This is a genomic window from Halopseudomonas salina (assembly GCF_014637955.1).
Lineage (GTDB): Bacteria > Pseudomonadota > Gammaproteobacteria > Pseudomonadales > Pseudomonadaceae > Halopseudomonas > Halopseudomonas salina.
This window is the reverse complement of record NZ_BMFF01000003.1, coordinates 113,851-171,521: the sequence shown is the minus strand read 5'-3', so window position 1 is coordinate 171,521 and position 57,671 is coordinate 113,851. Positions and strand designations below refer to the sequence as shown.

47 protein-coding genes (1 of these 47 running past the window's edge) are annotated in these 57,671 nt (G+C 59.4%); 26 read left to right on the top strand and 21 right to left on the bottom strand.

Annotated features, from left to right (window positions below; all coding sequences use genetic code 11):
- On the bottom strand, nt 1–1,063 hold the 5' portion of the coding sequence (fliK, locus tag IEV54_RS08160) for a flagellar hook-length control protein FliK (protein ID WP_150278615.1). It extends 710 nt beyond the left edge of the window; only the first 1,063 of its 1,773 coding nucleotides appear in the window; its start codon is at nt 1,061–1,063; its stop codon lies off the left edge, out of view.
- A 199-nt stretch (nt 1,064–1,262) separates the two neighbouring features.
- Between fliK and ccmA the strand changes: the two genes are divergently transcribed.
- From ccmA to ccmI, 9 genes are read left to right on the top strand one after another with little or no spacing between them, the layout of a single operon-like run.
- Nucleotides 1,263–1,898 carry a cytochrome c biogenesis heme-transporting ATPase CcmA gene (ccmA, locus tag IEV54_RS08155; RefSeq protein ID WP_150278614.1) on the top strand — a complete coding sequence of 212 codons (636 nt, stop codon included), beginning with the start codon at nt 1,263–1,265 and terminating at the stop codon, nt 1,896–1,898.
- Nucleotides 1,898–2,569, top strand: a complete 672-nt coding sequence (ccmB, locus tag IEV54_RS08150) for a heme exporter protein CcmB (protein WP_150278613.1) — start codon at nt 1,898–1,900, stop codon at nt 2,567–2,569. Before ccmA ends, ccmB begins: the two co-directional genes overlap by 1 nt.
- 19 nt (nt 2,570–2,588) lie before the next feature.
- Nucleotides 2,589–3,329, top strand: coding sequence for a heme ABC transporter permease (locus tag IEV54_RS08145; RefSeq protein ID WP_150278612.1), 741 nt, complete (start codon nt 2,589–2,591; stop codon nt 3,327–3,329).
- Complete coding sequence (gene ccmD, locus IEV54_RS08140) at nt 3,329–3,496, top strand: heme exporter protein CcmD (RefSeq protein WP_150278611.1); 168 nt, start codon at nt 3,329–3,331, stop codon at nt 3,494–3,496. Before IEV54_RS08145 ends, ccmD begins: the two co-directional genes overlap by 1 nt.
- Nucleotides 3,496–3,957, top strand: coding sequence for a cytochrome c maturation protein CcmE (ccmE, locus tag IEV54_RS08135; RefSeq protein WP_150278694.1), 462 nt, complete (start codon nt 3,496–3,498; stop codon nt 3,955–3,957). Before ccmD ends, ccmE begins: the two co-directional genes overlap by 1 nt.
- Before the next feature lie 9 nt (nt 3,958–3,966).
- Nucleotides 3,967–5,934, top strand: coding sequence for a heme lyase CcmF/NrfE family subunit (locus IEV54_RS08130; protein WP_150278610.1), 1,968 nt, complete (start codon nt 3,967–3,969; stop codon nt 5,932–5,934).
- Nucleotides 5,934–6,473 carry a DsbE family thiol:disulfide interchange protein gene (locus tag IEV54_RS08125; protein WP_150278609.1) on the top strand — a complete coding sequence of 180 codons (540 nt, stop codon included), beginning with the start codon at nt 5,934–5,936 and terminating at the stop codon, nt 6,471–6,473. The genes IEV54_RS08130 and IEV54_RS08125 overlap by 1 nt, the downstream gene beginning before the upstream one ends.
- Nucleotides 6,470–6,946, top strand: coding sequence for a cytochrome c-type biogenesis protein (locus tag IEV54_RS08120; RefSeq protein WP_150278608.1), 477 nt, complete (start codon nt 6,470–6,472; stop codon nt 6,944–6,946). The genes IEV54_RS08125 and IEV54_RS08120 overlap by 4 nt, the downstream gene beginning before the upstream one ends.
- Nucleotides 6,939–8,138, top strand: a complete 1,200-nt coding sequence (gene ccmI, locus IEV54_RS08115) for a c-type cytochrome biogenesis protein CcmI (protein WP_150278607.1) — start codon at nt 6,939–6,941, stop codon at nt 8,136–8,138. Before IEV54_RS08120 ends, ccmI begins: the two co-directional genes overlap by 8 nt.
- Here the strand turns inward: ccmI and IEV54_RS08110 are convergent.
- Both IEV54_RS08110 and IEV54_RS08105 read right to left on the bottom strand, forming a co-directional pair.
- Nucleotides 8,135–9,601, bottom strand: a complete 1,467-nt coding sequence (locus tag IEV54_RS08110; protein ID WP_150278606.1) for an SLC13 family permease — start codon at nt 9,599–9,601, stop codon at nt 8,135–8,137. The genes ccmI and IEV54_RS08110 overlap by 4 nt on opposite strands.
- Nucleotides 9,602–9,626: 25 nt before the next feature.
- Nucleotides 9,627–10,940 (bottom strand): MFS transporter, encoded by a 1,314-nt coding sequence (locus IEV54_RS08105; protein WP_150278605.1) that lies wholly within the window; start codon nt 10,938–10,940, stop codon nt 9,627–9,629.
- A gap of 241 nt (nt 10,941–11,181) precedes the next feature.
- Here IEV54_RS08105 and smc point away from each other — a divergent pair, with 241 nt between their 5' ends.
- Both smc and zipA read left to right on the top strand, forming a co-directional pair.
- Complete coding sequence (gene smc / locus IEV54_RS08100; RefSeq protein ID WP_150278604.1) at nt 11,182–14,688, top strand: chromosome segregation protein SMC; 3,507 nt, start codon at nt 11,182–11,184, stop codon at nt 14,686–14,688.
- Nucleotides 14,689–14,782: 94 nt separating this feature from the next.
- Nucleotides 14,783–15,688, top strand: coding sequence for a cell division protein ZipA (gene zipA / locus IEV54_RS08095; protein ID WP_150278603.1), 906 nt, complete (start codon nt 14,783–14,785; stop codon nt 15,686–15,688).
- Here the strand turns inward: zipA and IEV54_RS08090 are convergent.
- On the bottom strand, nt 15,685–15,846 hold the full coding sequence (locus IEV54_RS08090) for a hypothetical protein (RefSeq protein WP_188434382.1): 162 nt from the start codon (nt 15,844–15,846) through the stop codon (nt 15,685–15,687). The genes zipA and IEV54_RS08090 overlap by 4 nt on opposite strands.
- A 447-nt stretch (nt 15,847–16,293) precedes the next feature.
- Here IEV54_RS08090 and ligA point away from each other — a divergent pair, with 447 nt between their 5' ends.
- The 7 genes from ligA to IEV54_RS08055 all read left to right on the top strand — a co-directional run bounded on the left by ligA (nt 16,294) and on the right by IEV54_RS08055 (nt 28,636).
- A complete protein-coding gene (gene ligA / locus IEV54_RS08085) occupies nt 16,294–18,669 on the top strand; it encodes an NAD-dependent DNA ligase LigA (protein WP_150278602.1) in 2,376 nt (791 codons plus the stop codon).
- Between the two features lie 135 nt (nt 18,670–18,804).
- Entirely contained in the window at nt 18,805–20,802 is a 1,998-nt protein-coding gene (locus IEV54_RS08080; RefSeq protein ID WP_150278601.1) for a PAS domain S-box protein, read from the top strand.
- A complete protein-coding gene (locus tag IEV54_RS08075) occupies nt 20,799–22,820 on the top strand; it encodes an ATP-binding protein (protein ID WP_150278600.1) in 2,022 nt (673 codons plus the stop codon). Before IEV54_RS08080 ends, IEV54_RS08075 begins: the two co-directional genes overlap by 4 nt.
- A gap of 70 nt (nt 22,821–22,890) precedes the next feature.
- Entirely contained in the window at nt 22,891–25,620 is a 2,730-nt protein-coding gene (locus IEV54_RS08070) for an ATP-binding protein (protein WP_188434380.1), read from the top strand.
- Nucleotides 25,613–26,011, top strand: coding sequence for a response regulator (locus IEV54_RS08065; protein WP_150278598.1), 399 nt, complete (start codon nt 25,613–25,615; stop codon nt 26,009–26,011). Before IEV54_RS08070 ends, IEV54_RS08065 begins: the two co-directional genes overlap by 8 nt.
- Complete coding sequence (locus tag IEV54_RS08060) at nt 26,008–27,648, top strand: diguanylate cyclase (RefSeq protein WP_150278597.1); 1,641 nt, start codon at nt 26,008–26,010, stop codon at nt 27,646–27,648. The genes IEV54_RS08065 and IEV54_RS08060 overlap by 4 nt, the downstream gene beginning before the upstream one ends.
- Before the next feature lie 4 nt (nt 27,649–27,652).
- Nucleotides 27,653–28,636 carry a tRNA dihydrouridine synthase gene (locus IEV54_RS08055; protein ID WP_150278596.1) on the top strand — a complete coding sequence of 328 codons (984 nt, stop codon included), beginning with the start codon at nt 27,653–27,655 and terminating at the stop codon, nt 28,634–28,636.
- Here IEV54_RS08055 and IEV54_RS08050 read toward each other — a convergent pair.
- Entirely contained in the window at nt 28,605–28,850 is a 246-nt protein-coding gene (locus IEV54_RS08050) for an HP1242/YdcH family protein (protein ID WP_150278595.1), read from the bottom strand. The two genes, IEV54_RS08055 and IEV54_RS08050, sit on opposite strands and share 32 nt — an antisense overlap.
- A gap of 108 nt (nt 28,851–28,958) precedes the next feature.
- Nucleotides 28,959–30,050 carry an FAD-dependent oxidoreductase gene (locus IEV54_RS08045; protein WP_150278594.1) on the bottom strand — a complete coding sequence of 364 codons (1,092 nt, stop codon included), beginning with the start codon at nt 30,048–30,050 and terminating at the stop codon, nt 28,959–28,961.
- A 273-nt stretch (nt 30,051–30,323) separates the two neighbouring features.
- On the opposite strand from IEV54_RS08045, the gene IEV54_RS08040 reads away from it, so the two are divergent.
- On the top strand, nt 30,324–31,508 hold the full coding sequence (locus IEV54_RS08040) for an acetyl-CoA C-acyltransferase (RefSeq protein WP_150278593.1): 1,185 nt from the start codon (nt 30,324–30,326) through the stop codon (nt 31,506–31,508).
- Between the two features lie 530 nt (nt 31,509–32,038).
- Here the strand turns inward: IEV54_RS08040 and alkB are convergent.
- The 10 genes from alkB to IEV54_RS07990 form a co-directional block, all read right to left on the bottom strand.
- Nucleotides 32,039–32,728 (bottom strand): DNA oxidative demethylase AlkB, encoded by a 690-nt coding sequence (gene alkB / locus IEV54_RS08035; RefSeq protein WP_373286432.1) that lies wholly within the window; start codon nt 32,726–32,728, stop codon nt 32,039–32,041.
- Nucleotides 32,729–33,053: 325 nt separating this feature from the next.
- The gene (locus IEV54_RS08030) at nt 33,054–33,842 is read right to left on the bottom strand and encodes an SDR family NAD(P)-dependent oxidoreductase (protein ID WP_150278592.1); all 789 of its coding nucleotides are present in this window, start codon (nt 33,840–33,842) and stop codon (nt 33,054–33,056) included.
- Between the two features lie 161 nt (nt 33,843–34,003).
- Nucleotides 34,004–34,843, bottom strand: coding sequence for a 5'/3'-nucleotidase SurE (gene surE, locus IEV54_RS08025; protein WP_150278591.1), 840 nt, complete (start codon nt 34,841–34,843; stop codon nt 34,004–34,006).
- A 419-nt stretch (nt 34,844–35,262) separates the two neighbouring features.
- Nucleotides 35,263–36,312: a phosphotransferase gene (locus IEV54_RS08020; protein WP_150278590.1), complete on the bottom strand. Its 1,050-nt coding sequence runs from the start codon at nt 36,310–36,312 to the stop codon at nt 35,263–35,265.
- A gap of 135 nt (nt 36,313–36,447) precedes the next feature.
- Nucleotides 36,448–37,212 carry an SDR family NAD(P)-dependent oxidoreductase gene (locus IEV54_RS08015; RefSeq protein ID WP_150278589.1) on the bottom strand — a complete coding sequence of 255 codons (765 nt, stop codon included), beginning with the start codon at nt 37,210–37,212 and terminating at the stop codon, nt 36,448–36,450.
- Nucleotides 37,213–37,484: 272 nt separating this feature from the next.
- Nucleotides 37,485–38,681 (bottom strand): acyl-CoA dehydrogenase family protein, encoded by a 1,197-nt coding sequence (locus IEV54_RS08010; protein ID WP_150278588.1) that lies wholly within the window; start codon nt 38,679–38,681, stop codon nt 37,485–37,487.
- A gap of 185 nt (nt 38,682–38,866) precedes the next feature.
- Nucleotides 38,867–39,484 (bottom strand): TIGR04282 family arsenosugar biosynthesis glycosyltransferase, encoded by a 618-nt coding sequence (locus IEV54_RS08005; protein ID WP_150278587.1) that lies wholly within the window; start codon nt 39,482–39,484, stop codon nt 38,867–38,869.
- A 7-nt stretch (nt 39,485–39,491) separates the two neighbouring features.
- On the bottom strand, nt 39,492–40,463 hold the full coding sequence (locus IEV54_RS17340; RefSeq protein WP_229734542.1) for a TIGR04283 family arsenosugar biosynthesis glycosyltransferase: 972 nt from the start codon (nt 40,461–40,463) through the stop codon (nt 39,492–39,494).
- Nucleotides 40,464–42,608, bottom strand: coding sequence for a dihydrolipoyl dehydrogenase family protein (locus IEV54_RS07995; protein WP_150278586.1), 2,145 nt, complete (start codon nt 42,606–42,608; stop codon nt 40,464–40,466).
- A gap of 42 nt (nt 42,609–42,650) precedes the next feature.
- Nucleotides 42,651–43,106 carry a DUF1499 domain-containing protein gene (locus tag IEV54_RS07990; protein WP_150278585.1) on the bottom strand — a complete coding sequence of 152 codons (456 nt, stop codon included), beginning with the start codon at nt 43,104–43,106 and terminating at the stop codon, nt 42,651–42,653.
- A gap of 126 nt (nt 43,107–43,232) precedes the next feature.
- Between IEV54_RS07990 and IEV54_RS07985 the strand changes: the two genes are divergently transcribed.
- On the top strand, nt 43,233–43,730 hold the full coding sequence (locus IEV54_RS07985; RefSeq protein ID WP_150278584.1) for a MarR family winged helix-turn-helix transcriptional regulator: 498 nt from the start codon (nt 43,233–43,235) through the stop codon (nt 43,728–43,730).
- 1 nt (nt 43,731) lies between these two features.
- Here IEV54_RS07985 and IEV54_RS07980 read toward each other — a convergent pair whose 3' ends face one another.
- The 3 genes from IEV54_RS07980 to arsS form a co-directional block, all read right to left on the bottom strand.
- Entirely contained in the window at nt 43,732–44,709 is a 978-nt protein-coding gene (locus IEV54_RS07980; RefSeq protein ID WP_150278583.1) for a hypothetical protein, read from the bottom strand.
- Entirely contained in the window at nt 44,706–46,100 is a 1,395-nt protein-coding gene (locus tag IEV54_RS07975) for an SLC5/6 family protein (protein ID WP_150278582.1), read from the bottom strand. Before IEV54_RS07975 ends, IEV54_RS07980 begins: the two co-directional genes overlap by 4 nt.
- 434 nt (nt 46,101–46,534) lie before the next feature.
- Entirely contained in the window at nt 46,535–47,497 is a 963-nt protein-coding gene (arsS, locus tag IEV54_RS07970; RefSeq protein ID WP_150278580.1) for an arsenosugar biosynthesis radical SAM (seleno)protein ArsS, read from the bottom strand.
- Nucleotides 47,498–47,666: 169 nt separating this feature from the next.
- On the opposite strand from arsS, the gene IEV54_RS07965 reads away from it, so the two are divergent.
- Entirely contained in the window at nt 47,667–48,542 is an 876-nt protein-coding gene (locus tag IEV54_RS07965) for a class I SAM-dependent methyltransferase (protein WP_223825511.1), read from the top strand.
- 24 nt (nt 48,543–48,566) lie between these two features.
- On the opposite strand, the gene IEV54_RS07960 is transcribed toward IEV54_RS07965, so the two are convergent.
- A complete protein-coding gene (locus IEV54_RS07960) occupies nt 48,567–49,619 on the bottom strand; it encodes a helix-turn-helix domain-containing protein (RefSeq protein ID WP_188434378.1) in 1,053 nt (350 codons plus the stop codon).
- Nucleotides 49,620–50,102: 483 nt separating this feature from the next.
- On the opposite strand from IEV54_RS07960, the gene IEV54_RS07955 reads away from it, so the two are divergent.
- The 3 genes from IEV54_RS07955 to IEV54_RS07945 all read left to right on the top strand — a co-directional run bounded on the left by IEV54_RS07955 (nt 50,103) and on the right by IEV54_RS07945 (nt 53,725).
- Nucleotides 50,103–52,046, top strand: coding sequence for a DUF1302 domain-containing protein (locus tag IEV54_RS07955; protein ID WP_150278578.1), 1,944 nt, complete (start codon nt 50,103–50,105; stop codon nt 52,044–52,046).
- Nucleotides 52,047–52,079: 33 nt separating this feature from the next.
- The gene (locus IEV54_RS07950; RefSeq protein ID WP_150278691.1) at nt 52,080–53,444 is read left to right on the top strand and encodes a DUF1329 domain-containing protein; all 1,365 of its coding nucleotides are present in this window, start codon (nt 52,080–52,082) and stop codon (nt 53,442–53,444) included.
- A 113-nt stretch (nt 53,445–53,557) separates the two neighbouring features.
- Complete coding sequence (locus IEV54_RS07945; RefSeq protein ID WP_188434376.1) at nt 53,558–53,725, top strand: hypothetical protein; 168 nt, start codon at nt 53,558–53,560, stop codon at nt 53,723–53,725.
- A 132-nt stretch (nt 53,726–53,857) separates the two neighbouring features.
- Here the strand turns inward: IEV54_RS07945 and IEV54_RS07940 are convergent, their stop codons facing one another.
- Nucleotides 53,858–54,907 carry a helix-turn-helix domain-containing protein gene (locus tag IEV54_RS07940; RefSeq protein WP_150278577.1) on the bottom strand — a complete coding sequence of 350 codons (1,050 nt, stop codon included), beginning with the start codon at nt 54,905–54,907 and terminating at the stop codon, nt 53,858–53,860.
- Nucleotides 54,908–55,180: 273 nt separating this feature from the next.
- On the opposite strand from IEV54_RS07940, the gene IEV54_RS07935 reads away from it, so the two are divergent.
- Both IEV54_RS07935 and IEV54_RS07930 read left to right on the top strand, forming a co-directional pair.
- Nucleotides 55,181–56,944, top strand: coding sequence for a DUF1302 domain-containing protein (locus tag IEV54_RS07935; protein ID WP_150278576.1), 1,764 nt, complete (start codon nt 55,181–55,183; stop codon nt 56,942–56,944).
- Nucleotides 56,945–56,978: 34 nt separating this feature from the next.
- A partial coding sequence (locus tag IEV54_RS07930; RefSeq protein ID WP_373286437.1) for a DUF1329 domain-containing protein occupies nt 56,979–57,671 on the top strand: 693 nt, incomplete at its 3' end.

Below are 57,671 nucleotides of genomic sequence, written 5' to 3'. Positions count from 1 at the left end.
GTAGCTTGGCCAGAGCGGGTGGCGGCAACGGTGCCGTGCCCGCCGGGCTGGCACCAGCCTCACGTGCTCCGGCGGGCGCCTGTCCGCCCTTGAGCAGATCCGCCAGTTGCGTCAGGTTGGGTTCCAGGAACAGTCCGCTGCGCTGCACTGCCTGCTCGACACCGCTTGGCGTCATCAGCTGCGCCGGGGTAGTCACCTGCTGCAGCACCTGACGCACGGCGCTCTGCACCTGAGTCGCCAGTCTGTCGGCCGCTGCGGTGGTCTGTAATGGCGTACCCGGCGTTGTACTGGTTGCTCCCGGTGCTGGTTTCTGGGTCCCCGGTGCCGTGGCTGGTGTTGTCTGTCCGGCGGCGGCTGTCGCTACGCCGGCCAGCTGCTGCAGGCGATTGAGCAGAGGCTCAGCTGAGCCCTGGCGTTGCAGCGTTTCGCGTAGCCCCTGGGAAAGCACCTGCTGGAGTACCTGGCGGCCCGGATCAGGCACCCGTAGTTCGCCCTGGGCGCCTACACGCGCGGTAAGCAGGCTGCCTGGCTCCAGGGGTTTGTTGGTGGTCAGGCTCAGATTTACGCCACTGTTAGCTCCCTGAAGGACCTTGGCCAATACCGCGAAACGGGTCTGATCTATCTGTTGCTGGCTGACCACCCGGGCCTGTACCGTGGTGCCCGGTGGAAACTGGCCCGGATCGAGCCGCGTCAGGGTTGCTGCAGGGCCCGCAGGGGCCTTGTCGCCTGGCTGCATGATCGCCATCAGCTGGGTCTGGCTGATCGCCTGAATCAGGACCTGAGTGCCGCTGGCAATGGCACGGGGGCTGGTTGCGGCAATGTCGGCACGCTGTCCGCCCTGACTGCTGTTCTGCTGCGCCAGGCGCAGAATCAGATTGAACTGGCCCCCATTTGCGCTACTGCTGACCACCTCCGCACGGCTGGTCTGGCCCGGCGGCAGCAGCAGTGCGTCAATCGGACGCAGCAGCTTCAAGGCAACTGCGGCAGGATCCTGAGGCTTGGCTGCAGGCCCCGTATTTGGCGGCGTAGCAAGTGCTGGCGGTAGTCTGATATCGGATGCCATGGGGTCACATATTGATGTAAATCATGGGCCCCGTGCGGGGGGCGCTATGTATAATGGCGACGAAATGCGAGAGTTGCGCCCAGGGCCCATTGGGCGCTGGTTGCGTACCCGCCTCGTAGGCCTCAATGCAGTATAGCGGCCTGGAGCATACAAACATGAACCCCGTGCGGCGATATCCGCCAGCCTGTGTGGAGAACCGGTGAAATCACAGCCTATCGACATCCGGCATCTGGCCTGCGAGCGCGATCAGCGCGAGCTGTTCGAGAACCTGTCGATCCAACTCGCCCCTGGCGATGTGCTTCAGGTGGCCGGCCCTAACGGGTCCGGCAAAACCAGTCTGCTGCGCATACTGGCCGGCTTGCTGCCAGCTGCGGCTGGCGATGTGTGTTACGACGGGGCATCGGTGTTCAGTGGTACGGGTCGTGATACCTGGCGTAATAACAGGTTGTACATAGGCCACGCACCGGCAGTCAAGGGCGCCCTCACTGCCGAAGAAAACCTCAGTTGGCTCTGCGCCCTCAGCCAGCCGGTATCCCGCGAACAGATCTGGCAGGCCCTGCAGATGGTAGGCCTGCGTGGTTTTGAAGATGTGCCCTGTGATCATCTTTCAGCGGGCCAGCAGCGCCGGGTGGCTCTTGCGAGGCTCTACCTTGAAGCACATCCGGTGTGGATACTCGATGAGCCTTTTACTGCCATCGACCGCAGCGGCGTGGCTGCGCTGGAAGCCCATGTGCTGGCCCATGCTGCCCGGGGCGGCATTGTGGTGCTGACCACCCATCACAGTCTGGAGCATCTTGCCGGCCTGCGTTGTCTGGATCTGGGGCAGGTCGCCTGATGCTGCAGATCATCTGGTTACTCTTTACCCGGGAGTGGCGTCTGGCCTGGCGCCGGCCGGGGCAACTGCTCAATCCACTGGTGTTTTTTGCCATCGTGATCAGCCTGTTTCCGCTGGCGGTGGGACCGGAGCCGGGCATGCTGCGTACCATGGCGCCGGGAGTGATCTGGGTAGCCGCGTTATTGGCTACCTTGCTGTCCCTCGACGGCCTGTTTCGCAGCGACTATGAAGACGGTTCCCTGGAACAGTGGGTGCTTTCACCCCACCCCCTGGCGCTGATGGTGCTGGTCAAGGTACTGCATCACTGGATGGTCTGCGGGCTGGCGCTGGTTGTCCTGTCGCCGCTCTTCGGCCTGATGTTGTCGTTGCCGGCCAAGGTGCTGCCGGTACTGGGCATGAGCCTGCTGCTTGGCACACCCGTGCTCAGTCTGCTCGGTGCAGTCGGAGCGGCGCTGACGGTAGGCCTGAAAAGTGGTGGTGTATTACTGGCCCTGTTGATCCTTCCCCTGTACATTCCGGTGCTGATTCTGGGTACTGGCGCAGTCGAGGCGGCGGTGCAGGGCATGCCGGTAACCGGCTACGCTCTGTGGCTGGGGTGCCTGGCGGTGCTGTCCCTGAGCCTGGCACCTGTTGCAATAGCGGCAGGCTTGCGCATCGGGGTGAGTGAATGACTGGCAAAGAGAGCATGCGATGAACTGGAGTTTTTTCCATAAGCTGGGTTCGCCCAAGTGGTTCTACGATATCAGCGGTCGTTGGCTGCCCTGGTTCTTTGTCGCCAGTATGCTCCTGCTGGGCGTGGGTAGCGTCTGGGGTCTGTTTTTCGCCCCGCAGGATTACCAGCAGGGCAACAGCTTCCGAATTATCTATATTCACGTCCCCGCGGCCTTCGTCGCCCAGTCCTGTTACGTAATGCTTGCGGCCGCCGGCATTGTCACCCTGGTGTGGCGCATGAAACTGGCTGATGTTGCACTGCGTTGCGCGGCCCCTATCGGCGCCTGGATGACCTTCATCGCGTTGGTTACCGGCGCCATCTGGGGCAAACCGACCTGGGGCACCTACTGGGTATGGGATGCGCGCCTGACCTCCATGCTGATCCTGCTGTTTCTGTATTTCGGCATCATCGCCCTGAGCCAGGCGATCAGTAACCGTGATACCTCGGCCAAGGCAACCGCCGTGCTGGCCATCGTTGGCCTGGTCAATATTCCGATCATCAAATACTCGGTGGACTGGTGGAACACCCTGCACCAGCCTGCCACCTTCAAGATTACCGAGAAGCCGGCCATGCCGGTGGAGATGTGGTTACCCCTGTTGCTGATGGTGCTGGGTTTCTATGCCCTGTTCACCGTCAGCCTGTTGATGCGCATGCGCCTGGAAGTCTTGCGTCGTGAGCACAAGACCCGCTGGGTACGCGACGCCCTGGAGAAAACCTGATGAATACTCTGCCCGAACTGCTCGCCATGGATGGCCACGGACCCTACGTCTGGTCCGCCTATGCGATAACATTCGTGGTATTGGCGCTGAACCTGGTGCAGCCCTGGGTTGCACGTCGGCGCCTGATCAATGTCGAAGCGCGGCGCCGGCGCCGGGAGGTAGCGTGATGCACCCCCAGCGCAAGAAACGCCTGATTCTCATCGTGCTGGTCGTACTGGGTGTTGGCATCGCCGTCGGCCTGGCCCTTAGCGCCCTGCAGCAGAATATCAACCTGTTCTACACCCCCAGTCAGATCGCCGGCGGTGAAGCGCCAATGGATGCCCGCATCCGCGCTGGCGGCATGGTGGTAGATGGAAGCGTCAAACGCTCGCCGGACAGCCTGGAAACGCAGTTTGCCGTCAGTGATGGCGACAAACAGATCATTATCGCCTATGACGGGATCCTTCCCGACCTGTTCCGTGAGGGGCAGGGCATCGTTGCGCTGGGACGGCTGGACGAAAATCGCATGCTGATTGCCGACGAGGTGCTGGCCAAGCATGACGAGGAATACATGCCACCGGAAGTGGCCCAGGCGATGGAAAAGGTCAATCAGATGAAACGGGATGCCGATGCGGCAGCCGGTTATTGAGGAGATGAAATGATTCCCGAGCTTGGCCAGGTAGCCTTGATCATTGCGCTGGTACTGTCACTGCTGCAGGCAACCGTGCCGCTGTATGGTGCGTGGCGTGGCGACACCCTGGCGATGGGCTTTGCTCAGCCAGCCGCCATTGCCCAGTGCCTCTTCGTGTTTTTCGCCTTCCTGTGCCTGGTGCAGGCCTTCGTCGGTAATGACTTCAGCGTGACCTACGTCGCCCTGAACTCCAACTCGGCGTTGCCCTGGTACTACCGGGTCAGCGCCGTCTGGGGCGGGCACGAGGGTTCACTGTTGCTCTGGGCACTGATCCTGTCGGCCTGGACCCTGGCCGTGGCAATCTTTTCCCGTGATCTCCCGCCGGAAATGCTCAGCCGCGTGCTTGCCGTCATGGGCATGATTTCCATCGGCTTCCTGTTGTTCATGCTGATGACCTCCAACCCCTTCGACCGGCAGCTGCCGTTCCATCCGGCCGACGGCAACGACCTCAATCCGCTGCTCCAGGACTTCGGTCTGATCGTGCATCCGCCGATGCTCTACATGGGTTATGTGGGATTCTCGGTGGCCTTCGCCTTTGCTATCGCCGCGCTGCTCGGCGGCCGTTTGGATGCGGCCTGGGCACGCTGGTCGCGGCCCTGGACCATCATCGCCTGGGCCTTCCTGACTCTGGGTATCGCCCTGGGCTCCTGGTGGGCCTATTACGAGCTCGGTTGGGGCGGCTGGTGGTTCTGGGATCCGGTGGAGAACGCCTCGTTCATGCCCTGGTTGGTCGGCACCGCCCTGATTCACTCGCTGGCGGTGACTGAAAAGCGCGGTGTATTCAAGAGCTGGACAGTGCTGCTGGCCATCGCGACCTTTTCACTGAGCTTGCTGGGTACCTTCCTGGTGCGTTCCGGCGTACTTACCTCGGTGCACGCCTTTGCCACCGATCCGGAGCGGGGCGTGTTCATCCTCGCCTTCCTGCTGGTAGTCACCGGCGGCTCCCTGGCGCTCTATGCGCTGCGCGCGCCAGTGGTCAAGAGTCAGATCGGGTTCGCCCTCTGGTCGCGGGAAACCTTCCTGTTGATCAATAACGTGATTCTCGTGGTGTCTGCGCTGATGATCCTGCTGGGTACGCTGTATCCCCTGGCCCTGGATGCGATCAGTGGCACCCTGGTCTCGGTCGGCCCTCCATACTTCAACGCGTTGTTCGTACCGCTGATGGCGCTTTTGATGGCGGCAATGGGTGTGGGTATGGTCAGCCGCTGGAAAGATACCCCGGCCCGTTGGCTGTTCGGTCAGTTGAAATGGGTTCTGCTCCTGTCGGCGATCGCTGCCATTGGTCTGGCGATCTGGATAGGCGAGCATCATCTGGCGGTTGGCAGCATGCTGGTGCTGGTGTTCTGGGTGGTAGGCATGAGCATCCGCGATATCATCCACAAGACCCGCAACAAGGGTCTGGTCCGTGGTATGCAGGCGTTGCCTCGCAGTTACTGGGGCATGACCCTGGCGCATATCGGTATGGCGGTGTGTGCGGTGGGCGTGATCGGCGCCAGCCTGTTCGACAGCCAGCGTGATCTGCGCATGGCACCGGGTGATCAGGTAGAGCTCGGCGGTTACCGGTTTGTATTCGAAGGTACCGAGCACTATTCGGGCTCCAACTGGGAGGCCGATCGCGCCACCATGGTGGTGTTTCGCGGCGATCGGCAGATCACCACCCTGCGACCGGACAAGCGTCTGTACACAGTGCAGAACCAGCTCATGACCGAGGCAGCGATTCACCCAGGCCTCACCCGTGACCTGTTCGTGGCCATGGGTGAGCCGCTGGAAGGTGACGCCTGGGCCATGCGCGTGCACATCAAGCCCTTTGTACGCTGGATATGGGGAGGCGCGCTGTTCATGATGTTCGGCGGGTTACTGGCTGCCAGCGACAAACGCTACCGGCTACGGGCTCGCGAGTCCAAGGTCGATGCGGTAGCACGGGAGTCTGTCTGATGAGACGCGCACTGTTATTGCTACCGCTGGCGCTCTTTCTGCTGATGCTGGTCTTCCTGTTTCGGGGGCTCTATCTCGACAATGACGACCTGCCTTCGGTGCTGGTGGGGCAGCGCTTCCCGGTATTCAATCTGCCGTCTGTTGAAGAGGGTGAGCCGGCTATCACCGAGCAGGCGCTGCTCGGCCAGCCATCACTGGTCAACGTCTGGGCGACATGGTGCGTGGCGTGTCGCGTCGAGCATCCGGTGTTGAACAAGCTGGCCGCCGAGGGAGTAGTCATTCACGGCGTCAACTACAAGGACGACACCGAGGCCGCACGTAAATGGCTGCGCGACCTGCATGATCCCTACGAGCTGAATATCAGCGATCCAGAGGGCTTGCTGGGCCTGGATCTGGGCGTATACGGTGCGCCGGAGACCTTCTTTGTCGATGCCCAGGGCATGATCCGTTACAAGTTCATCGGCGTGATAGATGAGCGCATCTGGGAAAGTGATCTGGCCGCGCGCTATCAGGCCCTGGTTGATGAGGCGCAGCCATGATCCGCCTTATCGCCGCACTGGCGCTGGTGCTGGCAAGCTTTGCCAGTGTTGCAGCCATCGACACCTACGAGTTCGACAGTGAAGAGCAGCGTGCGCGCTTCTATTACCTGAGCACCGAGCTGCGTTGCCCCAAGTGCCAGAACCAGAACATCGCCGATTCCAATGCGCCGATTGCCAACGACCTGCGCCGGGAAATCTACCGCATGCTGCAGGAAGACCGCAGCAATGAAGAGATCGTGGATTTCATGGTCGCGCGCTATGGCGAATTCGTTCGCTATCGGCCGGCTCTGACGGCTGAAACGGCCATTCTCTGGTTTGCTCCGGCGGCTTTCCTGCTTGTCGGGCTGCTGGCGCTGGTTTTCATGCTGCGGCGACGTCAGAAAGCCTTCAAGTCTGCCGGTGACGATCATCTGAGCCCCGACGAGCAGCAAAGACTGCAATCCCTGCTGGAGAAGAAAGACCGCAATGACTGATTTCTGGTTCGCAAGTATTGTTCTGGTCGTGCTGGGCATGGTGTCCATTCTCTGGCCCCTGTGGCGCCGCCACCAACACGCGACTGTTGACCGCACCGCGCTGAATGTTGCCCTCTATGAGGAGCGCATCAGGGAGCTGGACGCCCAGGTTGTTGCAGGGGAAATCAGCCCCGATCAACGGGACGCGACGCTCGAAGAGGCCAGTCGTCTGCTGCTCTCTGATACCGATCAGCCCGAGCGGCTTCAGCGCCGTCGTGGGGCGCCCTGGGTGCTGGTGGGCGCTGCCGGTGTGCTGCCGGCGATTGTCGCCGTGCTCTATCTGGCCTGGGGCAATCCCGATGGCCTGGCCCTGTCCAGGGATATGGCCGAGGGCGGCGAACCGGCAAGCCTTGAAGAAATGATCACCCGCATGGAACGCATTACCCAGGTACAGCCGGAAAGCGGTGAAGCCTGGTACATGCTCGGTCGCGCCTATCTGTCTGATCAGCGCCCGGCAGAGGCGGCCCGGGCATTCGATGAAAGTCTTGAACGCCTGGGTGACCGACCAGAGGTGTTGGCTCAGTTGGGCCAGGCGCGTTTCTTCGCCAGTGGCAATCAGCTGGACAGCGCAGCGGTAGCCGCACTGGACAAGGCGCTGGAGCTTGATCCCAATGAGCCCACCGCACTGGGTCTGCTGGGTATTGCCGCCTTCGAAAGCGGCGATTATCCCGGTGCGATCAGCTTCTGGGAACGCCTTTTGGTGGGCATGGCGCCGCAAAGTGCCGGCGCTCAGGCCATACAGGGCGGCATTGCCCGTGCTCGGGAGCGCATGGGCGATTCAGGTGAACCACAGGTTCAGGAGCCGGTTGGCAATGCGGTCATCCGTGTGCGTCTGGAGCTGGCTGATGGCATAGCTGACGAAGTGGGTCCCGAGGCGGTCGTGTTCATCTTTGCCCGCGATGCCCAGGGGCCACCCATGCCGCTGATTGCACGGCGTTTGCAGGTCAGTGATCTGCCGGCGGATATCGTGCTCAGTTCCTCGGACGCCATGTTGCCGGACGTGAAAATTACCGAAGGGCAGACGCTGCAGCTCAACGCCCGTTTATCCCCTACAGGGGATGTGATGCAGGGCACCCATGAAGGGCGTATCGACCAGGTCACGGTCGGTGATGGCCAACAGGCCACCCTGGTGATAGATCAGGCGGTGCCTTAAAGGCCGCCAAAGATCCAGCCCACCAGCGCGTATCCGGCAAAGGTCACAACGATGATGCCGAGCAGGTTGAGCGCAAATCCGGCGCGGATCATATCGCCGATCTGCAGATGGCCACTGCCGAAAACGATCGCGTTGGGCGGCGTGGCCACCGGCATCATGAAGGCGCAACTGGCCGCAATGGCCGCCGGAATGGTGAACAGCAGTGGCGACAGGTCCTGAGCCACGGCCAGCGCGCCCAATAGCGGCAGAAAAGCCGCCGCTGTCGCGGTATTACTGGTCACCTCGGTCAGGAAGATGATCACCGTCACCACCAGGGCCACCATCAGCAGGGCCGGCAGCATACTCAGTACGCCCAGGCTTTCGGCGATCCAGGTGGCCAGCCCGGAGCTGCTGATTGCGCCGGCCAGCGCCAGCCCCCCGCCAAACAGTAACAACACGCCCCATGGCATACCCTGCGCGGTGTCCCAGTCCATCAGAAAGATTTTGGATCGCAGGTCGACCGGGATCAGAAACAGGACGATGGCGGCGGTGATTGCAATGATGGTGTCATTCAGCCAGGGCAACAGGCTGGCGGCGAGCATCGGTTGGCATATCCAGGCGGCAGCCGTGGCAACAAAAACCGTTGCCACGAGCTTTTCCGCACGACTCATGGGCCCCAGAGCCTGTAATTGCTCGCGCAGACCCTCAGCCTTGCGCGCTGCATCATCGCCATCGCCCATGCCATTACGCGTGAGCCAGAACCATATCGCGGCCAGCATGGTCAGCGAGACCGGCACACCCACCAGCATCCATTGCGCAAAACCAATGGTGATTCCCTGGTTCTGCGCCAGATAGGCGGCGAGCAGGGCGTTCGGCGGTGTGCCGATAAGGGTGGCAATACCGCCGACACTGGCCGCATAGGCGATCGCCAGGAGCAGATTCGTGGCAAAACGGCGGACTGCCTCGGGATCGTCGTCAGCCATCATGCTCACTACCGAAAGGCCGATTGGCAGCATCATGATGGTGGTCGCGGTATTACTCACCCACATGCTCAGAAAGGCCGTGGCCACCATGAATCCGCCAATCTGGCGTTTTGGCTGGCTCCCCACCGCCAGCAGGGTTAGCAGCGCAATGCGCTTGTGCAGATTCCAGCGTTGCAGGGCCAGGCCCAGAACAAAGCCGCCCATAAACAGAAAAATGATCGGATTGGCATAGGCTGCCGTCGCCGCAACCACAGTATCCAGCCCCAGAGCGGGGATCAGAATGATCGGAAGCAGGGCTGTGACGGGTATCGCAATGGCTTCGGTTGACCACCAGGTAGCCATGAACAACAACATACCCAACGCCAACCATGCTTCATTCGCCATGCCGCCCGGGGCGGGCAGCAGTACCGTGGCCACCAGCAGCAAAGGCCCCAGAATCAGGCCCGCCAGGCGGGTTATGGGCAGACCGAGGTTAGTATCGCTGGAAGCGGGTGCTGACATGCAGACCCCCTGTAATCAGGTTGATTCAGGACTGAACTTCATCCAGTTTAAGTGACATCAATGCACCACACAGGCCCAGCCCGGACAGCAGCAGTAGCATTCCGCCGGGGCCGATAAGCGCCGTCAACAGGCCGAGGAATCCGGTGCTCAACAGCAGCAGGCCGATCAGGCTGTTACTCAGTGCTACATAATCCGTGCGCTTGTTGCCACCGGCCATATCCAGCACATAGGTCTTGCGGCCTACCCGCACGCCCGCGTGGGCGATACCCAGAACGAAGAACGCAACTGGAAACAGCCAGGCATGCAATGCGGCAGGCAGATTGCCCCACCAGTGCAGGCCCACCACTGGCACGGCAATCAGGCTGGCCAACAGGCCGGCGCGTGTCAGCACCTGCTTGCTCGACAGATCAGCCATGCGCCCCCAGAACATCGCACTCAGGCTGTTAGCCAGCCCGTTGGCGACCAGAAAGGCACCCAGCATACCCAGTGAAGACTCCACCTCCTGTCCTAACACGACGTAGTAGGGGGCAGACAGCGCCGAGCACAGCAGCAGAGCCCGGGTAATCACAAACCGTCTGAACGGGGCGTCGTCGCGCAGCAGGCTGATGCGGCTCACCGCTTCGCTGATGGCATTGGCCCCGCCCTCGGTTGCACCGGGGGTTTCCTCCACCCGTTGATACAGAATGGCGGCGCCCACCCAGAGCATCGCCGCGCCCACCAGCAACAGGGCATAGAACAGCACATCGTCGTCCGCCGGTGGCATCAGCATCATATAAATGCCGAACGCCAGGGCCAGAACGCCTGAGATGGTGGTGGCCATGCCATGCATGCGGCCACGGCGGGTCTTTGGAATAGTCTTGCCCATCACATCCTTGATGGCCACCGAGCAGACACTGCGTGCCAGGCTGAACAGGGCCAGGCAGCCGAGAATCAGCAATCCGGCCAGCAGGCCTTCGGTCAACCAGGCCGCAGCGCCCATTGCCAGCAGGGCAAGGGCCTGCACCAGGCTGCCCGCCACCCAGAGCGGCTTGCGCAATGCCTGGCGGCGTATGAAGGCCGCAATAAACATCTGCGGCAGCATGGAGCCGGATTCGCGGATGGGTACCAGCCAGGCAATAATGGCCGCCGGGGCTCCGACGATACCGACCAGCCAGGCCAGAGTGGTCTTGGGGTTGGTCAGGGTGTCGCCCAGCCCGGTAAGCACGATAGCCGCGACCTGACGGAAGAAGTTGGCCGGCACGTTGCTGCAGGCGGATTCGGGGATATCCTTGCAGACTCGCGTATCCTCTTCCTCTACCAGCTGGTCGTACAGCTGATCCATATCCGGTTGCAGCGCCATGGTCTTATCCGTTTTCGAGTGTCGAGGACGCGATTTTGCAGTACCGGCAATGGCTTGGCCAGTATCAGGCGAGGGGCCCTGTCAGCCAGGTAACAGAGTATTTCAGGGTCAGGGCTTCTCATGGGCGTCCATTGCAGGTAAAAATGCCTGCTTATTATGCGCAAACAGCCAGTCCGGCCGGCCCCGTGAGGGGAGCTGTTGGATTGTGCGGCTTGTGCTGGAGCGTGTAACAGGCGACTGAATGCGACTTAAGTGCATCAAGCTGGCGGGTTTCAAATCCTTTGTAGACCCGACTACCGTTTTCTTCCCGACCAATATGGGCGCCGTGGTCGGGCCGAACGGCTGTGGCAAATCCAATATCATCGATGCCGTGCGCTGGGTAATGGGCGAAAGCTCAGCCAAGAACCTGCGCGGCGAGTCGATGACCGATGTCATCTTCAATGGCTCCAACAGCCGCAAGCCGGTTGGCCAGGCGTCGATCGAACTGATCTTCGACAACACTGACGGCACGCTCAAGGGCGAATACGCCGGTTACAACGAGATCTCCATCCGCCGTCGGGTGACCCGCGAGGCGCAGAATCAGTATTACCTCAACGGCACCAAATGCCGACGTCGCGACATCACCGATATTTTCCTGGGCACCGGTCTGGGCCCGCGCAGCTACTCGATCATCGAGCAGGGCATGATCTCCAAGCTGATCGAGGCCAAGCCCGATGAGCTGCGGCTGTTTATCGAAGAAGCCGCGGGCATCTCCAAATACAAGGAGCGGCGCCGGGAGACCGAAAATCGCATCCGCCGGACCCACGACAACCTGGCGCGCCTGACCGACCTGCGCGAGGAGCTCGAACGCCAACTGGCACATTTGCAGCGCCAGGCCCAGTCGGCTGAAAAGTACAAGGAATTCAAGGCTGAAGAGCGGCAGCTCAAGGCCCAGCTGCAGGCGCTGCGCTGGCAGACCCTGGACGCTCAGACAGCCGAGCGCGAACACCGCGTACGCGACCTGGAAATCGGCATGGAAGCCCTGATTGCCGAACAGCGCAATGCCGACAGCGAGGTCGAGAAGCAGCGCGACCAGCACGCCGATCTGACAGAAACCTTCAATCAGGTGCAGGCCCGGTATTACAGCGTGGGCGCAGACATCAGCCGTATCGAGCAGGTGCTGCAGTTCAACCGTGATCGCCAGCGCCAGTTGCATGACGATATCGACGAAACCGAACTGGCCTGGCAGGAAGCGCAGAGCCACCTCGGGCAGGACCAGGCGCTGCTTGCCGACCTGCAGAACGAACTGGCCGAGGTCGAGCCCGAGCTGGAGATGGCCAGCGCCGCCGACGAAGATACCGCCGAACAATTGCTTACCGCCGAAGAAGCCATGCAGGCCTGGCAGGGCGCCTGGGACCAGTTCAACCAGCAGGCTGCCGCGCCACGACAGCAGGCCGAAGTCGAGCAATCACGGATTCGTCACCTGGAACAGGCCATCGAACGCCTCAGCGAGCGAATCCAGCGTCTTGAGGACGAGCGCAGCGGTCTGACCTCCGGCCCCCTGGACGAAGAGCTGGCGGAGCTGACCGAGCAACTAGCCGAGATGGAGCTGCGCAGCGAAACCGAACAGCAGCAACTGACCGATATCAGCGACAACCTGCAGCAGGAACGCGAAACCCTGCACGCGCTGCACCAGGAACGGGACATCCGCCGTGGTGAAATTCAGCGTCAGAGTGGCCGGCTGGCCTCCCTTGAAGCGCTGCAGCAGGCCGCGCTCGATCAGGGGCAGGGTGTGCAGCAGTGGTTGCGCGAGCAGGGGCTGCAGGATCTGCCGCAGCTCGCGGGCCAGTTGCAGGTCGATAGCGGTTGGGAGCTGGCGGTAGAAACCGTGCTGGCTGATGATCTGCAAGCCGTCAGCCTGGGCAGCCTCGACAGCATGGCGGACAGTCTTGGCGGTTTTGATCAGGGCAGCCTGCGGCTGATCGAAACCGGTACCTCTGCCGGTCAATCGGCTGCAGCAGACAGTGACTCCCTGTACGCTAAGGTCCGCTGCCCGGTCGATCTGTCACCTTGGCTGGCCAATATCCGCACCGCAGACAGCCTTGATCAAGCCCTGGCTGCCCGCGCTCAGCTTGCTGATCATCAGTCCATCATTACCCCTGCCGGTCACTGGTTGGGGCGCAACTGGTTGCGTTATCAGCGTGGTGAAGAAAGTCAGTCCGGCGTGCTTGCCAGGCAGCAGGAGATTGACAGTCTGCAGACCAATGTCGAGGAGCAGGAACAACGCCTCGAGCAGGAGAATCTGCGCGTCGATGAGCTGCGTGAACGCATCCGGTTGCTGGAGCAGCAGCGCGACAGCCTGCAGCAGGGGCTGGCCAGCCAGAGCCGCGAGCAGGGTGATCTCAAGGCCCAGTGGTCGGCGCGCCAGGTGCGGTTGGAGCAGGTCAACGCCCGGCGCCAACGCATAACCGATGATCTGGAGGATATCCGCGCCCAGCGCATCGAGGAGCAGGAACAGATCGGTGAGGCGCGCATGACCCTGCAGGCCGCCCTGGATCATATGGCGGCTGACGCCGGTCAGCGCGAGGAGCTGCTGCGCCAGCGCGATCAGGTACGTGAAAGTCTCGATCAGGCCCGTCAACACGCCCGCCAGCACAAGGACCGGCTGCACCAGCTGGAACTGCGCGTGCAGTCCCTGCGCGCCCAGCATGATTCCACCAGCCAGGGCCTCGAGCGTCTGGGCGTGCAGGTCGAGCGCTTGTCCGAACGCCGCGAGCAGCTGCGCATGACCCTGGAGGAAAGCCAGGCCCCCGAGGACGACCAGCGTATCGAGCTGGAAAGCCTGCTGGAACAGCGCGTGCAGGTGGAGCAGGAGCTGGGCAATGCTCGCCAGGCGCTGGAAAGCGTCGATCAACTGATGCGCGACCAGGACCGCCGCCGCGCCCAGGCCGAACAGCAGGCCCAGGTACTGCGCACGCAGCTGGATGAGCAGCGCCTCGCCGCGCGGGATCTGCAGACGCGCCGCCAGGGTTTGCAGGAGCAGCTGCTCGAAGCGGGTTATGACCTCAAGTCCGTGCTGGACTTGCTGCCAGAAGAGGCCACCGAAGCCGCCTGGGAGCAGCAACTGGCGCAAATGGATGCGCGTATTCAGCGGCTGGGCGCGATCAACCTGGCCGCTATCGACGAGTATCAGCAGCAGTCAGAGCGCAAACGCTACCTGGATGCGCAGAACGCCGATCTGGAAGAGGCGCTGAACACTCTGGAGCAGGTCATCCGCAAGATCGACCGGGAAACCCGCAGCCGCTTCAAGGAAACCTTCGACAAGGTCAACCATGGCCTGCAGTCCCTCTTCCCCAAGGTATTCGGCGGCGGTCACGCCTATCTGGAGCTCACCGGCGACGACCTGCTCGACACCGGCGTGACCATCATGGCCCGCCCGCCCGGCAAGAAGAACAGCACCATCCACCTATTGTCCGGTGGCGAAAAGGCACTGACCGCCATCGCCCTGGTGTTTTCCATCTTCCAGCTCAACCCGGCACCTTTCTGCATGCTCGACGAAGTGGATGCACCCCTGGATGACGCCAACGTCGGGCGTTATGCACGATTAGTTAAAGAGATGTCTAAGCGCGTACAATTCATTTACATTACGCATAACAAGATAGCGATGGAAATGGCTGACCAATTGCTCGGCGTGACAATGCATGAACCCGGTTGTTCCCGGCTTGTCACAGTGGATGTAGAGGAGGCCGCGGCCCTGGCAGCGCTATAATGTTGCGTCGGGGCATGCTAGTGTCAACGGTTAACATGCGGCCAACCGCGTAGTTGGCTCCAGTTCAGAATTAGTAGACAGGATCAGGATATTCATGGATTTCGGTTTGCGTGAGTGGCTTATCATTATTGGCCTTCTGGTGATCGCAGGTATTCTGTTTGATGGCTGGCGGCGTATGGGCGGCCGTTCGCGGATACGCTTCAAGCTTGAACGCAACCTGCAGGATCTTCCGGACGAGCCAGACAGTAACGAGCTGCTGGGCCCGCCAAGGGTGCTGGGCAAACACGAACGTGCCGAGCCCTCCTTCGACGACGATCTGCCCATCCTCCCGGCAGAAGACGAAGTGCGTGAACCCCATAGCCGTCGTCAGCCCGAGCAGGTAGGCCTGGATCTGGAAGAGCCGGTGCCGGTATTGCTTGATCCTCTGGCCGATGGCCGCTCCGTGGAATCCAGCCCCAGGGATGGCCGTCCCACGGACAAAGCCGAGCGCAAGCCATTCAGCCGCTACGAGAAGAAAGCCCCCAAGGTCCAGCCAGCACCAGCCGAGCCTCCCAAGGACCCCGCACCCGTTCAGGAGGTGCTGGTCATTAACGTCGTAGCGCGCGATGAAGAGGGCTTTGCTGGTTCCGCGTTGCACCAGAGTATTCTGGAAAGTGGCCTGCGCCACGGCGACATGAACATCTTCCACCGCCATGAAAGCATGAGCGGCAACGGCGATGTATTGTTCTCCATGGCCAACGCGCTCAAGCCCGGCGTGTTCGATCTGGATGAAATGGACAACACCCGCGTGCGCGCCGTCAGCTTCTTCATGGGCCTACCCGGCCCACGCCACCCCAAGCAGGCCCTCGACCTCATGATCGCCGCCGCCCGCAAGCTCTCCCACGAACTCGGTGGTGACCTGAAAGACGAACAACGCAGCGTGCTGACCGCCCAGACGATTGAACACTACCGCCTGCGCATCGCCGAATTCGAACGCAAGCAGTATTCGGTAAGACGCTAAGCTCCGGGAAGGTCGAGTTCCATCTCGACCAGCGGTGTAGCTTGTACCACCCTGCCGAGGCAGAGCTCGGCCACTCCCAGGGGCCTTCCGGGAGCGTCCAGTTCCATCTCGACCAGCGGTGTAGCTGGTACCACCTTGCCGAGGTGGAACTCGGCCACTCCCAGGGGTGGCTTCCGGGAATGTCGAGTTCCACCTCGACATGCGGTGTGGCTGGTACCACCTTGCCGAGGTGGAACTCGGCCACTCCCAGGGGTGTGCTTCCGGGAATGTCGAGTTCCATCTCGACCAGCGGTGTAGCTGGTATCACCTTGCCGAGGTGGAACTCGGCCACTCCCAGGGGTGTGCATCCGGGAATTTCGAGTTCCATCTCGACCAGCGAGCTCAGCAGGCACCCCATGGCCGAGACAGAGCTCGGCCCTCCCGGTACCAGTTGATCCGCAGCTATAAGTTTCGCTCGGGCTCTCTGCTATCGTCATCCTCGCGAACGCGGGGATCCATTTTGGGGTTTGTAAAAGCGGGTTTGTGCATCTTGGTTTCAACGTCCTGCCTGACGTGCCACTCGCCATTGGTTACAATCGCCATTCGTTTCCCGACCGATATCTACCATGACCCAGACCCAGGACCCGGCTGCCCGCGCCATTGAGTTGCGTGAGCAGATTGATCTGCATAACCACCGCTATTACGTGCTCGATGAGCCCTCGATTCCCGATGCGGAATACGATCGGCTGTTCAACGAGCTCAGGGCGATCGAAGAGGCCAGCCCGGACCTGATTACGCCCGACTCACCCACCCAGCGTGTCGGCGGTGCGCCCCTGTCGGCGTTCGGTACGGTGACCCACGAAGTCCCCATGCTCAGCCTGGGCAATGCCTTTGATGAGCAGAGCATGCGCGATTTCGATCGGCGGGTGCGTGAAGGTCTGGATCTGCCCGCCGGGGATCTGTTCGAAGCGGGGCAGGACGTGGAGTACTGCTGTGAGCCCAAGCTCGACGGGCTGGCCGTCAGTCTGCTGTATGAGAACGGACAGTTGGTCAGGGGCGCTACCCGGGGCGATGGCAGTACCGGGGAGGATATCTCCGGTAACGTGCGCACCATCCGCAATGTGCCCCTCAAACTGCGCGGGCAGGGCTGGCCGACATTGCTGGAAGTGCGCGGCGAGGTCTTTATCAGCAAGGCCGGGTTCGAAGCACTCAATGACCGCGCCCGTGAGGCTGGCACCAAGACCTTTGCCAATCCGCGTAACGCCGCGGCTGGTTCATTGCGCCAGCTCGACCCGAGCATCACCCGCTCCCGCCCCCTGGAGTTCTGTTGCTACGGCATCGGTCAGGTGGACGGCGATCTGCCGGACACCCAGGTTGGTATTCTGCACAGCCTGCGTGACTGGGGTTTGAGCATCAGCCGGGAGTTGAAACTGGCTGTGGGTGTCGACCAGTGTCTGGACTATTACCGCGACATCGGTGAGCGCCGTGCGGCCCTGGGTTACGAGATCGACGGCGTCGTCTTCAAGGTCAACCAGCTGGCCTACCAGCGTGAGCTGGGTTTTCGTGCCCGTGAGCCGCGCTGGGCCATAGCGCACAAATTCCCGGCAATGGAAGAGATCACCGAACTCCTTGACGTCGAGTTCCAGGTGGGCCGCACCGGCGCAGTTACCCCGGTGGCGCGTTTACGTCCGGTGCAGGTCGCCGGCGTTACGGTATCCAATGCCTCTTTGCACAATATGGATGAGGTCAAGCGCCTGGGGCTGATGATCGGCGACAGCGTGATCATCCGGCGCGCCGGTGATGTCATCCCGCAGGTAATGCAGGTGGTGGCCGAGCGGCGACCGGCCGATGCCAAACCGGTAGACATTCCCCAGCAATGCCCGGTCTGTGGCGCGGATGTGGAACGTACCCAGCTGGTCAAGCGCACCAGGGGACGAGAAACTGTCAGCGAAGGGGCAGTGTACCGCTGCGTAGGCCGGCTCACCTGTCAGGCCCAGCTCAAGCAGGCAATCATCCACTTCGTATCGCGGCGCGCCCTGGATATCGATGGCCTGGGCGAGAAAATTGTCGAGCAACTGGTGAATACCGGCCTGGTCAGCTCACCCGCCGACCTCTATCTGCTCACCTACGAGCAGGTAATTGCTCTGGAGGGGTTCGCCGAGATCTCCAGCAAAAACCTGCTCGGTGCCATCCAGGACTGTAAGGAGCCCACGCTGGCACGCTTCATCTACGCCCTGGGCATTCCCGATGTGGGTGAGGAAACAGCCAAGCTCCTCGCCCGCTCCCTGGGTTCACTGGCGCGTATCAGCCAGGCGCTGCCCGAAGTGCTGGTATACCTGCCCGATGTCGGAGCTGAAGTGGCCCACGAGATTCACGCGTTCTTTGCCGAGGAGCACAACCAGACCGTCATAGGCCAACTGCTCGAGCGCGGCATCCAGCTGCAGGAGGAGGGCGATCTGAGTCCGGATCTGGCAGCCAGCATCACTCTGGCTGAGTTCATTACCCGGCTGGAGATACCTGGCGTCGCCAAGACCGGTGCCGAGCGCCTGACTGCCAGTTTCAATACCCTGCAGGCGATCATGGATGCCGACTGGCTGGAACTGAAAACGGTAGCGCGCTTTACAGAAAAGGCCCAGTCGGGTCTGCGCGAGTATTTCGCCGACAGTGCAAGACGTGAACACGTCCTCAGGATTGAACAGCAGCTCAAGGATTTCGGTATGCACTGGGACAGCCCCCGTGCCGCTCAGAGCGAAGGGATGCCACTCAGTGGCCAGACCTGGGTGTTGACTGGCACCCTGGAAACCTTCTCCCGGGATGTGGCCAAGGAACACCTGGAAAGCCTGGGCGCCAAGGTCGCCGGTAGCGTGTCAGCGAAAACCCACTGCGTGGTAGCGGGCCCCGGCGCGGGGAGTAAACTGGCCAAGGCGGAGCAATTGAGCGTGCCCGTACTGGATGAGCAGGGCCTTCTGAAACTGCTAGTTAAACACGGGGTCACGCTTTGAGTTTGCAGGCAGATGCCCCGGTGTCCGGTTATCATCACTGTCCGCGACGCAGTTTCCCGTCGTGATCTGGTAAGAGGGCTTCTTTATGCTTAATCTGCTCGAAAGCCACTAATAAATCTTGCCCATGAGGCATAAATGCAGCCACCAGAAAAGCCGGAAAATGAAGCCTCGCGCCTGCAGGCACTGAATGACAGCGGATTGCTGTTTTCTGCAGCTGAGCCCCGGTTTGATCGTATAACCCGTCTGGCGCAGCGCATTTTCGGGGTGGATATCGCTCTCATCTCGCTGGTGGGTGACGACATTCAGTGGTTCAAGTCCCGCCAGGGCCTGGATGCTGCTGAAACTGGCCGTGACGTCTCCTTCTGCGGACATGCCATCCTGCAGAACGAGATCTTTGTGGTGGCCGACGCCACCAAAGACCATCGGTTTTCTGATAATCCTCTGGTACTGGATGCCCCGCAAATCCGGTTTTATGCCGGCGCGCCATTGCAAACTGATCCTGACAATGCGGAGGGGCCGCACAAGATCGGTACGCTGTGTCTGATCCATTCACAGCCCCGGACCCTGTCGAAGGAAGATCTGCAGACGCTCCGCGACCTGGCTGATCTGGTAGAGCTCGAGATTCGTCAGGCGCGCATGAAACGGCAACTGGCGCGTGCGGAAGTGGCGGAAGAACGACTGGCATCGGTCATCGAGGGTACCAATATAGGGACCTGGGAGTGGAACGTACAAACCGGTGAGACGGTATTCAACGAGCGCTGGGCCAACATCGTAGGTCATACCCTCGATGAGTTGGCGCCAATCAGTATCGACACCTGGATGAGTCTGGCGCACCCGGAGGATTTGCCTGCATCCGAGCAGGCGCTGCATGCGCATTTCAGTGGTGAGACCGATTTTTACGATGTGCAATGCCGCATGCGCCACAAGGGCGGTGACTGGGTTTGGGTTCATGATCGGGGCCGACTGATCAGCCGCTCCGCCGACGGCCAACCCCTGTGGATGGCCGGCACCCACGCAGACGTCAGCGCTCAGGTCAACGCACAGATGGCGCTCCGCGAGAATGAAGCGCGGCTGCGTGGTTTGTTCGAGCTCTCTCCGTACGGTATCGCGCTCAATGACTATGAGAACGGTCACTTTCTGGATATTAACGCGGCTTTGTTGGCGCCCACCGGCTATACAAGGGAAGAATTTTGCCAACTGAGTTACTGGGAGATCACACCCCAGGAGTACGCTCCACAGGAGGAGAAGCAGCTTCGCAGTATGCAGGAAACCGGGCGTTACGGGCCCTTCGAAAAGGAATACATCCGTAAGGATGGCAGCCGCTATCCGGTCCTGCTCAATGGCATGGTCGTAAACGATGCCAACGGTCGCAAACTTATCTGGTCAATTGTCGAGGACATTTCAGAACGCAAACGAATGCAGCGCATGAAGGACGAGTTTGTTTCCACGGTCAGCCATGAATTGCGCACACCCCTTACGGCGATTCGCGGCGCACTGGCGTTGGTAACATCGGGTGCGCTGGGTACACTTCCTGCAGATGCCGATGGCATGGTCAAGGTTGCACAGAACAACAGTCAACGGCTCCTGTTTCTTATCAACGATCTGCTGGATATGGAAAAGCTGTTGGTCGGCAAGATGGTTTTTGATCTGCAGTGGCATGCAATCGCGCCCTTGATACAGACATCGCTACAAGAGAATCAGCCCTACGCCAGCCTCTATCAGGTGACATTGAATTTTATCAATCATGTTGACCAGGCGCAGGTCAACGCTGATGCCTCCAGGCTGCAGCAGGTGATGTCCAACCTCCTGTCCAATGCGATCAAGTTTTCTCGCCGCGGATCAGAGGTTTCCGTTAGTACTGACTGGCACGATACGCATATCAGAATCACTGTCTCCGATCAGGGATCGGGTATCGCTTCCGAGTTCCACGACCGCGTCTTCCAGAAGTTTGCTCAGGCGGACTCATCTGATACCCGCAAGCAAGGTGGTACCGGGTTGGGTCTGGCTATCACCCGGGAACTGGTAGAGAGCATGCACGGTAATGTGAGCTTTGAATCCGAAAAGGGAAAGGGAGCCCGTTTTTTTGTTGATCTGCCGGCGCGCAATCTGTCAGACAGGAATGTGGACGAATGACGGCGAAACCGACGAGCGGTCGAGCTTGGCTATTCGGCCTATTCATTGCCGGCCTGTTTGTCGGTTTCCTCGTTTTGATCGAGTACGGATTGCAGACATACAAGGACGCCAGTGCCCGTGAGGACCTCAAGGCCACATTGGCGGAGGCCAACAGGCTTCGAGTTCTGCTGGAGAACGAGGTCAATAGTGCGGCCTTTCTCGCCACCGGAGTGGAATCCTATATTGTGGCGCGCAGGGGTGATCTCGATGCGCTGGAAATTCAGCAAATACTGGCGTTGGTGTTCGAACGCGGTCGGCATTTTCGCAATATCGGGATAGCACCGGACAATCGTATCGCCTGGGTTTTTCCCTTGAAGGGGAACGAGGCTGCAATTGGGTTGAATTATGCGGATATTCCCGGGCAGTGGCCCGCTATCCAGCAAATCATGATGACCCGCGAAGGTCGTCTCAGTGGCCCGATTGATCTGGTTCAGGGTGGGCGCGGTTTTATCTATCGATCCCCCATTTTTATTGACGACACATATTGGGGCCTGCTCAGCACCGTCATTGATGTGGACAGCCTTTTTGATCAACTGTCCGAGGTTGCGGGTGATCTGGCACCGGTGTTGGCGTTGCGCTACATAGATGTAGACGGTGAGCCCGGCGAGGTGTTTTTTGGGGCAGAGAAATACTTTCAGCAACCCCTGGAACTGTTGACCATCATGGTGCCAGGCGCCCAGTGGCAAATGGCTGTTCAGGCACCTGCCAGCTCGCAGAGCCTGATGGGGTGGTACAGGGTTCTGGAGGTCGGGATTGCCCTGTTTCTAGCCATATTGCTTGGACTGCTGGTGCGGCTGGTGTGGCAGCGCAACCTGCTGGCGCAGCTTGACTCAGAGGTTAAGGCGCGCACCGCTGAACTACGCCAAAGTCATGATCTGCTGGATTCCGTGCTGGCTGCTGCGCGGTCATTCGCGATCATAGCGACTGATCCTCAGGGCACTATCATGCTGTTCAACAAGGGCGCCGAGCGGATGCTCGGCTACCAGGCTTCTGAGGTAGTGGGCAAGCACAAACCGGCGATATTCCTGTTGCCCACGGAAATCCGCCAGCGTGTCCGTGCTATGGAACAAGAGCTCGGGCGGCCCCTGGAGGGTGATGAAGTCTTTACCCTGCGCGCCCGACAGGGTATTGAAGAAGTGCTGATGTTGCACTACACCCATCGAAACGGGCAGGTATTACCAGTACAGGTTGTGGTCAGCGCAATCAGAAGTGAGGAAGGTGACATCAGAGGCTATCTGGGCATTGCCGAGGATGTATCCGAACGATTACGCAATGAAACCTTGAAAAATCAGTTTATTTCCACCGTCAGCCACGAGTTGCGTACCCCTCTTACCGCAATAAGTGGTGCCCTTGGGCTGGTCCGGTCTGGCAGCCTTGGTGCTGTTCCGCAGCCCTTGCAGCCGATGCTGGATATCGCCTTCAACAATAATCAACGCCTGATGCAGCTGGTCAATGACCTTCTCGACATAGAAAAACTCATGGCGGGGCGCATGACCCTGTACCCGACCCGCTGCGCCGCTGCCGAGCTGATCCGCGACAGTGTCGAGGATCTGCAGGGGTTGGCCGCCCAGCGGGGCATCGAGCTGGTTTGTCGCCTGGACCCAGACGTCTGGATCCGCGTTGATGCTTCCCGTTTTCAGCAGGTGCTTACCAATCTGCTCAGTAATGCCATCAAGTTTTCTCCGACGGGCGGAAAGGTTGAAATCGTGATGCATGTTTCAACTAGCGACCTGAAAGTGACCGTGAGTGATCAGGGCTCGGGTATTCCGGAAAGCTTTCATCCGCACCTGTTTCAGCGTTTTGCCCAAGCTGATGGCAGTGATAACCGTCGTCAGGCCGGTACGGGTTTGGGCCTGGCCATCAGCAAGGAGTTGACTGAACAGATGGGAGGACAGATCGGTTTTGATCCTGTTGCCGGAGGTGGAAGCTGTTTCTGGCTCCGCTTTTCACGATTAAGGGACTCTGAAACTAATGGATAAAGGCGATCGGACGTACAACAAATGGGTCGCGTTTGTAGCTTTGTGTGCGCTTTCCCTGGCAGGAAACTGGTTGAGCCTGCCGTTATTCTTCGGCATCGACCTGATCTTCGGCTCTATTGCCGTGATGCTTGCCGCCGTCTATCTGGGTTTTTGGGCGGCGGGCTTTATCGCCCTTGTCGGTGCACTCTATACCTGGTTTCTCTGGGGCCAACCGCTGGCCATGCCCGCCTTCATTCTCGAGGGATTGGTAGTCGCCTGGCTGTACAACAAGCGTAGGTTGACCAATCTGGTGCTTGCCGACCTCGCGTTCTGGTTGGTAATCGGCTTGCCCGTTGTAGTTCTTGTGTACTCCGCCTACGGGGGAATGGCGGACTCGGCGGTGATGCTGATTGCCGTCAAACAGGCCCTGAATGGCATCTTCAACGCCCTGTTGGCAGGTTTGGTGGTTTTGCTGATCAGCTATCGGACCAGGCAGTCTGCCTCTCTGTCGCTGTCCTGGATCATTTTTCACTCCATGCTGTCCGCCATTCTCCTGGCCGGGATCACGCCAATCATCATCGATGCGCGCGCCCAGCGCGACGCACTGGAGGACGCCGTATTTGAGCGCCTGAGCAATATTGCCAGGGTTCTTGACGGCAGACTGCAGGCCGAACCGCCGGGGAGCGACAGGCTGGATTATCACCTGTCCCGTATGCAGGCCATGTTCCCCCAGGTAAATATTGCGGTGCAGAATGATCAGCAGGTGTATGTAACTCAGGGTCATCAAATCCGCTCCATCACACCGGGCTTTCCCACGGAAGTTTCAACATCCCGTAGCGACCTGCAAATCTGGCTCCCAGCAGGTGATTTCAATTCGGTCGCCCGCTGGCAAAGGGGGGTTTACTGGTTGCGAATAGCGCTGAGTCAGAGCCCTGAGCGCTATATTGTGGTGGAGCAGTCAGCCGAGTCCCTGATAGCCATCAGAGAAGCCCAGCGCTTGAACAAGTTCCTGTTGCTTGCCGGAATATTTCTGGGTTCGATTTTCCTGGCCTGGCTGATCAGCCGGTTTCTGAGTGCGCCGGTAGTCCGCTTGGCCATAGCCAGTGAGGATGTCGAACTGAGTGTGCGCACAGGGCGTTTCGCCAAGGTTCCTGGCAACGTGGCGAAGGAGTTTGATCAGCTCTCGTCATCGCTCAACCACATGGGCAGTGAAATAGCTTCCAGCGTCAAGATACTCGAGGATTCCCGCGGCAAGTTGGCCGAAAGCGTTGCGATACGAACACAGGAGCTGGCGGACACTAACGGACTGCTGACCTCAGTGCTGGATGCCGCGGAAGATTTCAGTATTGTCGCCACCGACAGTCAGGGTTTGATCACCTTGTTCAATACTGGCGCCCAGCGTTTGTTGGGTTATTCCGCGCAGCAGATGGTCGGTCGGGAAACACCGGCTTTGCTGCATGATCCTGACGAAGTGAAGAAAGTCGCTGATGAGCTGTCGTCGGCTCACGGCGTTGCCATCGAGGGTTTCAGAGTCTTCGTGCATGAGGCCGAACTGGGTAAGCGGGAACCCCGTGAATGGACCTACATCACGCGCAACGGTCAGCGCGTTCCGGTATTGCTGGTGGTAACCGTCATACGCAATGCCGTTGGCGGCATCGCAGGCTATCTGGGGATTGCAGAGGATATTTCCGAACGCAAGCGGCTGGAGCAGGTAAAAACCGAGTTTGTATCCACTGTCAGCCATGAGCTGCGCACGCCTCTGACCTCAATAACCGGCGCCCTGGGCATGCTCCGGTCCGGTGTTCTGGGCGAGTTGCCGGAGCCTGCAAAGGAAATGGTAAATCTGGCTCATAACAACAGTCAGCGGCTGACAAATCTGATTAACGATCTGCTGGATATCGAGAAAATTGCAGCGGGTAAACTGCATTTTGATTATCAGCAGGTAGCCCTGGAGGAGCAACTGATCCAGGCCGTTGCATCCGTCAGTCAGTATGCGCCCGAGCAGGAGGTCAAGTTCGATACGTCTGCGCCAGTGCCCCAGGCATTGATCCAGGTTGACCCCCAGCGTTTTCAGCAAGTGCTGAGCAACCTGCTCTCCAACGCAGTAAAGTTTTCACCCCGAGGCGGCAGCGTAAAGCTCAGTGCCAGCATGCAGGATGGTCGTGTTCGTATTTCGGTCATCGACCATGGAGAAGGTATTGCCGAGGCCTTCAAATCCAGAATATTTCAACGTTTCGCCCAGGCGGACTCTTCGGACCAGCGTAGAAAAGGAGGAACTGGCCTGGGACTTGCCATCAGCAGGGAGCTGGTCGAACACATGGGTGGCGAGTTGGGTTTTGAGTCCAGAGAGGGTGAGGGGTCCACGTTCTGGGTCGAGTTGCCGGCTGACCCCATGACGACAGTTCAACCTGAACAAGAAAAAGGCCCCCTGGTTACCAGCCGCCGGATTCGTGTTTTGCACGTGGAAGACGACTATGATCTGCATCAGGTGATTCGCCACTCAGCTGACGAGCGTTTCAGCTTTCAGTTGGCAACTAGCATGTCTCAGGCCAGACTCTTGATTGCCAATCAGGAATTTGACCTTCTCCTGCTCGACCTGGAGCTACCGGATGGCAACGGTGTGGCGCTGATTGATGAGGTGCGACAAAGCTGGCCAGGCTGTAGCATTATGCTATTAGCCGGTGAAGGAATTGATCCGGCACTCAGATTACGGGTCGAGGCGGCTGTATTGAAATCGGCATTGAGTATTCCGGATCTACTCAGGCGAATAGAGCAACTGACGGTCAAATTGCATTCAGATAGGGAGCAGCCATATGACTGAGCTGGTTCGAGTTTTATATGTGGAAGACGAGCCGGATATCCGGGCTGTTGCACGCCTTGCCCTGGAAGTTGTCGGCGGATTGACCGTAGAGCTATGTGAGCGGGGTGATCTTGCCCTGGCCCAGGCTGAGCGTTTTGATCCCCAGATGATTCTGCTGGATGTCATGATGCCGGGCATGGACGGGCCATCCACGTTGAAAGCACTGCGAGAACATCCACAGTTGCGACACGTCCCAGTCGCCTTTATGACGGCAAAGGTGCAGGCCCATGAAATAGAGCACTTCAAGAGCCTGGGTGCGGTAGGGGTCATTGCCAAACCCTTCGACCCAATGACGCTGGCACAGCAAGTAAGAAGCCTGTGGCAAAGCGCTGCTGCCCGAGGTGACTCTTGAGCTTTAATGAGCAGTTACTGGCCTTGCAGCGGCAGTACAGCGCCAAGTTGCCAGATATCCTCAGCGACATTCGAGGGCTTGCCGATGCTCTGGTAGCCGACAAACATGACACCCAGAAACTGGAATCCCTGGCTGAGCAGCTACACAAGCTCGCCGGTTCCGCCGGGACATTCGGGCTATCAGCCCTGAGCACCCAGGCCGCACTGCTAGACCGACGACTGGAGACCCTGCTGGCCGCAGACGCTGACCCTGACTGGTACCGCAACGAATCCCGCCTGCTGCAGACCGAACTCTATAACCTGCAGCACTTTGCCGCGCCCGACCAGTTGCCGGGCGCGCGGCCAGCACTGTCCGGGGAGCTGGCAAAAGGGGAGGGGCTGGCCGCTGAAGTCTGGCTGCTGGAAGATGACGAGTTTCTGGGGTCCAGTCTGCTCGCACACCTGGAAGCGTTCAACTTTACAGCGCGCCTGTTTACATCCTATGCCCAGCTGACAGAAGCCTATGCTCTGGAACAACCCGAAGTGCTTGTGATGGATGTGCTGCTTGGCGCAGAGGGTCGCTCGGTTGATCGCCTGCAATACAGCGGCTTGCTGAAAAAGGCGCAATCGCGCCTGATATTCATCAGCGCCAGAGACGATTTCAACGCCCGTTTGCAGGCTGCGTCACTGGGGGCAGAGGGCTTTTTTATCAAGCCGCTTGATGTGCCTAAACTGGTCACCCGGGTGGAACAGGTATTGACCCGTCTGCACGCGCCCGCCGAGCGGGTGCTCATTGTTGACGACGATGAGTTGCTCGCACGCTATTACCAGGAGCTTTTGCGTGGAGCAGGGATGGAGTCCGACATATTGCATGAGCCCGAACGTATCATTGAGGTGCTGGAGCAGAAATATCCGGATATCGTGCTGATGGATCTGCAGATGCCTGACATCAGTGGACAGAACCTCGCGGCGGTAGTCCGTCAGTATGAACAGTGGATGGGACTGCCTATTGTCTATCTGTCGGCTGAAAACGACCCCCGCCAGCAGCTCAAGGCGCTCAACCAGGGCGGCGACGACTTTCTGACCAAGCCTGTGGATGATGCTCATCTGATTACGGCGGTAAAGTCCCGGGTGGTGCGATCCCGTCAGTTGCTCGAGCTGATGACCAAGGACAGCCTGACCGGATTGCTCAAGCACGCGACCATCAAGGATTCAATCAATCGTGAATGGGCCGTTGCCAAACGCAAGGGCGACACATTCTGCGTCGCCATGCTGGATATTGACCACTTCAAAGAGGTCAATGACCGTTTTGGGCATGCCACAGGTGATGAGGTGATCGCATCCGTTGCCACCCTGTTGCGCCAGCGTTTGCGGGCTACCGACATTCTCGGCCGTTACGGCGGTGAAGAATTTGCCGTGCTCATGGCCAATTGTGATGCGATGGCGGCAAAGGTGGTGCTCGAGGACTTTCGCCAGCGTTTTCAGGACCTGCAGTTTACCTCCGAAGACACCAGCTTTAGTGTCACCATCTCGATAGGCCTGGCCGAATACCGACCAGGTATGGATGTAGATGCCGAAACCTTGCTGGTCAATGCCGACAAGGCGCTTTATGAGGCCAAGAAGGCGGGGCGCAACAGGCTGATGGTGTATGGCGCCTGACTGGATGACACCGCAACACACTCCCAGCGCAGCCACTGTGATCCTGGCCCCCATGGAAGGGCTGGTTGACCCGCCCATGCGCGATATTCTGACTCGCATTGGCGGCATAGACCGCTGCGTCAGTGAATTTATCCGCGTGACCGACACTGCTCTCAATCTGGCGACAGTGGAACGTTTTATTCCGGAAATGCACCGTGGCTGGAAAACCGCAGCTGGAGTGCCGGTCCATCCACAGTTGCTCGGCTCCGACCCCCACTGGCTAGGCGTCAATGCCGCGCAACTGGCCCAATGGGGCGCGCCCGCGGTGGATCTGAACTTCGGCTGCCCGGCCAAGACAGTCAATCGCCATGGCGGCGGAGCCAGCCTGCTGCGCGAGCCCGAGGTGCTGGCCAGAATTGTTGCCACCGTGCGCGCCGCGACACCTTCACACATCCCCGTGACCGCCAAGATGCGGCTGGGCTACGAAGACACCAGCCTGACCCTGGACTGCGCCCAGGCCCTGGCCGAATCCGGCGCGGCAGAGATTGCCGTGCACGCACGCACCAAGATGGAGGGCTACAAACCGCCTGCCCACTGGGAGTGGATTGCCCGCATCCGCGAGGCGGTTGCCGTGCCGGTGATAGCCAATGGCGAGGTCTGGACGCTGGAAGATTACCAGCGCATCCGTGAGCTCAGCGGCTGCACGGCGGTCATGATCGGTCGTGGCTTGATAGTCAGACCCGATCTGGCGCGGCAGATCCGCCGCTTTCAGGCCGGCGCGGCCCTCGAACCCCTCAGCTGGGAAGCGCTGCAACCGTGGCTCGCGGAATTTTTTGTGCAAACCCGCGAGCGTATGGTGGATCGGCACTCACCGGGCCGAATCAAGCAGTGGCTGTCACTGCTGACCCGCGGCTATCCCCAGGCACAGGCGCTTTTTGATGAGCTGCGCCGGGAGACACACCCGGATCCGATCACCCTCAGGCTCGAGAGTTCTGCACTCGCTGCGTGATCTGGTCCTTGATCTTCAGGCGTTCTTCCTTGAGGGCCAGCAGCTCTTCGTCACTGATGATTGCGGCGTTGGTCTGCTCCGCATCGACGGTACGCTTGTCAACGTTGTCGTAGTCGGCGACCAGCTTGTCCAGCGTGGAATCGTTCTTGCGGTGCTGACTGAGTTCGTCCTGAGTTATGCCCAGGTCCTGGCATAGATCGTGTGCTGCAACCATGGTCTGTCTCCATCTTCCTGTATGAATGAATACGGATAGGTGAACCGTAGTCGTTCGAGTCCCCGCAACAGGAAAGATTCAACAGGAAGAAGGATTCCTCGCCAGTCGCTACAAACGATGACGCCGCATAAAGCCCAGGTCCAGATGATCCTTCCAGGCCCCGAGCAAACGACCGCTGCCGCTCCAGCGTCCATAGCTCAGCAGGGCGCCACCATCGGCCGTGGCCATGAGTACCAGAGCGCGGGGCTGTGGCTGGTAATCTTCCAGCGGGCGGTCTTGCACCAGCGCCGGAATGTTATCCACCAAGGTCGCCCCCTGGCGCACCGCATATACACCTGAATGGGGCGCGCCAGGCAGGCTGGCGCAATCGCCGCTGGCCAGCACGTTCGCATGGCTGCGGCTTTGCAGCGTGGCACTTACCTGCACGAAGCCTCGGTCGTCGCATGCCAGGCCCGAAGGGGCTTGCCATGGCTGGGGGCCGGCCCCTGTGGCCACCACCAGGGCGTCTGCTGTCTTTACCTGCCGTTTGCCGCTCATCAGAAAGCCATCGCAGATGCGATCAATGCGCGTGTCCTGCAGCAACATGATTCCCCGTTTGTTCAGCAATTGCCGTGCGCGTTTCCCGACGCCGGCGGCTTGGCCTTCCAGCAGCCGGCCGCCGCAGATCAAGGTCAACTCGGCCATGGGCAGGCTGCGGCGCAGTGCGACTGCCAGCTCGAAGGCCGCAGGGCCGCCGCCCAGCACTGCCAGGCGCAGCGTGTCAGAGCGCTCGCGCCAGGCCTGCCAGTGTCGGTTAAACGCCGCGAAGGGTTTGGCCGGCACCATGAGTACGGATCCGTCCGTGTGTTCGGGTTGGGGCGGGACCGAGCCCACGTTCAGGGACAGATGCGTGTAGCCGAGCTCCCGCCCGTCATCCAGGCGCAATACCCGGCTGTCTGCATCCAGCTCGGCTATCGTGCCGATCACCAGTGCTATACCGCAGGCCTGGCACAGGGGCGCCAGCTCGATTGCGCACTGCTCCGGAGCGAAACGGGCTGCCACTAGCCCCGGCATCATTCCCGAGTACCAGGCCTGGGGCGTCGGGCTGAGCAGAAGGGTGCCGGCTGGCGGGCGGTACCCGTCACTTATCCAGCGGCGAATAGCGACCAGGTGGGCATGGCCGGCACCGGCAAGAACGAGGGATTGGTTCGATTGAGTCATGGTTGCGTCATGGCCGCGCCAAGGATGTGTGATGAATGTCAGAAGATGCTTTTACAGGCTTGCCAGCCCCATTGATAGCCAATGCTGATAGAAGCGCATCCCCGTCAATGATAGCCATAATCGGAATCGACTTTCGCTGTGCGAACCTGATAATCTCTTTTAATTGCCGTTTTCCAGCAAGCACGGTGTGAATGTGCCTAATAACCAGAGCCTCGACCATCTATGTTATGTGTTGTTAGGCTTTTCAGATGGTTTTGAAACAGGAGCTACAACATGACTGACGCAGTTATCGTATCCACAGCCCGTACCGCGCTGGGCAAGTCCTATCGCGGCGCGCTGAACAACACCCACAGTGTCGACATGGCCGGTTACGTCATCGAACACGCCGTCAAGCGCGCTGGCATTGACCCTTCGCTGGTTGAAGACTGCATTCTCGGCGCCACCTTCCACGAAGGCGCCCAGGGCAAGAACATGGCCCGCCTGGCCGCCATCCGCGCCGGTCTGCCCGTGACCACCGCAGGCATGTCGATCAACCGTTTCTGCAGCTCGGGTCTGCAGTCCATCGCCATCGCCGCCCAGCGCGTCGTCAGCGAGAAGATCCCGGCCATCGTCGCCGGCGGTGTCGAGTCCATCAGCCTGTGCCAGAACGACAAGCTGAACATGTTCCACGGCACTAACGAGTGGATCAAGAACAACAAGCCCGACCTGTACATGTCCATGATCGAGACCGCCGACATCGTAGCCGCCCGCTACAACGTCACCCGCGAGTCCCAGGACGAGTACTCTCTGATCAGCCAGCAGCGCACCGCAGCCGGTCAGGAAAGCGGCAAGTTCGACGACGAAATCGTGCCTTACACCGTCAAGATGCTGGTCAAGGACAAGGAAACCGGTGAAGTCAGCGAGCAGGAAGTCAACCTGGTCAAGGACGAGTGCAACCGCCCAAGCACCACGCTGGAAGCCCTTCAGGGCCTACAGCCGGTCCGCGGCCCAGAGCACTTCGTCACCGCCGGCAACGCCAGCCAGCTCTCCGACGGCGCCTCTGTCTGTGTTGTGATGAACAGCACCGCAGCCGAGCAGCAGAACGTCGAGCCCATCGGCATCTTCCGCGGCTTCAGCGTCGCCGGTTGCGAGCCCGACGAAATGGGCATCGGCCCGGTCTATGCCATTCCGCAGTTGCTCAAGCGCAACGGCCTGACCATGGACGACATCGACCTGTGGGAACTGAACGAAGCTTTCGCATCGCAGGTGGTTTACTGCCGCGACAAGCTGGGCATCCCCATGGAGAAGCTGAACGTCAACGGCGGCTCCATCGCCATCGGCCACCCCTACGGCGTGACCGGCTCACGCCTGACCGGCCACGCCCTGATCGAAGGCAAGCGCCGCGGCGCCAAGTTTGTTGTCGTCACCATGTGTATTGGTGGTGGGCAGGGTGCTGCTGGTTTGTTTGAGGTGCTGTAAGGTCTAGCTTCAAGCGGCAAGCGGCAAGCGGCAAGCGGTAAGCGGTAAGCGGCAAGCGGCAAGCTGCCAGTCGTGAGCTAGAAGCTGAAAGCTGAAAGAAAACCCGGGTCTGTTTCAGCAGGCCCGGGTTTTTTGTGTCTTGTGCCGTCATTCCCGCCCCACACCCCGTCATTCCGGCGCACGCGGGAAGCCATTTTGACCTTGGGGCCTCGGACACTCGGACCCGCAAACAAAAGGCACAAACCCGCTCTTTTAAACCCAAAAATGGATCCCCGCGTTCGCGAGGATGACGACCAATATCCCGTCATTCCGGCGCACGCGGGAAATCATTTTGACCCTGGGGCCTCGGACACTCGGATCCGCAAACAAAAGGCAAAAACCCGCTTTTTCAAAACAGACAATGGATCCCCGCGTCCGCGAGGATGACGGGGGCGGGGGATCGCGGCGCTGGGTCCAGACTCCATGCTCTAACGAAACCTCGTCATTCTCGCGCACGCGGGAAACCATTTTGACCTTCTCGCCAACCACGTCTAAAGCCGCACCTTCCGAAACGTCAGGTTGTACCGCACAGCCCCGGTCATCGGATGCTCAGCCCGCTTGCCTAGCGGCGCCACCCCATGAAAGAACAAACGACTAGCCCCACCCCAGACCACCACGTCGCCATGCTCAAGTTTCCAGCCAGCAGCCTTGTCCGTCCGCGCCAAGCCACCAAACAAGAACCGGATAGGCGCACCGAGTGACACCGACACAATGGGTGCATCCATGTCGTCCTCATCCTTGTCCTGGTGCAGGCCCATCTTCGCGCCGGTTTCATAGCGGTTGATCAGGCAGGCATCCGGCTCGAACCCCTCATAACCCCCAGCCGCGGCTGCACTTACCGCCAGCTGCTGCAGAAGCTCGGGCATCGCGGGCCAGGGTTGGTCCGTCAGTGGATCCCGTGCGCTATATCGATAGCCATGCCGGTCCGTGACCCAGCCCCAAGTGCCACAGCTGCTCATGGCCGCTGACATGGTGTGGCCGCCGGGCGTGACCTGATGGCGGAAGGGCGCCTGGGCAGCGACTCGCTGGATTGTATCGAGCAGTTGGTCTGCCCGGTCCAGCACAAACCCGCGCAACAGCCAGGCGCCGTCGGCGATGGGTTCGCGGGTGGCAGGGGCGGAGGCGAAGAGGTCAGGAGTCGAATGCATCAGGTAGTGGCGAGTGGCTGAATAGAACGCCATGGTAACGCGATGAACTGGCGTTATCGAAATCAAAGGCGATCAAATCGTGTCGCCGGCACCCATTGAGTCCAGACAGCGAATCCTCAGTAGCCGGAACCCGAAAATGGATCCCCGCGTTCGCGAGGATGACGACCAATACCCCGTCATTCCCGCCCCACACCTCGTCATTCCCGCGAAAGCGGGAAACCAAGCGGTCTCTCAGCGGGTACCGAGCTCAGAAACGTAACGCCTTGCCCAGCCTGAATCCGACAATGGATCCCCGCGTTCGCGAGGATGACGAGGGGGAAAGCGCACGCGGGAATCCATTTTGACCTTGGCTACGGCCTCAGACTTTCATCCCCGGCAAGTTCAGCGACGCGGTATTACCTCCATCAACCGCCAGCGCCTGGCCAGTTACATAGCTGGCATCGTCGCTGCCCAGGAAGGCGATCGCCGCTGCAATCTCGTCCGGGCGGCCGTAGCGGCGGAGTTCGCAGCGGGCGCCGAGTTTCTGCTCCTTGTTGTTGGAGCGGGCATAGTCGAATACCGGTTTGGTCATGCCGGTTTCAATCAGGCCTGGGCACACAGCGTTGACCCGGATGTTGGAGCCGCCCAGGTCGCAGGCGGAAGTCATGGTGAAGTTGATGACGCCGGCCTTTGAGGCGCTGTAGGCGTTGCCGCCCGCACCGGAACGAATCCCGGCTACCGAGGCCGTATTAACGATTGCGCCCTGGCCCTGTTCAATCATCTGGCGCGAGGCGTATTTGGTGAACAACATCACGCCGTACAGGTTGACGCTGATGATCTTCTGCCAGGTCTCCAGGCTCTGTTCAGGCGCTGTGCTGTAGTCGCCCCCGGCGATGCCCGCGTTGTTGCATAGCACATCCAGCCGACCATAGTGGGCGATGGTATCGGCGACGCATTTTTCCACCGCGGCTTCATCGGACACATCCATTGCCTGCATCAGCACCTCGGTGCCGGCGGGCAGCTCTTCGCGGGTCTGATTCAGGCCTTCTTCATTGCGATCCACCAGCATCAGGCGCGCGCCTTCACTGGCCAGACGTTTGGCGGTAGCGCGGCCAATGCCGCTGCCGGCACCGGTGATCAGAACGATTTTGTTTTCATAGCGTTGCATGGGGATTCCTCCAGCTGCAAGCCGCAAGCTTCAAGCGGCAAGTTGAAATCATAAACCAGAGCAGATCATCAGGATCCGCGCTGGGCGTGTTGAAAACCGGGAGAGGAGCAAACTCCGTCGCTTGAAGCTTGAAGCTTGAAGCTTGAAGCTTGCCGCTGGCTTTAATGATCTATGCTCGGATCAACACCCGCGCCCGCCAATTCATCATCACTCTGATAGCTGATCCCGAGCTTCTCCGACATCGCCCGGTTGTCGATCTGCCAGGTAGCGATGTCACGCTCGAAGCGCAGGGGCGAGATGCTGATGCGGCCGGCGCGCAGGGCGCCTACGTCGGTATCCATGCCGATGATGCGTTCTGTCTGGCGCTGAAATCCGAGCCAGTAATAGGGTATGTCGCGGGTGTCGCGGCGGCTTTCGATATTGATCCCGCCGATGCTTCCGGCACGGGCGCGGCAGGTGGCCACACCGGTTACCTCGCCCGGAGGCGCGGCTGGAAAGTTGACGTTCATCGCGCAATCGGTCGGCCAGCCCTTTTCCAGCAGCTGACGCACAATGCCCGCGCCGAACTGGCTGGCCGTCTCCCAGTGAATCTCGTTGCCCTTGTGGTAGGCCTGGGACAGGGCTATCGCGGGGATGCCCATCAGGGTGGCAGTCAATGCGCCGCCAATGGTGCCGGAGTAGGCCACCGAGTCGCTGATATTGGCGCCAGCATTGACACCCGAGAGCACCAGGTCTGGCGGCACGGGCATGAGCTCGCCGACAGCCAGCAAGACGCAGTCACTGGGCGTGCCGCTGATGCTGAAACGGCGCTCCTCGAACTGGTGGACGCGCAGGGGCGAATGCAGCGTGATCGACATGGACACACCGCTCTGGTCCAGGTCAGGGGAAATGATCCAGACCTCTTCGGCGATCTGCTCGGCTATATCCTCGAGTATTTTCAGCCCCGGACCGCGCCACCCGTCGTCGTTGGTCAGCAGGACCCGTTTGATCGGTTTGGACATCTAGCTCTCTCCTGAAATATGGTGTGTTGTTCCTGACCCAACAATGGATCCCCGCCTTCGCGAGGATGACGGTGTCAGGACGCGCGATGTGTTGAATCCAAAATGGATCCCCGCCTTCGCGAGGATGACGGTGGGGGGGGGGCGCCATTCCCGCGTTCCACGTCATTCCCGGGTTCCCCGCCATTCCCTCGTTCCCCGTCATTCCCGCGAAGGCGGGAATCCATTCTGACTTTCCAGCAACACCGAGTCAGGCATGCGAAACATCAGCGTTTCTGAACCCGACAATGGATCCCCGCCTTCGCGAGGATGACGGTGGGGGGGCGTCATTCCCGCGTTCTCCGTCATTCCCGCGCACGCGGGAATCCATTTTGACCTTGGGTCCCGCTTCCAGTCCCCAAGGACGTCGGAGACGAAACTGCTTATTTCCCCTGAGCAATCTCCCAACCACGCTCGGCTAACAATCCGGCCCGCTTGCCGACTTCCAGCGCATCGGCATTACTGGCATTACCCTGCAACGCGCGGTGGTAAACGCCCTGCACAATCGCCGCCAACCGGAATAGTGAGAACGCGACGAAGAAGTTCCAGTTCGGAATCTCGCTGCGGCCGGTGTATTGGCAGTACCAGTCCAGAACCTGTTTCTCCTCGGGTAGACCCATGCTCTTGAGGTCCACGCCGAGCATGCCCTTCACGCCATTCATGCCGGCTGGCAAGTGGTAGGGCAGGCAGCAGTAGGCCAGGTCGGACAGCGGGTGGCCCAGGGTGGCCAGTTCCCAGTCGAGAATCGACACGACCTTCGGCTCTGTGGGGTGCAGGATCAGGTTGCCGACCCGGAAATCCCCATGGGCGATGGTGGTTTCGTCTTCGGTGGGCATGTTTTCCGGTAACCAGGCCATGAGGTGATCCATGGCCGGCATATCGCCGGTGCGGCTGGCTTCAAACTGGCCGCTCCAGCGTTTGATCTGGCGGGGAATGTAGCCTTCGGCCTTGCCATAGCTTTCCAGGCCCACTGCTTTCCAGTCGACATTGTGCAGCTTGGCCATGGTCTCGATCATCGAGTGGTAGATCGGCTCGCGCTGGCTTTGCTCGACTGCTTCCAGCAGGGGCTGGGTGTGTACCCGGCCTTCCACGTAATCCATGATGTAGAACGCGGTACCAATCACCTCGGGGTCTTCACACAACAGCCGCGCCTTGGGCACCGGCACATCGGTCGCACCCAGGGCGTTGATTACCTGATACTCGCGCTCGACCATGTGCGCCGACGGCAGCAGCTTGCCCGGCGGCTTTTTGCGCAGTACATAGCGCTTGCCGCCGATCTCCAGCAGGTAGGTCGGATTGGACTGGCCGCCCTGGAACTGTTTGATGCTCATGCCGGCTTCGGCGCCCGGCAAACGTCCGGTGAGGTACTGGGTGAGGCGATCTTGGTCGAATTGGTGTGCGGGTAAAACGTCAATCAGGATGGCTTCGCTCATCTGCAGGGAACCTGTTATTGGAATCGTGGATCAAGAGTAGCGGTATTCTGGCCGAAATGGAGGGTGGCTGTCTTGCGCTGCGGTCCGGGTATTGCTGCGCTGAATACGCAGCAATCCGAGTGTCCGCGACGGCTATCAGGTGATGGTATCGCCACCGTCGGCCACGATGGTCTGGCCGGTAACATAAGCGCCGGCAGCCGACGCCAGAAACAGCGCCACGCCCGCGATATCCACCGGTTCGCCAACACGGCGCAGGGGCAGCTTCTCTTCCACCCGCTTGAGACGGTCCGGATCGTCCAGCAGCGCCTGGGCGAAGTCGGTACGAATCAGGCCAGGAGCGATGGAATTGACGCGAATGTTATGCGGGCCCCATTCCAGCGACAGGTTGCGAGCCAGGCCGGCCTCGGCTGCCTTGGACATGCCATAGACGCCAATATTGGCGCTGGCGCGAAGGCCTGCGATGCTCGACAGCAGCACGATAGCGCCGCCGCCCAGATTGACCATCTGCGGGATCACCATGTTGCAAAGCCAGAAGGTGCCTTTGACGTTGGTGCCCATGATCTTGTCAAAGGCCTCATCGCTGACCGAGGCCGTCGCGCCATAAACCGGGTTGGTGGCTGCGTTGCAGACCAGAATGTCGATCTTGCCCCATGTCTCGATGGTCTTGTCGACCAAGTTCTGCAGTTGCGCCTTGTCGCCTACGTGGCAGGCGATGGGCAGAGCATCAAAGCCCTTGGCCTTGAGTTCGTTGGCAACTTGCTCGCAAGCCTCCGCCTTGCGGCTGGAGATAACTACCTTGGCCCCAGCCTTGGCGTATTCCTCGGCAATGGCCTTACCGATGCCCTTGGTGGAGCCGGTGATTACGGCAACTTTGCCGGTGAGATCGAATAATGTGCTCATATTGTTCTCTGTTTGTGCTGTTGCTAATTTGCGCTGATACCTGCGTGTTTTGGCCGAAAGTCAGAGTGGATCTCCGCGTTCGCCGTCCACCCCGTCATTCCCGCGAAGGCGGGAATCCATTTTGACCTTCAGGCCACACCGCGCCAATCACGCGAAACTTCAGCCCAACCGAACCCGACAATGGATCCCCGCGTTCGCGAGGATGACGTTTGAGGGGGGCGTCACTCCCGCGCACGCGGGAAACCATTTTGATTTCCAGTGGTAGCGCTGATTTACAAATAACGACTCATTTCCAGCTTCGCAATCGTCCCCAGATGCACTTCATCCGGGCCGTCGGCCAGGCGCAGGGTGCGGGCTTTGGCGTAGGCTGATGCGAGGAAGGTGTCCTGGCATACGCCGGCGGCGCCGTGAACCTGGATGGCGCGGTCGAGCACGTTGCACAGCATGGTCGGGGCCACGGCCTTGATCATCGCGATCTGCTGGCGCGCTACCTTGTTGCCGAACTGGTCCATGCTGCGTGCAGCCATGATGGTCAACAGGCGAGCTTGGTCGATTTCGCAGCGGGACTTGGCGATGTTTTCCGGCGTGCTGCCCAGCTTGTACAGCGGCTTGCCAAAAGCGGTACGCTCGGCAGCGCGGCGGCACATGGCTTCCAGCGCACGCTCGGCCACGCCAATGCTGCGCATGCAATGGTGGATTCGGCCTGGCCCGAGGCGACCCTGGGCTATCTCGAAGCCGCGGCCTTCGCCGAGCAGCATGTTGGCGACCGGTACGCGCACATTCTCGTATTTGATCTCGGCATGGCCATGGGGAGCGTGGTCGTAACCGAATACATGCAGGTCACGCACGATGGTCACTCCGGGGGTGTCCAGGGGGACCAGAATCATGCTCTGCTGAAGGTGCTTGGGCGCGCTGGCGTCGGTCTTGCCCATCACTATGGCAATCTTGCAGTTGTCGGCCATGGCTCCGGAGGACCACCACTTGGTGCCGTTGATCACGTACTCGTCACCGTCGCGGCGGATCTCGCACTGGATGTTGGTCGCATCGGAGGACGCAACATCCGGCTCGGTCATGGAGAAACAGGAGCGGATCTCGCCAGCCAGCAACGGCTTGAGCCACTGCTCTTTTTGCTCTTCATTGCCGTAACGCTCGATGGTCTCCATGTTGCCGGTGTCTGGCGCGCTGCAGTTGAACACCTCGGGGGCGATAGAGGAGCGCCCCATGATCTCGCACAGATGGCCGTATTCTTCGTTGTTTAGCCCTGCGCCACGCTCGCTGTGCGGCAGAAACAGATTCCACAGCCCCATGCTTTTTGCCTTGGCCTTGAGCTCCTCCAGAACCGGCGGCGCGCCCCACTTGTTCTGTTTTACCTGCTCGTAGAACAGCTTTTCGTTGGGGTAGATGTGCTCGTCCATAAAGCTTTCGATCTGTACTTTGAGGTCCTGAACGCGGGGGCTGAGTTCAAACATGCTAATCCTTGTCTGGTCGGATGCTGAGGCAGTGGGCCACCACGCTCTTCGGCGTAACGGCAAAGCCTGACCATATAGTCACGGATTCGAGAGCGGAACTATGTCCCGCAGCTGGAATGAAGATGCATAAACAGATGTGATGGGGCGGCGGGAGTATTATCAGTGACCAATGACTCGGCGCTGTATTAGCTTAGTGCGAGCTCAGTCGAGATACCCGCAGCGGCAAGCCGTTGCAGGTCTTCGGGCTCATCCAGATCCCACAGGGTAGCGCCCAGCCAAAGGGTCAGACCGGCACCGGTGACGCGTTCCTGCGTGTCAGTCAGCACATCGGCATGGCTCCAGGTCATGTTATTGAAAGGAGTTATATGCGGTACGCGCTGGCCAATCAGAACATAGCCACCGTCTTCGCTGGGGATGATCGCGATATCGTGCTGAGCCAGGGCCTGGTTGGCTGCATGCAGATGAGCGCAGTCGAGCAGCGGGCAATCCGTGCCGATCAGAAGGGCGCCGTTGGGGTGGTCCGCATGGGCGTTGGCCATACGCTCGCCCAGATCTCCGCCCTGCTGTTGGCGCAGGGTCAATTGATGTTCATGGGCCAAGGACTGGATGACCGGGTGAGTGGTATCCGGGGCGCAGTACAGAAGCCGCTCGCCGGGCCAGTTACGGGTCTTTTCCAGCGTGTGACGCAGCAGTTTTTCATACAAGGCACAGGCGCCCTCGGGGCCCAGCGCGGGGATCAGGCGCGTCTTCACCTGACCGGGAACGGGGGCCTTGGCGAAGATGATCAGCGGGCGAACAGTCATGGCGGACTCATGGTTTGGGCACGCGGGCAGGATAATACTTTTGCGCCAGCCTGGCAGGGGAGACGCCCACCCAGTATTGCAGCCGCAGCCACCACATCAGTCCGATTGTTTTGAATACGCCATTTTGCTGCCAGCGCCGGCTGGAGGTGGTGAGGGGGTGGCGGATGCGGGCCGGTGGGCAGATGCGCTTGAGGCGCCTGGTCAGCTCGATGTCTTCCATAAGCGGAATATCGGCATAGCCGCCCAATTTGTTGAACAGGTCCCGCCGCACGAAGATGGCCTGATCGCCCGTGCAGATGCCCGTGAGGCGCGAGCGATGATTCATCATCCAGGCGACCATTTTGAGGGTCGGGGAGGAGGGCACAAGGCACACATCGAACCGACCCCATTGGTATTGCGGCGCCTGGTGGGATGCTGGACCAAGGTCAAAATGGATTCCCGCGTGCGCGGGAATGACGGGGTGGGAGTCAGGAAGCACGGACTCCCCCCCAACGTCATCCTCGCGAACGCGGGGATCCATTGTCGGGTTCGGGTGCGCTGAGTGGTCGGGTTCTGGGCGCGGTGTGGCCTGAAGGTCAAAATGGATTCCCGCGTGCGCGGGAATGACGGGGTTGGGGGCGGGAACGCGGGGATCCATTTTCGGGTTTGAAAAGAGCGGGTTTGTGCATTGCGTAGGCGGGATGGCGACGTCCGCAATCATTCGCAAGAACCCCTCCGGCAACCGCGTATCCGCATGCAGAAACAACAACACCGCACCCCTCGCCACAGCCGCTCCAGCATTCATCTGCCTCGCTCGCCCTGACGCAGACTCGACCACCTGATCCACCAGCGGCCCCGCCAATTCAACGGTAGCGTCCTCACTCCCCCCATCCACCAGAATAATCTCGATCTCGCCGCGCAATCCCTGCAACGGCTCCAGCACCTGAACGATGCCAGGTGCCTCATTGCGCACGGGGATGACTACCGACAGCCAGGGCATTCAGCTGCCCAGGCGCCAGCGGTGGAACTTGGCGACCCATTGCAGCAGTTTCTCCGGTGCATGGGCGCGTTTCCATTCGCCGGCGGCGAATTTGTTGGCTTCGGCCATGGTCGGGTAGCTGTGTATGGTGCCCAGGATCTTGTTCAGACCCAGTTTGTATTTCATGGCCAGCACGTATTCGGCCAGCAGCTCGCCAGCATGGGCGCCAACAATGGTCACACCCAGAATCGTGTCCTTGCCCGGCACGGTGAGCACTTTCACATAGCCTTCAGCAGCCTGGTCGGCAATCGCGCGGTCCAGATCGTCGATGCCGTAGCGGGTGATCTCGTACTGCACATCCTGCTCCTTGGCATCGGCCTCGGTCAGGCCCACGGTCGCTACTTCGGGATCGGTAAAGGTCACCCGTGGGATCACCCGGTAATCCACCTTGAAGCGCTTGAAGGTACCAAAGAGCGCATTCACTGCCGCATACCAGGCCTGATGCGCCGATACGTGGGTGAACTGGTAGGGCCCGGTCACATCGCCGACGGCGTAGATATTGGGATAACGCGTAGCCAAAAACTCGTCGGTATCCAGTGTGCCGTTGTCGCGTTTGACCAGCTCCAGCTTCTCGATGCCATAGCCTTCGGTATTGGCCTTGCGGCCGACCGCCACCAGCACCGCATCAAAGGCAATGGCGACCTCCTCATCGGTCTGCAGGTTACGAGCGATCAGTTGATCCTGCCCGTCGATTTTCTCGAAGCGCTCGGCGTTGTGTTGCAGGCGCAGATCCACACCTTCTTCGCGCAGCGTTTTCATGACCAGTTCGGCGGCATCGGGATCCTCTTTCGACAGCAATCGATCACCACGCTCCACCTGAATCACCTGGCTGCCCAAGCGCTGGAAAGCCTGGGACAACTCGCAGCCGATCGGTCCGCCACCCAGAATCAACAGGCGTTTGGGCTGATCACGCAGACCCCAGATGGTGTCCGAGTTGTAGGCATTGGCCTGATCCAGTCCCGGTATCGGCGGCATGAAGGGGCGGGCGCCGGCGGCGATGATGATGTTTCGCGTGGTCAAAGTCTGCCCGTTCACCTCGACTTCCCACGGCGAAAGAATAGTCGCCGCGCCCTGATGCACCTCTACGCCCAGATCGGTATAGCGCTCTACCGAATCGTGGGGTTCAATATCGCGGATCACCCGCTGTATGCGATCCATCACCCGCGCAAAGTTCACACTGGCGCTGGCCTCGTTGTAACCCAGCGCATGGGCACGATTGACCTCGGCAGCCAGTTTGGCCGAGCGGATCAGCGCCTTGGAGGGCACGCAGCCGGTGTTCAGGCAATCGCCGCCCATGGCGTGTTTTTCAATCAGGCTGACGTTGGCTTTGACGGCCGCTGCTATATAAGCGCTGACCAGACCGCCACTGCCGGCGCCAATCACCACCAGGTTGCGGTCAAAGTGCTTTGGCTTGTTCCAGCCTTTATAAACCCGCCGGGCCTTGACGAAATCGACAATCTTGCGCGCGACCAGCGGGAACAGGCCCAGCAGCACAAAGGCGCCAATCAGGTCGACCGACAGGATGCCGCCCAGCGACTCCAGCTCACCCAGCTGACGACCGGCATTCACATACACCAGTGTGCCCGGCAACATGCCGATCTGGCTCACCACCCAATAGGTGCCCACCTTGATGCGCGTCAGACCCATGGCGAGGTTGATCACAAAGAACGGAAACGCCGGTACCAGACGCAGGGCGAACAGGTAAAAGGCGCCCTCGCGCTCAATACCGCGGTCGATGGACTTGAGTTTGCTGCCAAAGCGCGCCTGCACCCAGTCACGCAGCAGAAAACGGCTGATCAGCATCGCCAGCGTGGCACCCATAGTGGAGGCGAAGGATACGATCAACAGACCCCAGCCAATACCGAAGAGTGCGCCACCGAGCAGGGTCATCAGCGCGGCACCGGGCAGGGACAGCGCCGTGACCAGCACATAAATGCCGAAGAAGATGCCGCCAGCCAGCCAGGGGTTGGCACTCACCTGGGCGTTGAGCGTGGCTTGCTGGGCCTTGATTGCCTCCAGACTGAAGTACTGGTTCAGGTCCAGCAGGAAGAACCCCGCGACCAACGCGGCGATGACGAGTAAAACAATGATCTTGCCGGTTTTCATGGTGCGGATACTCCAGACTGCGAAAATAAAGGACGGCTGATCTTAACGGGCGTACAGGGTGGTCAACTGCTCGTGGCGCTGGCGATTGAGCCCCAGGTCCGACTTGCCCGCACGGCTTTCCGAGCGAAAATGCACCTGGCGGGTTGTTTCGTCCAGATAGAACTCGGCGTCATCGCGAAAGCGCATTTTCGGGGTGACAAACACCACGCGAAGGTAATCCTCTTCCTCACGTACTACCTCGGCGCCACCATGGGCGGCCAGAGCATCCTTGATGGCCTGCATGGTAGCGGCCCGATCTGCCTTGAACGGCCAGGGGTCGACTGCCTTCTCGCCGTCGTCGGTCTGGGTACTCACGCCATTGGGGTTGCCACTCAGGGGCGTGAGTTGCCCGCTGTTATGCCCCAGCGTTGGCACCTGGCTGTTCTGCCAGTAGATATAACCGAAGGCGACGGCGACCAGGGTGATGAGTACCAGGGCAATGATCATCAATATCTTCATTAGTGCGCTTCCTTGATCCAGTGAGCGAGCAAACTATCTTGTGCGCAAAACAATAGGCCACAGCTATTGACGGGTCAATACCTTGTGCGCAAAATAAATCCCGTATCCACCAGCACGAGACGCTTCATGCCTGACTCAACCCCAAGCGCTCCCTTATCTGATGCCAGCAGTCGCCTGTTGTTACGCAATCAGCTCTGCCACTCGCTCTATAGCGCCAGCAACGCCATGGTGCGGGCCTATCGGCCGCTGCTCGAGCCATTGGGGCTAACGTATCCGCAGTACCTGGTCATGCTGGCGCTCTGGGAACACGACGCCGTGCCCATCAAGCAACTGGTCGAAGACACCCGTCTAGACGCCGGCACCCTGACGCCGATCCTCAAGCGTCTGGAGCAGAAGGCGCTGGTGCAGCGGCGCAAGAGCACTGAAGACGAGCGCCAGTGGCTTATCGTTCTGACCGACCCGGGCGCACAGATGCGTGAACAGGCCAGCGACATCCCCTTGAAACTTTTTTGCATGACCAGCATGTCACTGGAGCAGGCCCAGCAACTGAAACAGGCCGCCGAGCAGATTTATCACGACGTTGTGCGTCGCAACCCGGTCGATCCCGACCAGGCCGACACATAAGTTAATCCAGCGCTGTCATCGCGCACAGCGTCTGGCCCAGCACAAAACCGCCGAGCATCGCATCAGCTGGCGCATCCGCGGTTCCACGCAGTATCCGCTCACGATAAGACAGGGCTGCCGGGCTATTCTCCGGCCACTGCCGATCGAAATCGTCCATAAAGCCGTCGTGTGAATAGTTCAGTGGGATCGCTTCCACCACCAGGCCATCACACTGAGCGCGATAGATTGCCGAGGGATGGGCGTGAGTGCTTATGCGCGTGACCAGGCCGTAACGGCCATTATTGAAATTCGGCATGCCGGCGGCGCCGTTGTTGATAATCGCCAGTCCCGGTACGGCCTGTTCCGCCATGGCCAGCGCCGCTGGCGCGCAGGTGTGGCTGGTGGCCAGAACGCTGATGTGATTGCTGGCAGCCCAAGCCTGCAATGCCTGCTGGCGGGCAGGCTCAGCAAGGACGGAGCGCGCGCATGCCCAGCCAGCCAGGGAGGTTTCATCGCCGTGGGTGATCGCAATGCGTTTGCCGGCGACGCTGACCAGCGCCGTCGCAGGGCGGTCAGCCAGCTGCTTTGCCATGCCGGGTAACTGGTTCACGGTGCTGCTCAACCGCGCGTGAATCTGATTGGAGCGCTCTACGGTGTGGTCGTCTACCGCGTCGGGATAGGCGCAGCCGCAGCCGGCGGCGCTGTCGTCGGGTCGTCCCAATTCGGTTTCGACATTGCCCCGCAGCAGGGTATGTGCGGCCAGGCGCGTTTCGATCTCGCTGAACAGCGCAGGCTCCACATCAAACCAGTGCATGTCCCCATTGAACACGGCTTTGGCATCAGGCTCGGCGGCCAGGCGTTTTTCCAGGGCCGTAAGCGCCTGGCGATTGCCATACAGGCCGCCGACGATATACAGCGTTTGGCGGTCAAACAGCGGCGCCCCGGCAAAGCTGTCTGACGGCAGATGGTAATCCAGCGGGCAGCTGCGTCCGGCGGTCATGCGGCGCTCCCAACAGCCGGGCGCTGTAGCCAGCCGGGAATCAGATAGAGCGCAGTGCACAGCAACAGGCCGTACAGGTTGGTGCCCAACAGTAGCGCATATTTGCCATCGCCAATCGCCCAGCTCGCGGGTATCCAGCCGATGGTCAGGGCAATGCCCAGTGCCAGGCCCGCCCAAAAACTCAGGTGAAAGCCCGCCCGGGTTGGCGTGACAAAGCCGTGCAGCACAAACACTGGCGCCAGTCCCATCACCATGGTCCCGCTGATGGTCGTCGCCTTGAGAATATCGGTACCGGCCAGCATCGGCAGATTGCCGAACAGGGCAAAGAGCACCATGGTGCTCATGCCCACTCCCAGTGCCTTGCGGCCCAGATCCTTGCCAGCCAGCGCAGGGAGTTCTCGGCCGACCAGTTTGGCCAGGCTGGAAAACGTCGAGTCCAGGGTCGAGCCGGCAGCAGAGATCATCACAATGGTCATCACTACCAGGGCAGCCAAGCCCATTGCGCGGGCCAGGTCAGCCGGGACGTTACCTGATGCCGCCATGCCTACAAGGTCGGCATGCACACCAATCAGACTGAAGGCCAGAATCGCAAAGAACCCCAGCACACCGGCCACACCGAAGGCCTTGAGCATGCTCTTTTCTTCGCTGATAAAACCGCGGTCGGTCAGCACCGGATCATGGAAGGGATAGCTGACCAGTTGCAGACAGGCAACCAGCAGCAGATCCACGCCGGCGTTCAAAGCCCAGTTGCTGGTGCTGGCTAGTTCGGCTGGGGAGTGTTGCGGCAGGACCAGGCCCAGCACGGCGACCAGAGCCACCACAAAGATGGCCGCCTGGGCCGCGTCAGTGAGAATGGAGCTGCGCAGCCCGCCGCGCAGGCTGTAGGCCAGTGTGACGGCGGTAAACAGTAGGGCCGCGCCGATAAATTCGATGCTGCCACTTTCACCGTAGTAACCACCGACCACGGCCGTGTTGCTCCACACTTCGTTGAACAGGCGGATCAGGATGGCGGCGGTAAAGGCCAACGCCGCGGCCCGGCCATAGTGGGAGGTCAGAAACTGCACCATGCCGGTCGCGCCAAAGTGGCGGCGCAAGCGGTAGATGACCAGTCCGCACAGAGGAATGGAGAGCCAGTAAGTGGCATATGCCAGACCGCCGACCAGGCCGAACTCGGCGCCCAGGTTAGCGGCGTTGGTGACCGATTTGGCGAAAATCCAGCTGATAAAGATGCTGGTGGTCAACAGAAAAGGGGACGCCTTGCGGCCAGCGCTGTCTTCACCATTGAAAAAACCGCCAAGGGTCACGGTGCGGGGCGACAACCAATACATCATCGCCCCGTACACCACCAGAAATCCCCAAAAAAACACGCCCACCCAGCTGGTCAATTGCATGCTGCTTCCATCGTCAAGTTGTTGTTACGGTCAAACTCAAACCCGTCGAGATGGAACTCGACACTCCCAGAAGCCCACCCCTGGGAATGGCCGAGTTCCAGCTCGGCAGAGTGGTCCCAGCCACACCCTTGGTCGAGATGGAGCTCGACACTCCCAGAAGCCCACCCCTGGGAATGGCCGAGTTCCAGCTCGGCAGGGTAGTAGCAGCCGCACCCTTGGTCGAGATGGAACTCGACACTCCCAGAAGCCCACCCCCGGGAATGGCCGAGTTCCACCTCGGCAGGGTAGTAGCAGCTACACCCTTGGTCGAGATGGAACTCGACACTCCCGGAAGCCCACCCCCGGGAATGGCCGAGTTCCACCTCGGCAGAGTGGTAGCAGCCACACCGCTGGTCGAGATGGAACTCGACACTCCCGGAAACCCACTCCGAAACCTACCCCAACGCCCCACCACAACTGGACCCTTGCCCGGCGGTACAGGCAAAACAATGGTCGCGGGTCACTATGGGGTTGTTCTCCACATTACTGCCCAGCAAATCGCTCAGATGGCTGCGGTCCCGGGCGAGCAGATTCATGGGTAGATCCAGCATCTGGTTGAAATCGCAGTCATACAGATAGCCCTGCCAATCCACACTGACCATCGTGCGGCACATCAACCCCGCCATGTTCTGTTCACTGAAGTTGTCACGCAGCAGCTGCATGTAGTCGTTGAACTGGCCTTTACTGACCAGGGTGCTGCCAAAGCGTGCGATCGGCTGATTGGTAATGGTGTGCAGCTGGTCGAACACGATGCCGAAGTCTTCCAGCAGATGGCTTTTATAGTCCGCCTGCAGAGCTGCCTGGGGTGGTGGCAGGCTGGGGCCCTGGGGGTTGTAGACAAGATTTAGCTGCAGATCGCTGTCCGGCTGGCCGTAACCCAAAGCGTTGAGCATCTGCAGACCCTGAATACTGCGCTCGAACACACCATCGCCACGCTGCTTGTCAACGTTGTCGCGGGAATAGCAGGGCAGGGAAGCGGAGACGATCACCTGCTGCTCGGCCAGAAACTCTGCCAAACCTTCGTAACCTGGCTCGGTCAGAATGGTCAGATTACAGCGGTCGATAACCTGCAAACCCTCCCGACGGGCATGGGCGACTATCTCGCGAAACCGCGGATGCATCTCCGGCGCACCGCCGGTGAGGTCCAGTATTTGAACCGAATGGGCGTCGATAACGTCATACAGGGTAGCCAGCACCTGATCGCTCATCGCTTCGGTGCGTGTCGGGCCGGCGTTCACGTGGCAATGCAGGCAACGTTGATTGCAGGTGTACGTCAGATTCACCTGCAGCGTCTGCAGGCTGGAACGGGCAATCGCCGGGAACGATAGATTGTCCAGAAGCGGTAGCGTGTCGCGCACAGGATGCTCCATTTGAGTGAGTTGCCACTGAATCGCCAGGGTGGTCACTTTTTTGATTCAACAGGTGACTGATTGTTACAGCTTGGTAGCAAAAAACCCATGGCAAACATGAACCTTGTGTATCCAACTGTTAGGCTGGATGTAACAAGTAACCAGTCAGGAGAAGACAATGCGCCATTTTTTAATCGGAGCCGTGTGTGTGTTCGGCATGTCTGCGGTCTCACCGGTGATGGCTCAGACCCCGCCCACCAGCGCCGCGCCGCTGTCGACCATCCAGCCACCCGTGCTGAGTTTTGAAGACACCGCGGCCATACGCGATGCGGTGGGCAGCACCACACGCTCAATCTCCAACATCATGCGCGACGCCCACCGCAACCCGCAGCCGACCCTGGAATTCTTCGGCATTCGTGATGATCACACCGTGGTCGAGATATGGCCAGGCGGCGGCTGGTACACCGAAATCCTCGCGCCTCTGCTGCATGAGGAAGGCAAACTGATCGCAGCGCATTTCCCGGAAGACAGCGATGTTGAGTTCTTCAAGGAATCGCGCGCGGACTACGAGCGCCTGCTCAGCCGCCGCGACGTCTACGAGAATGTCGATCTGGCCACCCTCGACTACGATCCGAACAACCCGATAGCCGAGTCGGGCACTGCAGACCGTGTGGTGACCTTTCGCAATGTGCACAACTGGCTCGCCGTCGGCATGGACGAGACCCGCACGGTCTTTGCCAAGATGTTCGATGTACTCAAGCCCGGCGGCATGATGGGCCTGGTTGAGCATCGCGCGCGGCCGGGTGTCGAGCTGCAGGAGATGATCGATACCGGATACGTGTCGGAAGAACTTGTCACCGAGCTGGCGCTGGAAGCGGGCTTCGAGCTGGTGTCGCGCAGCGCGATCAACCAGAACCCCCAGGACATGGGTGACCACCCTGATGGCGTCTGGAGCCTGCCGCCCACCCTGCGCGGGGGCAATGAGAACCGGATTCAGTACATGGGAATCGGCGAAAGCGACCGTATGACGCTGTTGTTCGTCAAGCCTGAATAACCTGCCGGGTGGTGCCAGGTGCTGTCAGTTCCCGGCGGGTTGTCGGGAGTCGGCACCGCGCTGCATTGACCTGAACGCCGTGGGGCTCATGCCGGTCCAGCGGCGAAATGCGCGGGTAAAGCTGCTGGGGTCCAGAAAGCCCAGTTCATAGGCAATGCTGGTCAGGGACAACTGTCCCTGGCTGATCATCCGGATGGCCCCTTCCTTGCGCACCTCATCCACCAGCTGCTCGTAAGAGGTGCCCTCGGCGCTCAATTTACGGCGCAAATGCCGCGGACTGATATTCATCGGCACCGCAACCCGCTCCTCGGACATATCCCCAGACCCAAGTAGCACCTGAATACGCCGCTTGACCTGCTCAACCAGGTCATTGCTCGGCATATTGGCCAGCAGATCCTCCATGGCCTCGATAAACCGCGGCAACAGAAAGGAGTCCGCGCTGGCCAGGGGTTTGGCGAGCAGGGTTTCCTCCAGCATCAGATAGCAACCCTCGGTGCTGGCGCTGACCGGACAGCCCAGCAGACGCGCGCACATCTCGAGTTCGCCGGCATCGCTGCGTGCCAGGGCCACGCCCTTGAGCAATCCCAGGTTGTCCTGATCGAGCTTGTGCACCAGATGGCACAGGTAGCCGACCAGCGCCTCGAGGTGCTGCTGATGGGGCTCGCCCTGGGCGCGCAATACCATCAACATGGCGTCTTCACCCTTGCGGGTCTCCAGCTTCACCTGGGTACTGGCGATCGGAAAGAAGCGGATCAGGTTGGTCAAGGCCGTGCCCAGCGTCGGGCTGGCCTGGCTGGTCAGGGCAATCGCATTAAGCGAGGTAGGGTTGAACAGCCTGTGGATGCGCATGCCAAACAGGGGATCGTCGGCCAGTTGCGCGGCCTCTGCCCACAGCAGCGAGCAGGAAGCCTGATCGATAAAGCCGGAGGAGGGCGGCATGCCCCCGAACAGGCTCTGCACCACACTTGAATCGGCAAGGGAACATTCGTATTGACGCAGGGCCTGGTTGATCAATGGAACCCAAAGCGCCCGTTCCCCTGTTCTTGTTCCTGTCTGTGAGTTCGAGCTATCCAACATGTCTGGTTCCCGATGGATGATCCAAGGTCTAAAACAAAAAGCTGTGGTGCGCGCAGTAATACAGTCGAGATTATCCCTGTAGATTATACGAAATCGCATTCCGCTTGGCGGAACGGCTAGTGCTGATTTTGCAGATCGTTGTTTCGATCCTCTAACCCATTCGGGTGACCCTTGGAGCATGCTACTTTAAAAGGGTGCTGCCCTTTGATTGCGCAAGGTGTTACCTTTCGAAACACCCGGCCCAGAAGGCTCGTCGAGGTCCGGCACCGTACAGAGCGGTATGCTGCATCCGCCACTCAATGACCTCAGGTGTCAATCCATGAAAGCACAGATTTAATTCTGATTCATCAGCTGAATGGCCGGCAGAGTCAATTAAATTGGCCTGCAAAGTCAAGTCTTCGACGGGGAGTGCATGCCAGACTGCCTCTGTCCTGAACGTGTCTTCAGATACACAGGTTCATGTCACCCAAACGGAGCAGCACAATGACAAAAAAAATGCATGCTTGGTCGCTCGCGGCCTTGCCACTGGCAATCGGTCTGGCCAGTTTTACCGGTTCAGCTAACGCAGTTACTTTCAACATCGGTGAAGTTCGCGCTCAGTTCGACTCGCAACTGTCCCTCGGCGCCAGCATGTCGACTACCGACGCCGACAAGCGCTTTATTCACAATGCTACCACTGTAGATGGTGTGGATCAGGACGGTAAGGCCGTAGCACGTACATCTGATGACGGCCGCCTCAACTACGAGTCTGGTGATTTCTTCTCCAAGATCTTCCGAGGCGTACATGATCTGGGCTTCACCTATGGTGATTCCGGCGCGTTCTTCCGTGGCAAGTACTGGTACGACTTTGAAACCAAAGACGGCAGCCAGGATTTTTACGATATTCAGGATGATGGTCGCCCACCATTGGTCAAAGGTGCTGGCGTAGCATTGCTCGACGCTTTCGTTTACCACAATTACGCTATTGGCAATAACCCAGGTAACGTACGTCTGGGTCGCCAGGTTGTGAGCTGGGGTGAAAGTACTTTTATCCAGAACTCGATCAACTCGATCAACCCTGTTGACGTCGCCGCTTTCCGTCGCCCAGGCGCGGAAATTAAGGAAGGTCTGTTGCCTGTCGAGATGTTGTACGTCTCCCAGGGTCTGACCGACAACCTGTCCATGGAAGCATTCTACCAGCTCAAATGGGCACCTTTCGCTATCGATAACTGCGGTACCTTTTTTGGTTCCGATACCCTGGCTACCGGCTGTAACGATCGTTTGGTCGTAAACGGGCCAGACTATCCTCAGGGTAATAACACCACTGGTTCGGCAATCATCTCCAGGTCAGAGAAAGATCGTGACGCGAGTGATGATGGTCAATTCGGTGTTGCCTTTCGCTACTTTGCTCAAGAGCTGAATGACACCGAATTCGGCTTTTACGCGATGAATTATCACAGCCGTACACCTTTCTACAGCAATACCGTAGGTAATCGTCTGGTTCCCGGCGGTACAGCTGCTGCCATCGGTGGTCAATTGCAGCAAGCAGTTGCTGACGGAGCACCGGCGGCGACTATCGCTGCACTGCAGAACGCACTTAACGCTCAATTGGCTCTACTCCAAGCCGGAACCATTGCTGGTATTGACGGCACACCTGGCGCCGCAGGGTATTTCTTCGAGTACCCAGAAGATATCCGCCTGTACGGCGTAAGCTTCCAGACCATGGTCGGCCCAGCTTCTGTCGGTGGCGAGTTCAGCTATCGTCCCAACATGCCTATGCAGATCAATACTGGTGATATGAGCCGTACTGCTCTAAGTCTTGGTCAGGATAACACTCACCGTGATCTGGCTGGTCAGCTCGCCCCAGGCGATTACCTGAAAGGCTATGACCGCAAAGAGTTCTACCAGGCTCAAGTTACAGCCATTCACTTTATTGAGCGAGTGCTCGGTGCAAGCCGCCTCTCTCTGGTTGGTGAAGCCGGCGTGAACTATATTGGCGGTCTTGGCGACACTCGTTATGGTCGTGATTCACTGTTCGGCCAAAGCCCGTATCAAGCAGGCGAAGTTGGTGCTAACGGATTACCCTTGGCTGCAGGCACCTGTGCGTCTCAAACCGGCAATGATGGCTCGGAAGGCTTTCAGAACAGCTGGTGTGAGAACGATGGCTTTTACACTGACTGGTCCTATGGCTACCGCGCACGCGCTGCTCTGGACTACTCCAACGTTTTCGCAGGCGTGAACGTAAGCCCGAGCCTGACCTGGTCGCATGATATTGAGGGTTACGGTCCAAACTTCACTGAAGGCGCCAAGGCTGTCAGCCTCGGTCTGAACTTCGATTATGCTAACAAGTACACTGCCAGCCTTAGCTACACCGATTTCTTTGATGGCAAATACAACACCAACGTGGATCGCGACTTCGCATCCGCCAGTGTCAGTGTGAATTTCTAAGACAGGCAACTGAGGATAAAAATAATGATGCAGATGCAAAAAACCCTACTGGGTGCTGGTGGTCTGGCTTTAAGCCTCCTGGCATCCAGCGTCATGGCCCAGAGCCTGACGCAGGACGAAATCAATCAGCTGGGTAATAACCTGACGCCTATCGGTGCAGAAAAAGCCGGTAACGCTGCAGGCACCATTCCCGAGTGGACTGGTGGTCTGGGTCCAGACGCAGGCAAGATGATTGGCGACAACTTCCAGTCCAACCCCTTTGCCGACGAGCAGCCAGAGTTCGTGATTACTGCTCAGAACTACCAGCAGTACAGCGAAAACCTGACTCCTGGCCAGGTCGCCATGTTCGAGCGTTACCCCGAGACGTACCAGATGCCGGTCTACAAATCGCATCGCTCGGTCGGTTACCCACAAGCTGTGTATGACCAGGTCAAGCAGACCGCCGGTCAAGCCAAGCTGGTAAACGGTGGTGATGGTCTGGACAACTTCTCCCACGGCACCTTTGCCTTCCCGATTCCAAAATCGGGTGCGGAAGTCGTCTGGAACCACAACACCCGCTACCGCGTGAACATCAAGCGCTGGTACATGCAGGCCATGCCGCAGACCAACGGTTCCTACACCCTCATCAAGCTCGAAGAGGAAGTGGGTTACCCGCAGCTGATGGATGACGTCGACGAGTCGACCATTCCTAACACCCTGCTGTTCTTCAAGCAGCGTGTAAACGCGCCTTCGCGTCTGGCAGGTAACGTACTGCTGGTACACGACACCCTGGACCAGTTGAAAGAGCCACGCATGGCGTGGGTTTACAACGCCGGCCAGCGTCGCGTACGTCGCGCACCTCAGGTAGCTTATGACGGCCCGGGTACTGCATCGGACGGCATGCGTACTTCTGACAACTTCGCCATGTATAACGGTGCACCTGATCGTTATGACTGGAAGATGATTGGCAAGAAGGAAATCTACGTTCCGTACAACAGCTACAAGATGACCCAGCGCGAAGTGAAGTATGACGACGTACTGAAAGCCGGTCACATCAACCCCGAGCACACACGCTTCGAGCTGCACCGCGTGTGGGAAGTTCAGGGCAACGTGAAGGCTGGTCAGCGTCACATCTACGCCCAGCGTAACTTCTTCATGGACGAGGATTCCTGGCAGATCAACCTGGCTGACCACTACGATGGTCGTGGTACTCTCTGGCGCGTTGGTGAAGGTCACATCGCCTTCAACTACGTAGAGAAGATCCCGGGTTACTCCATCGAGACCCTGTATGACCTGTTGGCCGGTCGTTACATTGCCCTGGGCATGTACACCGAAGAAGTCTCTGCACCGCAGTTCGACTTCGAGCCAAGCTACAACCAGTTTACCCCGGCAGCCCTGCGCTCCTCGGGTATCCGCTAAGCTGGTCGCCTTCGGGCAATAAGAAAGGGAGCCTTCGGGCTCCCTTTTTTTGTCTGCATTTCCGTAAACATAATGCTGAACCCGCTTTTTTTACCCCCAAAATGGATCCCCGCGTGCGCGAGGATGACGATTGGTTGGAGGGCGGTATTATGTCTGGGGCGTTGCTGTGGCTGGTTTACCGCTTGGATCCCCGCCTTCGCGAGGATGACGATGGGGAAAGCGAGGATGACGGTGGGTGGGGCGAGGATAGCGGTGGGTGGAGCGAGGATAGCGGTGGGTGAAGGCGAGGATGACGGTGGGGGAAGCGAGGTTGACAGTCTGGGGAAGCGAGCATGACGATGGGGGAGGTCATTCCCGCCCCACACCCCGTCATTCCCGCGAACGCGGGAATCCATTTTGACCTTAAGGGTTTGTCAAGCGGTAACACTACCGCCCTGGCGGGACTGGGAGCGGAAGGCGGTGGGGCTCATGCCGGTCCAGCGGCGGAAGGCGCGGGTGAAGCTGCTCGGATCCAGAAACCCCAGCTCGAAGGCAATACGGCCCAGGTTCAACTTGCCGTCCTGGATCAACCGAATAGCCAACTCCATGCGCACTTCATCCAGCAACTTCTCATAGGTCGTCTGCGTCTCGCTCAGCTTGCGGCGCAAATGCCTGGGGCTCATGTTGAAGGGGGTGGCCACCAGGTCTTCCGACACCTCACGTTCTGATACCAGCACGCGGATCCGCTGCTTCACCTGCTCGGCAAAATCGATATTGGGCACGGCCCCAAGCATATCCTCCAGCGTCGCATCCAGACGCTTGACCAGAAAAGCATCAGCGGCGGGCAGGGGCGTGTTCATCATGTGTCTGTTGAACTTGACGGCCACCCGTTTGCTGCCCGGTCGGATACGCTTGCCAAAGATGTTTTCGCAGGTCGTGCGTGTCCGTTCATGGTCCCCAATCAAGCGGGTTTCCAGCACCATCGAGCTGGTAGCCGGCCCCAGTGCATCCCATATGTGCTTGCAATGGGACAACAGGGCTTCCATGTGCATCGGATGTGGGGTGCCGCGGGGCTGAAAATAGACGGTTATGTGCTGATCGTCTTCCACCGAATACAGCTGAACCTGAGTACTGAACACGGAGAAAAAACGAATCACTCGCTGCAGAGCATCGCCCACAGTGGCACTGGAAACGGCGGCCAGGCCCAGTACCTTGAGGGTATTGGAGCGATAGTTCTGTCCCATTTTGAGGCCAAAACAATCGTCCTGAGCAAGATTGCCAGCGGCATGCCACAGGCGGTTCATATCAGTCTGGCTGATTTGCACCGAGCTGAGGTCTGTCGGTTCGAAGTACTGCTGCAGGTCATCGGGTAAGTCGTCAGTAGACTTGCCATATTCTTTTGCGAGGGTCTGGCCTATGCCCTGAGCCCAAAATGCCCGTTCTTGCAGCCGCTCACAGGGTAGCGGATGGAGGATCTGGTTCATGCGGGAGAGTCTCTCAGTTTTATTCTTGTATTTTTTGTCTCACTCTGGGTCTTTCTATCGTCAACATAAGCCAAATAGACCGATTATGCAAAAGAATGGAACAGATAATTGCATGCGGTTAATAAAGGACATTCATTGAATGAATGTCCCCTTGGGGCCAAGAATTAGTCCTTTTCGGACAAATCAAATTCATTCTCCGTGACAGACTTGTCTCCGATGCCAGACACCTCCGGGCTAGCTGGTATCCATGATTCAATCTAACGGAGCAGCACAATGACAAAAAAAATGCATGCTTGGTCGCTCGCAGCGTTGCCTCTGGCAATCGGTCTGGCCAGCTTCTCGGGTTCAGCAGGTGCAGTAGCTTTCAATATTGGTGACGTTCAGGCGCAGTTTGACTCGCAGCTTTCTATCGGCGCGAGTATGTCTACGCAAAGCGCAGACAAGCGATTTATCCACGTCGGCACCGTCATTGATGGTGAGAATCAAGGCGGTCAAGGTGCAGCTCGAACCTCAGACGACGGTCGCTTGAATTATGAAGCAGGCGATGTTTTCTCAAAGATCTTCCGCGGCGTTCATGACCTGGAACTGTCCTACGGTGATTCCGGTGCGTTCTTCCGTGGCAAATACTGGTACGACGCCGAGATCAAAGACGGCAGTCAGGAATTCTACAATGTAGATGATGACGGTCGTCCACCGCTGGTCAAGGGTGCTGGTACAGCACTGCTGGATGCGTTCGTTTATCACAACTACACCATCGGCAACACGCCGGGTAACGTTCGCCTGGGTCGCCAGGTGGTTAGCTGGGGTGAGAGTACATTCATCCAGAATTCGGTTAACGCAATCAACCCGGTGGACGTGGCTGCTTTCCGTCGTCCCGGCGCTGAAATCAAGGAAGGTCTGCTCCCGGTCGAGATGCTGTACGTCTCCCAGGGCCTGACCGACAACCTTTCCCTTGAAGCTTTCTACCAGCTCAAGTGGGCTCCCTTCGCAATCGATAACTGCGGCACATTCTTTGGTGCAGATACGCTGGCTACCGGTTGTAACGACCGTCTTGTAGTAGGTGGCTCTGACTCGCCCCAGGGTGATCCAACCCTTAACGGTCGTATCATTGCCCGTGACGGCAAAGATCGTGATGCAAGCGATAGCGGTCAGTACGGCCTGGCGTTTCGTTATTACGCAGCAGAGCTGAACGACACCGAATTCGGCTTCTACGCTATGAACATTCATAGTCGCGCGCCGATTTATAGCAACACCCAGGGGCCTCTTGTCGGTATTGGCGGTCTTGCCGGCGGTGCGGGTTATTTCTTTGAATATCCCGAAGACATTCGTATTTATGGTTTGAGCTTTGCGACCAACATTAGCGGCACGGCCGTTAGTGGTGAGGTCAGCTATCGCCCGAATCAGCCCATGCAGGTCACTTCCGGCAGCATGAGCGTCGCGGCTCTCACCGGCTCAGGCGCCTTCATTGGTCGTCCTAACGAGACCTACGCGGCTGGTGACTACATCCAGGGTTACGATCGCAATGGTATCTATCAGGCTCAGGTCACGGCCATTCACTTTATCGAGCGGGTTCTCGGCGCCAGCCGTCTCTCGTTGGTGGGTGAAGTTGGTTACAACTACATCGAGAGTTTGAGCGACGCAGACGGTTCTACTTTCTACGGTCGTGACTCGGTGTTCGGTCAGTCTCCTGTTGCTGATGGCTCCTGTTTCTCGCAAAACACCGGTCGTGGTGCAAGCTGGTGCGAAAGCGATGGCTTCTACTCGAGCAGCTCCTGGGGCTACCGTGCACGTGCGGCACTCAACTACTCCAACGTATTTGCCGGCGTCAACCTGACACCGACATTGAGCTGGTCACACGACGTTCAAGGTTGGGGCCCTAACTTCAACGAGGGCGCCAAGGCTATCAACTTCACCCTGAATGCCGATTACGCCAACAAGTACTCTGCCAGCCTCGGCTACACCGATTTCTTCGATGGCAAGTACAACACCAGCGTTGATCGTGACTTTGTATCGGCTAGCGTTAGCGTAACGTTCTAAGACTGGCAACTGGAGAGATAAAATAATGATGCGTATGCAAAAAACTCTATTGAGTGCCGGCGGACTGGCTTTGAGCCTTCTGGCAACCAGCGTCATGGCACAAAGCCTGACGCAGGACGAAATCAATCAACTGGGCAACAACCTGACTCCGATTGGCGCTGAAAAGGCTGGTAACGCAGCGGGCACCATCCCTGAGTGGACTGGCGGTATCGGTTCGGACGCAGGTCAGGATCTGCCCGATAACTTCTCGTCGGATCCTTACGCCAACGAACAGCCGCAGTTCGTGATTACCGCGCAGAACTACCAGCAGTACCGCGATAATCTGACCCCTGGCCATATCGCCATGTTCGAGCGCTACCCGGAAACCTTCCAGATGCCGGTGTACGAGACACACCGCTCTGTAGGCTACCCGCAAAGCGTCTACGACCAGGTCAAGCAGACCGCCGGTCAAGCTAAGCTGGTAAACGGTGGTGACGGTCTGGACAACTTCTCCCACGGCACCTTTGCCTTCCCGATTCCAAAGTCGGGTGCGGAAGTCGTCTGGAACCACAACACCCGCTATCGCGTAAACATCAAGCGCTGGTACATGCAGGCCATGCCGCAGACCAACGGTTCCTACACCCTCATCAAGCTCGAAGAGGAAGTGGGTTACCCGCAGCTGATGGATGACGTAGACGAAGCGAGCATCCCCAACACCCTGCTGTTCTTCAAGCAGCGTGTAAATGCA

Excerpts from the sequence above, each read along its gene's own strand:
- ccmB (WP_150278613.1), top strand. The coding sequence starts at position 1,898 with ATGCTGCAGATCATCTGGTTACTCTTTACCCGGGAGTGGCGTCTGGCC.
- IEV54_RS08145 (WP_150278612.1), top strand. The coding sequence starts at position 2,589 with ATGAACTGGAGTTTTTTCCATAAGCTGGGTTCGCCCAAGTGGTTCTAC.
- ccmD (WP_150278611.1), top strand. The coding sequence starts at position 3,329 with ATGAATACTCTGCCCGAACTGCTCGCCATGGATGGCCACGGACCCTAC.
- ccmE (WP_150278694.1), top strand. The coding sequence starts at position 3,496 with ATGCACCCCCAGCGCAAGAAACGCCTGATTCTCATCGTGCTGGTCGTA.
- IEV54_RS08130 (WP_150278610.1), top strand. The coding sequence starts at position 3,967 with ATGATTCCCGAGCTTGGCCAGGTAGCCTTGATCATTGCGCTGGTACTG.
- IEV54_RS08125 (WP_150278609.1), top strand. The coding sequence starts at position 5,934 with ATGAGACGCGCACTGTTATTGCTACCGCTGGCGCTCTTTCTGCTGATG.
- IEV54_RS08120 (WP_150278608.1), top strand. The coding sequence starts at position 6,470 with ATGATCCGCCTTATCGCCGCACTGGCGCTGGTGCTGGCAAGCTTTGCC.
- ccmI (WP_150278607.1), top strand. The coding sequence starts at position 6,939 with ATGACTGATTTCTGGTTCGCAAGTATTGTTCTGGTCGTGCTGGGCATG.
- IEV54_RS08110 (WP_150278606.1), bottom strand. The coding sequence starts at position 9,601 with ATGTCAGCACCCGCTTCCAGCGATACTAACCTCGGTCTGCCCATAACC.
- IEV54_RS08105 (WP_150278605.1), bottom strand. The coding sequence starts at position 10,940 with ATGGCGCTGCAACCGGATATGGATCAGCTGTACGACCAGCTGGTAGAG.
- smc (WP_150278604.1), top strand. The coding sequence starts at position 11,182 with ATGCGACTTAAGTGCATCAAGCTGGCGGGTTTCAAATCCTTTGTAGAC.
- zipA (WP_150278603.1), top strand. The coding sequence starts at position 14,783 with ATGGATTTCGGTTTGCGTGAGTGGCTTATCATTATTGGCCTTCTGGTG.
- ligA (WP_150278602.1), top strand. The coding sequence starts at position 16,294 with ATGACCCAGACCCAGGACCCGGCTGCCCGCGCCATTGAGTTGCGTGAG.
- IEV54_RS08080 (WP_150278601.1), top strand. The coding sequence starts at position 18,805 with ATGCAGCCACCAGAAAAGCCGGAAAATGAAGCCTCGCGCCTGCAGGCA.
- IEV54_RS08075 (WP_150278600.1), top strand. The coding sequence starts at position 20,799 with ATGACGGCGAAACCGACGAGCGGTCGAGCTTGGCTATTCGGCCTATTC.
- IEV54_RS08065 (WP_150278598.1), top strand. The coding sequence starts at position 25,613 with ATGACTGAGCTGGTTCGAGTTTTATATGTGGAAGACGAGCCGGATATC.
- IEV54_RS08055 (WP_150278596.1), top strand. The coding sequence starts at position 27,653 with ATGACACCGCAACACACTCCCAGCGCAGCCACTGTGATCCTGGCCCCC.
- IEV54_RS08050 (WP_150278595.1), bottom strand. The coding sequence starts at position 28,850 with ATGGTTGCAGCACACGATCTATGCCAGGACCTGGGCATAACTCAGGAC.
- IEV54_RS08045 (WP_150278594.1), bottom strand. The coding sequence starts at position 30,050 with ATGACTCAATCGAACCAATCCCTCGTTCTTGCCGGTGCCGGCCATGCC.
- IEV54_RS08040 (WP_150278593.1), top strand. The coding sequence starts at position 30,324 with ATGACTGACGCAGTTATCGTATCCACAGCCCGTACCGCGCTGGGCAAG.
- alkB (WP_373286432.1), bottom strand. The coding sequence starts at position 32,728 with ATGGCGTTCTATTCAGCCACTCGCCACTACCTGATGCATTCGACTCCT.
- IEV54_RS08030 (WP_150278592.1), bottom strand. The coding sequence starts at position 33,842 with ATGCAACGCTATGAAAACAAAATCGTTCTGATCACCGGTGCCGGCAGC.
- surE (WP_150278591.1), bottom strand. The coding sequence starts at position 34,843 with ATGTCCAAACCGATCAAACGGGTCCTGCTGACCAACGACGACGGGTGG.
- IEV54_RS08020 (WP_150278590.1), bottom strand. The coding sequence starts at position 36,312 with ATGAGCGAAGCCATCCTGATTGACGTTTTACCCGCACACCAATTCGAC.
- IEV54_RS08015 (WP_150278589.1), bottom strand. The coding sequence starts at position 37,212 with ATGAGCACATTATTCGATCTCACCGGCAAAGTTGCCGTAATCACCGGC.
- IEV54_RS08010 (WP_150278588.1), bottom strand. The coding sequence starts at position 38,681 with ATGTTTGAACTCAGCCCCCGCGTTCAGGACCTCAAAGTACAGATCGAA.
- IEV54_RS08005 (WP_150278587.1), bottom strand. The coding sequence starts at position 39,484 with ATGACTGTTCGCCCGCTGATCATCTTCGCCAAGGCCCCCGTTCCCGGT.
- IEV54_RS17340 (WP_229734542.1), bottom strand. The coding sequence starts at position 40,463 with ATGCCCTGGCTGTCGGTAGTCATCCCCGTGCGCAATGAGGCACCTGGC.
- IEV54_RS07995 (WP_150278586.1), bottom strand. The coding sequence starts at position 42,608 with ATGAAAACCGGCAAGATCATTGTTTTACTCGTCATCGCCGCGTTGGTC.
- IEV54_RS07990 (WP_150278585.1), bottom strand. The coding sequence starts at position 43,106 with ATGAAGATATTGATGATCATTGCCCTGGTACTCATCACCCTGGTCGCC.
- IEV54_RS07985 (WP_150278584.1), top strand. The coding sequence starts at position 43,233 with ATGCCTGACTCAACCCCAAGCGCTCCCTTATCTGATGCCAGCAGTCGC.
- IEV54_RS07980 (WP_150278583.1), bottom strand. The coding sequence starts at position 44,709 with ATGACCGCCGGACGCAGCTGCCCGCTGGATTACCATCTGCCGTCAGAC.
- IEV54_RS07975 (WP_150278582.1), bottom strand. The coding sequence starts at position 46,100 with ATGCAATTGACCAGCTGGGTGGGCGTGTTTTTTTGGGGATTTCTGGTG.
- IEV54_RS07965 (WP_223825511.1), top strand. The coding sequence starts at position 47,667 with ATGCGCCATTTTTTAATCGGAGCCGTGTGTGTGTTCGGCATGTCTGCG.
- IEV54_RS07960 (WP_188434378.1), bottom strand. The coding sequence starts at position 49,619 with ATGTTGGATAGCTCGAACTCACAGACAGGAACAAGAACAGGGGAACGG.
- IEV54_RS07955 (WP_150278578.1), top strand. The coding sequence starts at position 50,103 with ATGACAAAAAAAATGCATGCTTGGTCGCTCGCGGCCTTGCCACTGGCA.
- IEV54_RS07950 (WP_150278691.1), top strand. The coding sequence starts at position 52,080 with ATGCAAAAAACCCTACTGGGTGCTGGTGGTCTGGCTTTAAGCCTCCTG.
- IEV54_RS07940 (WP_150278577.1), bottom strand. The coding sequence starts at position 54,907 with ATGAACCAGATCCTCCATCCGCTACCCTGTGAGCGGCTGCAAGAACGG.
- IEV54_RS07935 (WP_150278576.1), top strand. The coding sequence starts at position 55,181 with ATGACAAAAAAAATGCATGCTTGGTCGCTCGCAGCGTTGCCTCTGGCA.